The sequence below is a fragment of the Spiroplasma endosymbiont of Seladonia tumulorum genome (assembly GCF_964020235.1).
Classification (GTDB): Bacteria; Bacillota_I; Bacilli_A; order Mycoplasmatales; family Mycoplasmataceae; genus Spiroplasma.
On the sequence record NZ_OZ026545.1, the window covers coordinates 57,672 to 115,342 of the forward strand.

Genomic DNA, 57,671 nt, shown 5'->3' on the forward strand with positions numbered 1-57,671 from the left:
CGCTAATTTTGCTTGTATATATATAATATTGGTAAATCTTGATAAAAGGTTTCAAGATAAAGAAAAGGAGAAAAATAAGTATGAAAAAATTGTTTAGTTTATTAAGTGTATTAACAATTAGTGGTAGTGCTGTACCAACAATAATTGCCGCTAGTTCTTATAAAAAACAAGAAAAAATATTATACTATAATAATGATCATAAGAAAAAATCTTTTTGAATAGATTGATATAAAAAACCAAAAGGTGGAATTTTATGGTTTACATTAAATTTTGGCTCAGATTTTCCATTTAATTATACTAATTTTAAATTTTTGGGAAATAAAGAAGATTTTTTTACTAAAATGAGTTGGGGAGATACATCTTTTGTAGGTAAACCAATTAATAGAGAAATTAACAAATTTAATGATAAATTAACTAATTATAAAATTAATGATCCGGATGAAGCTATTAAATATATTAATAATGATAATACTATTTCAATTCAGGAAGTTAATTATACATTTATGTCCGCTAATTTTACAGCACATCATTTTTTTTACTTTTTATTGAGAAAAATTAGAGTGCACCCCAAAAAGTAAGTAAAATAAAAAAAGATTTTGCTAAATTTTTATAGGGGGTGCATTTTTATATGGCAAAAAAAGGACAAAAATATAACAAATATACATCAGAATTTAGAACAAAAATCATTGAGGAAATTAAACAAAAAAGTTGTTGAATAGTAGCAAAACAATATAATATAAATGCAAATACAGTAGAATCTTGATGAGCAAATCATAAAAAAGGAAAATTAAACAATCCTAAAGGACCTAAAATTTCTTTTGGCAAAAGAAATTTAGAATATTATAAAACAAGGTATGAATTATTAAAAAAGCTCCATGACTTTTACAATTAAGCAAACTAAGAATTGTCTCTTTTATTAAACAAAATTTTTGTGAATATTCAATAAAATTATTACTAGAAGTAACAGGGTTAAAACGTAGTTATTGAGATAAATATAAAAATTATGACAGTAGCAAAAAAGATAAAAAAGCAATAAATAATATTGTAAAAGTCTATGAAGAAAATTTAAAACAATTTGGTTATCGAAGAATTACTAAATATTTAAAGGAAGATTATGGTATAAAATATAATTCAAAAAAAGTTTTAAGAATTATGCGTGATAATCAAATACAACCTGAATATGTAAGAAAAATGAGAAGAAAAATGAAATATAAACAGAATAAAGAAAAAAGCTTATTGCAATATCCTGATTTAATTAATCGTAAATTCAATGATATAAAAACAAGGTTTTCAGTACTATATACTGATGTAACATATTTAATTTGAAAAGGAGAAAGATATTATCAATCAACAATTATTGATGGATATACTAAAGAAATAGTTGATGTAAAGTGATCTAAATATAATGACAATAAATTAGTAATGGATAATTTAAATGATGCAATTAATAAAATAAAATTAATAAAAAAAGATCTGAATGGAATAATAATTCACTCAGATCACGGATATCAATATACATCCACTATTTATCACGATAAATGTTTATCTAACGGTATTACAATTTCAATGGGAAAAAATTACCACTGTGCAGATAATATTGTTATAGAAAGTTTTCATTTATTACTTAAGAAAACTACAATCCATAATAAAATATATAATTCACATAAAGAATATATACAAGATGTTATAAAATGAAATACATGATATTCAAATCGTAAAGAAAAAGATATAATTAAAAAAATAGTAAATACTTTTTTATTAGTACTTACTAAAATGGGTGCACTCTAGTAAATCTCTTTTTTATTCTCCTTTAACTTTTACATCACCATTTTCATCAATAACTAAATCGGGTGATGGTTTATCTAATAAATTTCAACGATAAACTAATTTAAAATATTCCCCGTTGTCTTCAGACCAATATTTAATTTTAAGTGAATTTCTATAAACAAAATATAATTCTTTTTGTCTTTGTTTTCCGACAATAGAATCACCATAATTAATCAATATTTTATCTTTACCATTATTATTAGGTATTATTTGTTTTGGAAATTCATCATTTTTAAATTTATTTATATTTAATTGATTATTTCCTTTTCACACTACATAATAATATTTATTATCTACCTCATTAAATGGTTTTTCTTGTGGTGTTATTCATTCTAAATTTTCTCTGATTTCTTGGTTAACAGTATTTATTTTATTCTTTTCTTTTAGTTCTTTTAATTCTTTGGTTGTATATTCTTGTGGTGTATTACAAGCAACTAAACTTGTTGTACTTGTTCCAATTAAAGTAATTGTTCCTAAAAGACTTAATATTTTTTTCATTACTTATTTTCTCCTTTATTTTATAAAAATAAAAATTAGTAACTTTTTTATTCTAATTAAATATTTTTAATCCTATTCCAATATCTAATCATATTCCTCCTCCAGACGAAGAACCTCAAGTTTCTACATCATAAAATGACATAGCTTGTAAAAAAAAGTGATTTATTTAGAGTGCACCCATTTTAGTAAGTACTAATAAAAAAGTATTTACTATTTTTTTAATTATATCTTTTTCTTTACGATTTGAATATCATGTATTTCATTTTATAACATCTTGTATATATTCTTCATGTGAATTATATATTTTATTATGGATTGTAGTTTTCTTAAGTAATAAATGAAAACTTTCTATAACAATATTATCTGCACAGTGGTAATTTTTTCCCATTGAAATTGTAATACCGTTAGATAAACATTTATCGTGATAAATAGTGGATGTATATTGATATCCGTGATCTGAGTGAATTATTATTCCATTCAGATCTTTTTTTATTAATTTTATTTTATTAATTGCATCATTTAAATTATCCATTACTAATTTATTGTCATTATATTTAGATCACTTTACATCAACTATTTCTTTAGTATATCCATCAATAATTGTTGATTGATAATATCTTTCTCCTTTTCAAATTAAATATGTTACATCAGTATATAGTACTGAAAACCTTGTTTTTATATCATTGAATTTACGATTAATTAAATCAGGATATTGCAATAAGCTTTTTTCTTTATTCTGTTTATATTTCATTTTTCTTCTCATTTTTCTTACATATTCAGATTGTATTTGATTATCACGCATAATTCTTAAAACTTTTTTTGAATTATATTTTATACCATAATCTTCCTTTAAATATTTAGTAATTCTTCGATAACCAAATTGTTTTAAATTTTCTTCATAGACTTTTACAATATCATTTATTGCTTTTTTATCTTTTTTGCTACTGTCATAATTTTTATATTTATCTCAATAACTACGTTTTAACCCTGTTACTTCTAGTAATAATTTTATTGAATATTCACAAAAATTTTGTTTAATAAAAGAGACAATTCTTAGTTTGCTTAATTGTAAAAGTCATGGAGCTTTTTTAATAATTCATACCTTGTTTTATAATATTCTAAATTTCTTTTGCCAAAAGAAATTTTAGGTCCTTTAGGATTGTTTAATTTTCCTTTTTTATGATTTGCTCATCAAGATTCTACTGTATTTGCATTTATATTATATTGTTTTGCTACTATTCAACAACTTTTTTGTTTAATTTCCTCAATGATTTTTGTTCTAAATTCTGATGTATATTTGTTATATTTTTGTCCTTTTTTTGCCATATAAAAATGCACCCCCTATAAAAATTTAGCAAAATCTTTTTTTATTTTACTTACTTTTTGGGGTGTACTCTAAATTTATCTCTTTTTCTATTTACCCTTAACTTTTACATTACCTTTATCATCAATAATTAAGTCGGGCTCTTTAATATCTAAATTTCAACGATAAACAAATTTAAAATAATTACTATTTAATTCTCATCATTTACTGGGCTCATAAGTAAAATCATATCTATTTATAACTAAACCTTTTGGGTAAACAAATAAATCATGTTCTCTATAATGATCAAGTTTTCTTTTTAATGAAATAGAATTTAAATCTATATCATTATTAAATTTACTTAAATATCATTTTTTATTTTTATTCCCACGCCATACTACATAATATCATTTATTATCAACTTTATTGAATGGTTTTTCTTGTGGTGCTATTCATTCTAAGTTATCTTTTATTTCTTGATTAGCAGTATTTATTTTGTTTTCTTCTTTTAGTTTTGTTAATTCTTCTGGTGTATATTCATTTGGTGTATTACAAGCAACTAAACTTGTTGTACTTGTTGCTACTAATGATATTGCATTAATAATACTTAATAATCTTTTCATTTAATTATTTCCCTTTTTTATTATCAATTAAGTGTTTCTATTGAAACAGTATAATCAACAATTATATGTCCTGTATAAGTATTTGTATCAGAAGAATTAATATGTGCTCTGTTATTGCTAATATTTTCAACTTTAATTTTTGTTTCATCTAAAATTGGATTTAATTCCTTTACTTTTTCTTTAATTTGTTGTTCTGTTGGATTAGATAAATTTTCAGTTATAAATTCACATAAATTAGTTTGAGTAATAATTTTATTTAAATTAATATTAGATATAAAATTAACAACTACTTCACCACTTAAAATATCGTTTCTTATAAAAGATATTTTTGCATTTCTTGAAGTTATATCTTTAACTTCAAAATAATTTATAATGTTATTTTTTAATTGTGGATTTTTTTCTTTTAATTTATCTTTAATTTGTTGTTCTGTTGGTAAATAATTATTAACTTTAATTGAGCCTAATTCAAGGTTTTTAATAAGTAATTTTATTGGCCTACTATAAGTAATATTTATTTCACCAGTATAAATACTTGTATCATTTGAATTAACATTAATATTATTACTTGCAGTAATGTCTGTGACATTAATTTTATTAATATCTAATTGTGAATTTAATTTTTTTAAAAAATATTTAAATAATTGTTCATCATAAGTACCACCAAATTCATTTATATCAATTTCTCCTAAATGAGTAATTTTAATAATGTCGTTTATTGGTACAGATTTGTCAACTGTAAAATTAATTGTTTTTTTACTACTATAACCAGTTATAGTGATTACTGCACTATTTTCAGTAATCTCTGTAACATTTATTTTATTAATATTTACTTGGGGATTTAATTCCTTTACTTTTTCTTTAATTTGTTGTTCTGTTGGTTTGTTAGACCCATTAGTTTTAAATACATGTTGATATTTATTATTTATTATTGCATTTCTTCTTACTCTATTTATTTTTTCTATACCTAAATTTCCTCAATTTAATTTATTAATATCATTTTCATCATCTTTTTTTAATTTTTTTTCATTATTTTTATTAGAACAAGAACAAGAACTTTCAATCAACGGTGCAACCCCACTAATTGTTAACACACTTAATAAACTTAGTAATTTTTTCATACTTGTTTTTCTCCTTTTCTTTATCTTGAAACCTTTTACCAAGATTTACCAGTATTATATATATATATATATAAGCAAAATTAGCCGCTTATTTTAATAAATTTATCTTGTTAAATAACCCTTATTACGCGTTTTAAGAGCTAAATTAGCAATAAAATATATTAAGTTTAATGTATTATTTTTTGTATTAAAGTATTGTATTGGTAAAATAGTATGATATTATTATTTTAGTTAAATAAAAAAGAAAATGACCCTACATCATTCTTGCTTTATATTATATACTAATAAATAATTATTTCAATTTCATTATAACATTTTTATATTATTTGTTTAGTATTTGTATACAAAATATATTGTAATTGTGAACTATTGGTATATAATTAAAAGCATAGGTTTAATCTTTTTCCGTAAAAAAGAGTTTATGTAGAGTGCACCCAAAAAAGTAAGTAAAATAAAAAAAGATTTTGCTAAATTTTTATAGGGGGTGCATTTTTATATGGCAAAAAAAGGACAAAAATATAACAAATATACATCAGAATTTAGAACAAAAATCATTGAGGAAATTAAACAAAAAAGTTGTTGAATAGTAGCAAAACAATATAATATAAATGCAAATACAGTAGAATCTTGATGAGCAAATCATAAAAAAGGAAAATTAAACAATCCTAAAGGACCTAAAATTTCTTTTGGCAAAAGAAATTTAGAATATTATAAAACAAGGTATGAATTATTAAAAAAGCTCCATGACTTTTACAATTAAGCAAACTAAGAATTGTCTTTTTTATTAAACAAAATTTTTGTGAATATTCAATAAAATTATTACTAGAAGTAACAGGGTTAAAACGTAGTTATTGAGATAAATATAAAAATTATGACAGTAGCAAAAAAGATAAAAAAGCAATAAATGATATTGTAAAAGTCTATGAAGAAAATTTAAAACAATTTGGTTATCGAAGAATTACTAAATATTTAAAGGAAGATTATGGTATAAAATATAATTCAAAAAAAGTTTTAAGAATTATGCGTGATAATCAAATACAATCTGAATATGTAAGAAAAATGAGAAGAAAAATGAAATATAAACAGAATAAAGAAAAAAGCTTATTGCAATATCCTGATTTAATTAATCGTAAATTCAATGATATAAAAACAAGGTTTTCAGTACTATATACTGATGTAACATATTTAATTTGAAAAGGAGAAAGATATTATCAATCAACAATTATTGATGGATATACTAAAGAAATAGTTGATGTAAAGTGATCTAAATATAATGACAATAAATTAGTAATGGATAATTTAAATGATGCAATTAATAAAATAAAATTAATAAAAAAAGATCTGAATGGAATAATAATTCACTCAGATCACGGATATCAATATACATCCACTATTTATCACGATAAATGTTTATCTAACGGTATTACAATTTCAATGGGAAAAAATTACCACTGTGCAGATAATATTGTTATAGAAAGTTTTCATTCATTACTTAAGAAAGCTACAATCCATAATAAAATATATAATTCACATGAAGAATATATACAAGATGTTATAAAATGAAATACATGATATTCAAATCGTAAAGAAAAAGATATAATTAAAAAAAAGTAAATACTTTTTATTAGTACTTACTAAAATGGGTGCACTCTATATGCTGACTTGTTAATCGGACAAGAATAAAAAAAGAGAGTTTAGAGTGCACCCCAAAAAGTAAGTAAAATAAAAAAAGATTTTGCTAAATTTTTATAGGGGGTGCATTTTTATATGGCAAAAAAAAGGACAAAAATATAACAAATATACATCAGAATTTAGAACAAAAATCATTGAGGAAATTAAACAAAAAAGTTGTTGAATAGTAGCAAAACAATATAATATAAATGCAAATACAGTAGAATCTTGATGAGCAAATCATAAAAAAGGAAAATTAAACAATCCTAAAGGACCTAAAATTTCTTTTGCCAAAAGAAATTTAGAATATTATAAAACAAGGTATGAATTATTAAAAAAGCTCCATGACTTTTACAATTAAGCAAACTAAGAATTGTCTCTTTTATTAAACAAAATTTTTGTGAATATTCAATAAAATTATTACTAGAAGTAACAGGGTTAAAACGTAGTTATTGAGATAAATATAAAAATTATGACAGTAGCAAAAAAGATAAAAAAGCAATAAATGATATTGTAAAAGTCTATAAAGAAAATTTAAAACAATTTGGTTATCGAAGAATTACTAAATATTTAAAGGAAGATTATGGTATAAAATATAATTCAAAAAAAGTTTTAAGAATTATGCGTGATAATCAAATACAATCTGAATATGTAAGAAAAATGAGAAGAAAAATGAAATATAAACAGAATAAAGAAAAAAGCTTATTGCAATATCCTGATTTAATTAATCGTAAATTCAATGATATAAAAACAAGGTTTTCAGTACTATATACTGATGTAACATATTTAATTTGAAAAGGAGAAAGATATTATCAATCAACAATTATTGATGGATATACTAAAGAAATAGTTGATGTAAAGTGATCTAAATATAATGACAATAAATTAGTAATGGATAATTTAAATGATGCAATTAATAAAATAAAATTAATAAAAAAAAGATCTGAATGGAATAATAATTCACTCAGATCACGGATATCAATATACATCCACTATTTATCACGATAAATGTTTATCTAACGGTATTACAATTTCAATGGGAAAAAATTACCACTGTGCAGATAATATTGTTATAGAAAGTTTTCATTCATTACTTAAGAAAGCTACAATCCATAATAAAATATATAATTCACATGAAGAATATATACAAGATGTTATAAAATGAAATACATGATATTCAAATCGTAAAGAAAAAGATATAATTAAAAAAAAGTAAATACTTTTTATTAGTACTTACTAAAATGGGTGCACTCTAATGTTAAAAGATTTATTAGAACTTGATTCTTTAAAAAGAAAAAATGGTAAACCCAATATATCTAAAATAGCAAAAATATTGCATAAAAATCGCAATACAATTAGACGAGAAATAAAAAGGTTAAAAGATAATGAATATGACGCTAAATTAGCACACGAAGATTATTTACAAAAACAACAAAAATGTTTTAAAAAATCATCATTATTGCTAAATATTTTAGAATGACTAGATGAAAAATATAACAAATTTCATGATTCACCAGAACAAATCTGTAAAAAATATGAAAAAGAGTTTGGTATTAAATTTCCAGTATGTTTTAAAACTTTATATAAATATATTCATTTGGGATTTTTAAATTTCAAGAAATATAATTTGTATTTTCATGGTAGAAAATATAAAACAAAAAATAGGATTGATAATCGCGGTAAAATAAGAAATTTTAGAACTATTGAAGAAGCAAAACATGATAAATATGAATTTGGTTGATTTCAAATGGACACTATGGTTGGTAAAAATAATAGTGTTTGTTTAGTTTTAATCGAAGAATTAACGCAATTTAAAATCATTGAACCATTAAAAGAAAAAACAACAAAAGAAGTTACAAACGCATTAAAACGAATTTTTTCTAACAGATTTTTTAAAGATAGATGCAAAGGAATAATAACAGATCAAGGCAAAGAATTTGCTGATTGAGAAAAAATTGAAAAAATAACAAATGCTAAAGTATATTTTTGTGACGCTGGAACTCCAACACAAAAACCAAAAGTTGAAAGAGCAATTCGTGATTTTAGACATTGATTTTCCAAAGGAATTTATTTAAGTATTTATTCAAGAAATTATTATCAAGAAGTTGCCAATATAATAAACTCTAAACTTAAAAAATCTTTACATTGACTATCTTCAAAAGAAGTTTTTATACAAATGTTTAATTTTTAATATAATTACTTATAAAATTTTAATCATTTTATTTTTCGGTGTGTCAAAATTTATAAATTTAAGACAAAACTACTAAATTTTTTAAAATAAATTATATTGAACATTTATTTTATTGATGTTATAATGAAATCAAATAAAGTGCTACACTTCATAGTACAATTTACATATTTAATTACTTTATTTATAATTTTTATAAAAACTAAGCTTTTTTCCGACTACCCAAATTATTATCGTTATTTACAAACAAAAACTTCATTAATAAAAGTCGATGAAGGAATTATTACCCTTATTCAAAATGAAAAACTCAATAACAAATTTCTTAATTCCTATGGAATAAGAAGATGAAAAATTTATCTATTTAAGGAATTATCCCTTTCTACTGAAAAAATCGTTCTCGTCATATTTAAAAATCATTAAGTCAAACAAACAAAAAGAATTTACTAAAACGTAAATTTAACCAATTGAAACCAAATCGAGTATGAAGTACTGATGTAACTGTCATTAAACATAATCATACTGAAAAATCCAATTTAATTTCATTCATTGATTTAGCAACAAGAAAAGTAATTGCTTATACAATCTCAGATTCAATGACAACTTCAGTATTAATAAAAACTTTATTAAAAGCAATAGCAACAGTTTCAAATAAAAAAGATCTGAAGAAATTAATAATTCATTCAGATCAAGGCTCAATTTATACTGCTACAGAATACATTGAATTCTGTAGAAAATATAAATTTAAAATAAGTTACTCAGCAATAGCTACTCCAGCTGATAATGCTGTGCAAGAAAGTTTCCATGCTAGACTAAAGTGTGAAACCTTCTATAACAATTATAATACGCAAAATAAAATAAAAGACATAATTATTATTAAAAAATATATTGAATTTTATAATACAACTAGGGTATCATTAAAAAAATAAAATAAATAAAATTTTGTCCTATTAAAGGGGTACACTCCCATTATTTTATAAAATATCCCATTTAACCTTTTAATTTTTTTCTAATTTAAGTTTAATTTTTATTATTTCTCAACTTTTTTCGGGAATAATACTAAAACTAATAAATTTAAAACTATATCCTTGGTTAATTAAAATAGCTAAAGTAGCTTTATATTTATTTAAATCAACAATGTACATTTTACTAGCATCAGAAGGAATTTTAATTTCAAATAAAAATGGATAACATTGGGAGTCCATAAGAAATAAAAAAGTCTTTTCTTGTTGATACATCTGAATAAAAAATATCACTTAAAGCACTCTGTTCATTCCTTTTAAAACTTTGAAATAAATCTTTAATATTTGTCGAATCTTTATTTTTTTTTAACTTCTATCATTGTTTTTTTAACAACATCTTGATTAATTTTATTATCAGAAGTTTTCACTCTTAATTGTCCTTCTTTTAAATTAAAAGACCTCTCATCCATTCGTCGGTATATAACATTTTTAGAACTACTTTTGACCTCTAATAAAAAATTATTTCCCAAACCATCCGCTATACTACTGTGACTAACTAATCCTGAAATATCACAAGGTGCTAAAATACATGCATGTGATTTTGCAAAATTAGGTAAATTATGAATTGATTGATACATATTTTCTGTAATTAAATATTTAGCAGAAGAAGCCCCTATTCCTTCGGGCTGTATTTTATTATTTTAAAAAAAGATAACCGATTATCTGCCAATTCACGCCATCTTTTTGATTTTTCAATTTTAGGTAATGGTACTATTAGTCTATTGTCTAAAACTCTTTTTGAATCATTTTTTTCAACAAATGTTATATCTTTAAAATCTTTACTAAGGTTATTTAAAAAATCATTTTTCAAAGGTTCATTATTTTGTGTTATATCTTGATTATTACTTTTGATTTTTTTATTTTGTTCACTAACTTCAAATGTTTTCTCATCATCAGAATCATCATCTGTTGGATTAAAAAAAGGTTTATTTAAATTATTAATTATTTTCATCTTATTATTCTACTTTCTTTTTTATAAATAACTGCTTATCATAATTTTTTAGTTGATGAATAAGCCTTAAGAAAATTATAACACCTTTTCAATTGCTGCTAATAAATATGCTTTTAATTTTGTTTGTGTTTCATATGTATTTTGTAAAGTATTTGTAAAATTATGTGCGGAAATTGGGGAATGATTATCAATTCCATTTTTGCAAGCATATTGTAATATTTTTACTATCTTATCAAACAAAGTATCTTTGTTATGATCATCAGTTGTATTATGCAAAAAATCAACTAAATCTTGTTTAACTCATTTTGTTGTTTCAATCCCTGTCCAACTTGGATGATCAAGAGAAGTTTGGTCAGTATTAATTCAACAATTACTTGTTTGTTTTGTCTCATCTCATATATTATTTTGTGCATCATACCCACATTGTGCTGAATAAATATTTTTTAATGCATCAAAAGTTGAAGTGGCAATTTGTTTTAAAGCACTAGTCACAACATAATTTTCGCCATAAATTTTAGATTGTTCGGTATCAACACCAACTATCTTAGCATTGACTTTATTAACTTTAATTTGATTAATTGTATCTTGAACTTGTGCACCAGCAACCGGAAAAATAATATGAGCGCCACGAGCTAATAATTCATCACTAATAATTTTGCCATCACCAGCTTGAAATGATTGTGAAAATCATGATTCATTCTGTTTTAAAACATTTTGCACTTTAACAATTGATTGTAAAGTTGTTATTTCTGGATTAATATTTTGGACTTGGTTTAATATATCATGTTTTATATTATTTCATTTACTATTTACTGAAGAATTAATAATAGTATTAAATAAATCAATTCCAACTAAAAAACCTCACATATAATTTGAAACAGCAACTGGATTATCCATCCCACCATAACTACCAACTTTTAAGTGTCCATTATATTCATTTTGGTGCGCATTTAAATAAATGCTTGTTGCTAAACTCACATAAAAGCCAGAGGCTTCAGCTTGATAAGTAATTCCAATAATATTTTTTGCTAATGGTGCTTTCTGGTCCATATTAAGATGAATGTTTTGACTACTTCCATCAATATAAATAATATTATCAACTAAACCTGCTGCTCAACCAATGGTATTACCATGGTTGAAACCAGGTAAAACTAGTGTTTTTGCTCCTGCAATTGAAGATGTAATATAAGCATTTTTATAATCACCAGGCGTTTGACTAACTGATTCAAAGTAACTTGCTCGTCAGTTTGAACTTTTTCAATTTTGTGGTAGAACAATTTGATTTTTTTGTGCAAAAACATATTTACTTGCTCCCTCTCATGCGGATTGATTAAAAGCAAGATCATTTACAGTTCCCCCATCAGTAATAACCCAAATACTATTATCAAAATTATACTTCTTTGCACAAGCAAAAACACTGTTCACTGAAGTGCCAATGATACTTATCATCATCAAACTTTGTAAAATTCGTTTCATATTTTTTGCTCCTTTTTTACTTAATGTTTGTAAAAACAAAAAGATCAACCTGGTTTTTCATTAAAATGAGTGGTTAATGTTTAAAAAGCAAAAGCATTAACCTATAGCGTCTTTTTCCAATGGTAAGACGTAGAAACACTAGACCATATTACTAGTATATACAGGTATATCATTTATTTTTATACTTATATCATAACTTCTTTTTTATCAAAAAGCAATTAAAATAAAAAAACAACCCGGGTGAGATTGTTTTTTAAGGTATCCATGAAGTATAAGATAATATAATACAAAGTATGGTCATATTGATAGGGCTAAACTTGTGCTGTTTATTATTAATTTAATAAAAGTACAATTTTTATACTTCCCTAGACATTTATTATTATATAGTTCAAAAAATAAAATTCAATAAGATTTAAATAACTTTTTAGATTTTTTTTTAAATTTGTTGTACTTTATCCTACAATTTACATTTTAGAACAAAATTGAAATAAAATTAAAACAAAACAGCGTAAATAATGAAAAACTAATTTTAGTCTTGTATTTCTTTGCATTTAGTCGTATGATTATTTTGAAATTATTTTAAAGGATTTAGGTATTAGTGGAATTTTAAATCCCCTACTGGTGTTTAAAATTTCCCCCACCATTTACAATAACATATCAAAAAGATTAAAAAGATAAGGACGTGCAAAAAAAGAATAAACGAAATAATACACGAAAAGTAATGGTTGGTAATGTTCAAATTGGCGGACAAAATAAAGTTGTTATTCAATCAATGACTAATACAAAAACACACGATGTTGAAGCTACTTTAACGCAAATCAAGCAACTATATCAAGAAGGTTGTGAAATTGTTTGAATTGCTGTTTTAGGAAAAGATGATGCTGCTGTTTTAAAAACAATTGTTGAACGTTCTCCTTGTCCATTAGTTGCAGACATTTATTTTAATTATGAATTTGCTTTAATTGCTGCTGATGCTGGTATTAGTAAAATTAGAATTAATCCAGGAAACATTGGGAGTATTGAAAATACAAAAAAAGTTGTCGAAAAATGTCTTGAAAAAAAGATTCCAATCCGAATTGGGGTTAATTCTGGTAGTTTGCCATTAGATCTTGTCAATAAATATGGTTGAACTCCTAAAGCAATGATTGAAAGTGCTCGTCGTCATATTGAAATTTTAGAACATCTTGGTTTTTATGATATTATTTTATCTTTAAAAGCAACTGAACCATTAATGGCAATTGAAGCTTATACCTTAGCTAGTCAAGAATAAAATTATCCCCTTCATCTAGGAATTACTGAAGCTGGTAGTCATCATACCGGAACAATTAAATCATGTAGTGGTTTGTTACCGCTTCTTTTTAATGGTATTGGTGATACGATCCGAATTAGTTTATCAACTGATCCAATAGCGGAGGTGGAAGTTGCTAAACGAATGTTAAATTCATTAGGACTTTATGATAACATTGTTGATGTAATTGCTTGCCCAACATGTGGTCGTTTAGAATATGACCTTTTCCCCGTTGTAAAAGAATTAGAAGAATATACAAAAGATTTAAAAATCCCATTAAAAATTGCCATTTTAGGTTGTGTTGTTAATGGTCCAGGAGAAGCTAAACAAGCTGATTTAGGAATTGCTGGTGGTAAAAATGGTGGAATTATTTTTAAAAAAGGTAAAATTTATAAATCATGTAAACGAGAAGATCTTGTTCCAGAATTAAAACTATTAATTGATGAATATTATCAAGAATGACAACAAAAAAAACATTCAACAATAATAAAACCTTTTATGATAAAATAAAAATTGGAAAGAAAATAGAGGTGAATGATATGAATATGTGTTGTCCCGCAAAAAATCATGATTGTTTTTCGTGTCGTACTTGTAGTAAACCAAAAGTTGGTTGTCGTTCTTGCTTAATTTGTATTTCTTGTACAGATTGTGTTAATAAAAAATGTGAGTGTTGTAAAAATAAACGTTAAAAAACTAGGTAATTACCTAGTTTTTTTAATTCGAAATTAAGTGACTATATGGAAACTCATTTAGCAAAAAATCAAACCAACCTGGATTTGGATTGATATAGGGATAAATTCGTTTAAATTGCTTCAATGCACTATCAAAGTCATCATGATTAATATATCCTTTTGCTACTAAATACATAAAAACAATTGATGCACTACGGTTAATTCCTCAAACACAATGAACATAAATTTTTTTATTTTTAATATTATTATCAATAATCTTTAATGCTTGAATTACAATATTAGGATCTAATTCTTGTAATGTTGGATAATCTTTAAAATTAAAATAAACATGTTTGTCATCAATTCAAAAATATTCTTGATTATCATTTTTAATATTATATTTTTGAATTTGTTCACGATAAATTTCTTCAGCACAACTAATTACTAACGCAGCATCATGTGGAACACTATGACGATCACCAAGATACAAATTATCGATAATTTTCTTTGCGGACATTTTTATTCTCCTAAATCTATTTTTATTTTACCATTTTGTTGAAATGGGTCAGTAAAATGTTTTGCCTTAATCATCGCAATTTCATCCTTATAAGGAGCAAATGCATGATTCTTTTCTCCTACATATGGTGTCTCTAAAATCTTAATCATCCCATCTAATTTAGGATGATAAATTATTTTTAAAAGGGTTTCAAATCCCAAGTAACCATAACCAATGTTTTCGTGCCGATCCTTATGGGCATTAAAAGGATTTTTACTGTCATTAATATGTAAACATAATAACCGGTTTAAACCAATTAATTGCTCAAATTCTATAATAATATCATCTAATGCTTCTGTCAAGCGATAACCAGCATCATGCATATGACAAGTATCTCAACAGATTCCTAATTTATCATTTAATTTAACATTATCAATAATATATTTTAGTTGTGCAAAATTTGTTCCTAATTCGCTTCCTTTACCAGCCATTGTTTCTAAAGCAATTGTTGCTTTTTGATTAGGTGTTAAAACTAAATTTAATCCTTCAATAATGCGATCTAATCCAACTTGTTTTGGTGCACCAACCGCGCTTCCAGGATGTAAAACAATTGTTTTAATTCCAATTTCATCAGCACGAGTAATTTCTTTTTTAAAAAACTCAACAGCTATTTCAAAAGTACTAGGATTAGTTGTGTTTGCTAAATTAATAATATAAGGAGCATGAATAATAATATTATTGATATCAAAATGATGTTCTTTTAATTGCTGATAAAATTCTGGAATAAAAAATTGCTCCGTACTAACGCGAATAGTATTTTGGGGTGGTCCTGTATAAATCATCATTGCATTAGCATTATTATTTAAACTTTCATTTAAGGCACCAAGCAAATAATTTTGCTGCTTGTTCATACTAACATGACTTCCTATAATTAAATTATAATCTTTCATTTTAAGGTCTCCCTTTCTTTCTAATTAATTTTATAATATCATATATAAGATAAGAAAAATAACTTATTTATGAAAGGATCAAAATGATTAACGAAAAAAACATTGAAAAAATTAAACTAACAATTAATCAAATTTACCAAAAAATTATTATTAAAAAGAATGATAAAATTGTAGCTTGACAAGGAATTAATCTATTATGCCTGTTAAGTTTAATTTTTAATTTTTTGTTAACAATTTTTAATTTTGTTGTAGCATATAACCTACATTTTACTATGCGCAAAGCTGTCTTCTTACCTCTTGGTATTGTTTTTTTACTAATAACTTTAATAAATTTTATCTTATTAATTTTTGTTAAAAAACGTCAGAAAACATTAATTAATCAACTTAAAATTAATTTAAATAAAACATTATTAATTAATATCTATAATGATATCTTTAAGACCATTTTTAAAACATTAACAATTAGTGATATTAGTTCCCAATGAACAATTACACCAAATAATCTGCCACACTTATCTGATTTTAAAGTAAATGACAATATTATCATTGGTCAATATCACGGTTATAATTTTAACTTTGGTTCTATTAATCAAGCAACAACTACGGTTGTTGATAATCTTCAACCAAATTTAATTCCGAAACCTTATAACCTTCAATATTATCGTTATTTATTTTTAACAATAACTGTTCCTTCTCTTAATGATCAAAATTTTGAAATTACACGAAAAAATAAATATCAAAAAAATAACTTAATTTTTGATAACTTTTTTTGATATGACCAAACTAAGGCGGATTTAACATTAACTCTTAAAAATCTTATTCTAGAAAATATGACAACAACAAAAATGATCCCAAATATTAAAGTAACCAACCAAACATGATCATTCCAATTAGCAACTAGTGCAATAAATCATAGTAAAGATAATTATAATAGTTTATTAAATATTAGAATTAGTTTAAATGAAAAAGTCATGTTAAAGAATATTTTACTAATGTTAAAACATGACTATGAAATATTACAAAAAGGGTTTGTCTGATTAAATTTAATTGCACAAAAAGATTAATATTTATCTACTTTATAATTAGCAATAAGTTTGTCTAGTTTATGAGCTAAAATTTTAGCTTCTGGATCAGAAACAATAATCGCAGCTTTAATTTTCTTATATTCTAAAACTGAGGTGGAAACAATAATCACTTCATTATTAAGATCATTGCCTTCATAATGATCACGTGCTGGTAAACGAATAATATCATTAGGATAATGAACATATTGTAACCCTGAGACAATAGCATCTGCTTTTGAAGTAATAACCATTAAACTACGATATTTAAATTTCGGAAAGATAATATCAATTGTAATTGCTTGTACTACGACAAGTAAATATGAAGCAAATAAGGCAGGACCAAAGAAGTATTTAATTTTATGACTAGTGAAATCACTACCATATAAACCACCATCATCAATTTTAAAACCAAGGCGTTGAATTTGATCAATATCTGCTGCTCAGTCTTTTCCAAAATAAATACTTGTTAATTCACTACGACTTAATAATGTTGTGTGAATTGCTAACATTACAACAATAATAATATAATTAACAATTCGATTATAATTAGCAATTGAAATTTTCTTTTTAGCTGAATAATAAGCAAAAACAAAATCAGTTCCAGCTGTTGATGCTCCCCCCTTATAAACTAAGCCATAAGCAATTCCATTTAAAATTCCTGCTACCGCTGCAAAAACAAATAATCAAATCTGATACATTCCACCATAATTACTAAAAATATTTAAACTATTATAATTAACAATAAAAAAAAATTCTTGCGGATTAATAACCGGGATATAAGCAAATGCAAAGTGAAAACCATTTTGCAAACCAATATAAACAATTGTACGAAGAGAAAAACGAAGTCCAACTTTAATGACGCCAAAAATAAATAATGGGATATTAAACACAAAATAAAAAACTCAGTACATACTTGTTTGCATTTGTAACTGATCTTGGTTTGGTCAAATTCCAACCGCAATTCCACGGGCAATCCCTCCAATTCCACTTGGAGTAATCCCATTACTTGTTGTTGCTGCAATAAAGTAATCATAACTAGCCATTCCTAAAAAAGCAGCAAAAATAATATAAGCATAATCACGGAATAAACGTGATTTAAAATAAGCTTTAAAACGTAAATTAAATTCTTTTCGTGAAATCCGTTCACGACTACGGGTTTTTCTTTCCGTTGTTTTTTCTTTCGGATAAAAATCTGATGGTTTGTTTGTAATACTATCAGGGTTAACTCCAATGTTGTTACTATCTCCTTCTGCTGTTAATCTTTTTTCTTCTTCGTTAACCATTTTTCGTTATTCCATGCACTTTCTTAACCTTAATTATTACTAATAAGTATAACATCATTTAAAAAATAAAAAACAACCAAAAGGTTGTTTTTTAATAAAATTAATTAATTATTAATTATTCACTTTTTAAACGAATTGTAACTTTGAATGAACCAACTTTGATTGGATCATAATCATTTCCTGTAATATCAACTACAGTATAATCTCGTTGTAACTTTTTGGTTTTTGAAGTTCCAAATTTAACACCTCTGTTTGCTCCTTTGTTTGAAGGAATAAACACTGGAATTTTTTGATAATCTAATGCTGGAATTGTCATATAAACAACAATTTGTTGATATGGTGAGTCAACATCTTTCAATGCTTCATTTAAGTATTTAACAAATTCATTACTTACTAATTGTGTTCCAAAGTTTTTATCTTCCACAAATTCATGTGATTGATTATGGGTAATGTAAAACGAAACTTTTGCATCACAATTTACTAATAAGTATTTTTGTTGTACTGTTGCACCATTATATGTATATGATGATTTATCTTGACATTTTTCAGCAATTGCTGCCGCAATTTCATTTGCAACTGTTTCAATTTTATATAATTTTTCATTATTTAAATCATATTTTGCTGATTTATTTCATAATAATTCATCTTCATTAACACGAACTTGTTTTAAAAATAATAATTTACGTAATCATTTTTTAGGAGCATTTTTTCATTCATCTTCCCCTAAAATTACTTTACTTGATCCTTCTGCTTCTTTTGTTTTTGAACGCATTACTTGAATAATATCTAATGCAACAGGAGTTTTTTCTTGTTTATCAACTAACATTAATGAAGGCCCAAATCCTGATAATACTTTATGTGTATTTGGTTTAAATAATTTAATTCATTGGTCATGTTTAATTTCAAATAATTCATTAATTGAATCTAAATCATCTTGTGAAGATTGTGATAAATCAATAATATAATTTGAACTTAATAAGTTAAATAATCTTCTTAATAAATATTTTAATGTATTAACTGTTTCATACATTTTGAATTTATGAATTGGATCATTATCTCATGGTGATAATGCATTATTATAAATAATTTTTAAAGCAATATAATTAATACTTGATTTTTTAGCAACTTGTGCAATTGCCCCTGCTTCAGTATCAATTACATCAATAGTATGCCCATATTTATCAACCATTTCCTTAAATTGTTTTGAGTTATAAATCAGCATATCTGCTGTTCCAGTAACTCCTTCTGTTAACCCTAATTTAAAGTCTTTAACAACTTTAGCGAATTCACCATCGAATTGGAATGATTCAGGTTCATTAACAATATAATGATAATATTTTTTTTATTTCTTTTTTCCTTTCAATTTGAATAAAAAAGTTGCAAAAATAATGTTGTAACTTTTTTATTAATTATTCTTGTGTTTTTTCTGTTAACTCATTAACTTTCTCTTGTAATTCTTTATTACTTGCTTCTAAAGTCGCTTTCTCTTGCTCACTACCTTCTAACTTAGTTTTCAAATCAGCAACTTGTGAATTTAAATTATTAATTTCACCATTTGCTTGATCTAATTTGAAATTTAAATCATTAATTTTTTCTGACTTATCTTTTAAATTAACTTCTAAAGCAGTTTTCTCCTTAGTAACTTTTTCTAAATTAGTTTTAACTTCTTGTATTTTTTGTTCTAAAGAAAGTTTATTTTGTTCACTAGCTGCTAACTTCTCTTTTAACTGAGTAACTTCCATTTCCAATGTAGAAACTTTTTCTTGTGATTCTTTTGTTAACTTACTAATCTCTAGTTTTTTTAGTTCTATTTCTGCTTTAAGACTAGTATTGTGACTTGTTGCATCAGCAATTTGTTTTTCTAATCCTTCTTTAACTTGTTGCATCATCTGTAATTGAACCTCAAGTTGTTGCTTGTTTTGTTCTAAAGCAGTTTTCTCTTGCTCAGTAGCTATTATTTTCTAAATTGTAAGGATACATTGCATATCCTGCTGGAATAGCAGTTGATCCAATTGTTAGTGTACTTAATAAACTTAAAAGTTTTTTCATTTTTTATACTCCTTCCTTTCTTAGACAACACTAAGATAATTTTATGATATCCTCTAAACAAAGAAAATAATTTTCCGTTTTTAAATATTTAATAATATTTTTTTGTAAATTATAATATAAAGTGCAATAAAATATCTCAGAAAGGAATTGATTTTTTAATGGAAAGAAAACATTATTTTATTTTGCGGTCTTTAGTAGCTAAGTATAGAAAAGATAATGTTATTAATACTGTTAATAAGATAGTAATTAATAATGTAAAAGAAAATGAATAAATTACCGCTAATAAATTACGCGGATAATTTATTCAATATAGTCAACAATTTTTAGCATTGTTATTATATTAGGTATTTTTGCTTGAATTGGTTTATCGATTTATCAAAAAACTCATCAAATTCGAGGAAAAAAAAGAAATTAAAAGTAAAGAGGATAAAGAATAATGTTAGGTATGTATTTAACATCAGCTATTAATTTTCTAGTTGCAGATACTCCTACTATTTCAGGTAGCATGGATTCTATTTGAACCGAATTAGGTAATGCAATGATGAAAGTTAAAGATGCTATTTATAATGTGTTACTACAGTTAATAACCTTCAAAATCATTAATTTACAATTTACATTTTTGTTTCATTGTCTTGCCATAAGAAAAGAACATCCTTTCAATAAAATTATATAACAGAAAATGTTTGTCTCTTTTTTCTGTCAATTTTATTTTAGATGTTCATTATAAAATTGTTTTTTTATTATTTATTCTACAGTTAAAATTTTAACTTTATAAGGTTCTTGAATTCCCTTAATTTCAACTAAATCTCCAGCTTTTTTGCCAATAATAGCTTTTGCAATTGGTGATTCATTCGAAATTGTATTTTTAAAAGGATTAGATTCAACAGCACCAACAATTTTTAATTCATATTTTTTATTAATCAATAAATTAGTAAATGTTACTGTACTTCCCAATTTAATAATTCCTGTTTTTGATTTAACTTCCTTAATTTCTTTTGCTTTTGTTAATAGTGATTCAATTTCTTTAATTCGTCCTTCAACTTCCGCTTGACGGTTTCGTGCTGCATCATAATCAGCATTTTCTGATAAGTCTCCCTGTGCACGAGCTTCTTTTAACTCTTCAATAACTTCGGGACGAATAACATTAATTAAATTATCTAATTCTTCTTGTAAGTCTTTAATTCCCTCTTTAGTTAACAAAATTTCTTCATTCATGGTGTTCTCTCCGTTCCTCTCTGTTTTTTAATTACAACAATCATTATTATACCTTAAAAAAGCAATAATAATGGGGTTTTTTATTTTTTTTCAAGTAATAAAGCCTTAATTTTTGTTGCAATCATATCAATTGCAATTTCATTTCCTTTATAATATGGCACAATAATATCGGCATATTTAATACTTGGCTCAACAAAGTACTCATACATTGGTTTTACCGTTGTTAAATACTGATTAATAATACTTTCAACTGTTCGCCCCCGTTCTGATAAATCACGTGTTAAACGTCGAATAAAACGAATATCATCTTCTGTTTTAATAAAGATTTTAATATCCGATAATTTACGAATTTCTTCTAATGCTAAACCTAAAATACCATCAAGAATAATCACATCACCACTTTTTATTTCCGTTGTTTGGATTGAGCGATTAAAAATTGTAAAATCATAATTTGGCATTTGAATATCTTGATGATTTTTTAAAAGTTCTAGATGATTAACTAATAATTCTAAATCAAGGGCATTTGGATGATCAAAATTAATTCTTTTTCGTTCTGCTAATGTCAAATCGTCTAATTTTTTATAATAATGATCCATTTTTAAATAAACGATTTTTTTTCCTTGCAAAATTTCAGCAATTTTATTTGCAACTGTTGTTTTGCCACTTGCAGTCCCACCAGCAATAGTAACTAATTGCACCTTATTTTTTGGTTTTGATTGCATTTAATTCCTCCTCTTATTTTCTTATTCTAGTATATCATAAAATAAAACAATTTAACTTTCGTTAAATTGTTTGGTTATTCTTTATGCACTGATTCATCTTTTTTCTCATCAAGACTACTACTTTTTTTAATAATAAGATTTAATTCCGTGAGCAAATGTTCTGCATCTTGATAATTAACATTATTTGTCGCTTGATATAATGCTTGATTTCGTTCTAAATAATTTTTAATTTCATGACGAATTTCTAATGAAACATATTTTCAATCATCTCTAACTTCAAATTCGGCATCCAATTTAGCTTGTAATTCAGGTTGTTTTTTCATTCGACGAAGATATTTTGCACGATAGTAAGTAAAATATCAAATTGTTGCAAAACTCACCGAAAAACCAACAAATGCTAACTCAATTGCTGCTTCGATAATTGCACTCTCTCGCTTTGTGCCAGTTGAAGTGTAAATTGTACTATGAAGTGTAACACTCTACTTTATTTTATTATAACACCAATAAAATAAATGTTCAATATAATTTATTTTAAAAAAATTTAGTAGTTTTGTTTTAAATTTATGAATTTTGGCACACTGAAAAATAAAATGATTAAAATTTTTATAGGTAATTATATTAAAAATTAAACATTTGTATAAAAACTTCTTTTGAAGATAGTCAATGTAAAGATTTTTTAAGTTTAGAGTTTATTATATTAGCAACTTCTTGATAATAATTTTTTGAATAAATACTTAAATCAATTCCTTTGGAAAATCAATATCTAAAATCGCGGATTGCTCTTTCAACTTTGGGTTTTTGTGTTGGAGTTCCAGCATCACAAAAATATACTTTAGCATTTGTTATTTTTTCAATTTTTTCTCAATCAACAAATTCTTTGCCTTGATCTGTTATTATTCCTTTGCATCTATCTTTGAAAAATCTGTTAGAAAAAATTCGTTCTACTGCGTTTGCAACTTCTTTTGTTGTTTTTTCTTTTAATGGTTCAATAATTTTAAATTGCGTTAATTCTTCGATTAAAACTAAACAAACACTATTGTTTTTACCAAGCATAGTATCCATTTGAAATCAACCAAATTCATATTTATCATGTTTTGCTTCTTCAATAGTTCTAAAATTTCTTATTTTTCCACGGTTATCAATTCTATTTTTTGTTTTATATTTTCTACCATGAAAATACAAATTATCTTTCTTGAAATTTAAAAATTCCAAATGAATATATTTATATAAAGTTTTAAAACATACCGGAAATTTAATACCAGATTCTTTTTCATATTTTTTACAGATTTGTTCTGGTGAATCATGAAATTTGTTATATTTTTCATCTAGTAATTCTAAAATATTTAGCAATAATGATGATTTTTTAAAACATTTTTGTTGTTTTTGTAAATAATCTTCGTGTGCTAATTTAGCGTCATATTCATTATCTTTTAACCTTTTTATTTCTCGTCTAATTGTATTGCGATTTTTATGCAGTATTTTTGCTATTTTAGATATATTGGATTTACTATTTTTTCTTTTTAAAGAATCAAGTTCTAATAAATCTTTTAACATTAGAGTGCACCCATTTTAGTAAGTACTAATAAAAAGTATTTACTTTTTTTTAATTATATCTTTTTCTTTACGATTTGAATATCATGTATTTCATTTTATAACATCTTGTATATATTCTTCATGTGAATTATATATTTTATTATGGATTGTAGCTTTCTTAAGTAATGAATGAAAACTTTCTATAACAATATTATCTGCACAGTGTAATTTTTTCCCATTGAAATTGTAATACCGTTAGATAAACATTTATCGTGATAAATAGTGGATGTATATTGATATCCGTGATCTGAGTGAATTATTATTCCATTCAGATCTTTTTTTATTAATTTTATTTTATTAATTGCATCATTTAAATTATCCATTACTAATTTATTGTCATTATATTTAGATCACTTTACATCAACTATTTCTTTAGTATATCCATCAATAATTGTTGATTGATAATATCTTTCTCCTTTTCAAATTAAATATGTTACATCAGTATATAGTACTGAAAACCTTGTTTTTATATCATTGAATTTACGATTAATTAAATCAGGATATTGCAATAAGCTTTTTTCTTTATTCTGTTTATATTTCATTTTTCTTCTCATTTTTCTTACATATTCAGATTGTATTTGATTATCACGCATAATTCTTAAAACTTTTTTTGAATTATATTTTATACCATAATCTTCCTTTAAATATTTAGTAATTCTTCGATAACCAAATTGTTTTAAATTTTCTTCATAGACTTTTACAATATCATTTATTGCTTTTTTATCTTTTTTGCTACTGTCATAATTTTTATATTTATCTCAATAACTACGTTTTAACCCTGTTACTTCTAGTAATAATTTTATTGAATATTCACAAAAATTTTGTTTAATAAAAGAGACAATTCTTAGTTTGCTTAATTGTAAAAGTCATGGAGCTTTTTTAATAATTCATACCTTGTTTTATAATATTCTAAATTTCTTTTGGCAAAAGAAATTTTAGGTCCTTTAGGATTGTTTAATTTTCCTTTTTTATGATTTGCTCATCAAGATTCTACTGTATTTGCATTTATATTATATTGTTTTGCTACTATTCAACAACTTTTTTGTTTAATTTCCTCAATGATTTTTGTTCTAAATTCTGATGTATATTTGTTATATTTTTGTCCTTTTTTTGCCATATAAAAATGCACCCCCTATAAAAATTTAGCAAAATCTTTTTTTATTTTACTTACTTTTTGGGGTGCACTCTACATTACTCTTTCTTTAAAAGTAAAATGATACTTTGTTTTATCCATTTTAAAAAATCCTTTCTTTTATATACAAAGCTAATTATATAGTTTTTTGAGGTTTTGGGCGAGCGGTTGATTTTCTTAAATTTTTGTGATAAAACAACATATAAGTTAAAAAAGATTTTGAGGTTTTTTCAAACAAATTTGGGAACCTTTATAAAATTCTTCGCTTAACGCTTAGAATTTTTCCCAAGTATTTTGAAAAGCGCGGCAAAAGTTTTTTAAAACTTTAAGTAATTTTTCACAAACTTATGAAAATCCCGCGAGCCCAGATTAGTACAATATAATCACAATAATAATCATTTAAATAACTTCCTTTCTCAAATATGTTTAAAAAGTGCTTGTATATATATATATATAATGTCAATAGATCTTGATAAAAATTTTCAAGATAAAAGAAAGGAAATAATAAAATGAAAAAACTTTTAAGTTTATTAAGTCTATTAACTATTGGTGGAACCGCTGTACCAACAACAATTGCTGCTAGCCCCTATCAAAAAGAAGAAACTAAATTAGAAATTAGTAAAGTTAATTATTCACAAAAAAATAATTTAGAAAAATTAAATAGAGTAAAAAGACAAGATAATAAAAAAAATAATATTGTTGGAATTTCAGAAATTGTTATTATAACAAATAAAAGTATTATTTCTTCCGGTGTAGTTTTAAATAATAAATTATACTTTGGTTCTTTTGATCATAATGTTTATGAATATAATCCTGAAACTGAACAACAAAAAGTTGTAATTACAACAAATGGGAGTGTTTTTTCTTCCGGTGTAGCTTTAAATAATAAATTGTATTTTAGTTCTTATGATGGAAGTGTTTATGAATATGATCATACAACTGAAAAACAAAAAATTGTAATTACAGCAAATATTAATGCCATTTCTTCCGGTGTAGTTTTAAATAATAAATTATACTTTGGCTCTTTTGATCATAATGTTTATGAATATAATCCTGAAACTGGACAACAAAAAGTTGTAATTACAACAAATGATGGTATTTGATCTTCTGGAGTTGTTTTAAACAATAAAGTATATTTTGGTTCATATGATAAAAAAGTATATGAATATAATCCTAAAACTGAACAACAAAAAGTTGTAATTACAACAAATGGAAGTATTTTATCTTCTGGAGTAGCTTTAAATAATAAATTATACTTTGGTTCAAAAGATAATAAAGTTTATGAATATGATACATTGCAATTAATTGAATCTAAAATTATTAATATGAGAGATCAAGTAAAAAGAGGGTTATATTTATATCATAAAAAACAAAATCCTAATTCTGAAATTAAACAGATTTTAAATATTAATTTAAAAAATTTAACAGAATCTGAACTTGTTTTAGAAGAAACACAAAAAAATAAATCATATAATTTAGAACAAGATCTTAATGATATTTGTAAAGATTCTAACTCAACATTTATAAATAATAGTAGTATTGAACAAATTCAAAATACAGTTTCTTGTTCTAAACAATTAACAGAAACAAATACATTTCAAAAAATGAATGGATTTTCTAAATCAGAAACAACATCAAATACTGATAATTGAAGTACAAATGTAAATACTAAAGTTACAGCAAAAGCTAGTAGTAATGCTGGTGTCCCTGTTGTTTTTGGTGCAAAACTTGAAGTTGCAGTTGAAGCTGGTGGTGGTTATACATGAGGGAAGTCAAAAACTTATACTATAACAGATACTTCAAATTCTTCTGAAACAGAAATTAAAACAACCACAAACACTACAACAATAACTGTTCCATCTCAACCAGTAAAGGTGCCACCACATAGTAAAATTTCAGTTTATGTTACTTCTTTACAAAATAATATAGAGCTTATTTTAAATTATTATCAAAAAATTGAAGGTATGGTTAGTGCAAAATTAATTGATAAAAATAATAATGAAATAATAGTTAATATTTCAATTAAAGATGCTATGCTTAGTTTATTTGAAAATGAAATTTTACCCTCAAAAATAAAAATAAATAATGATAATAGTATAAATTTTTACTATGATATTAAAAGTAAAAAAGAAATAATTATGCATCATACTGAGATTGGGGAAGCTATTCCCTTAAATTCGGAAGAAAAAAATGTAACATTTAAAAGTAAAAAAACAGATATAGTGGTAGTAAAGAATTAATTATAAACACGATATGAAAAAGAAATTAAGTCTTTTGGGAACAATCACTTTAATAGGAACAAGTACAGCCAGTTTAGTTGCCTGTAATACACCACAATATATCGAGGAACAATTAAATAAACTAAAAGAAAAAAATAATATAAAAACAAAAAATGGTATTTTAGAATGAATAGCATATCAAGAAAAACCATTTAATCAAGTGGATAATAAATGATATTTTGCTATATGGAAACCTAATAATTCTATTTATTGAAAAATATCAAAATTTAAACACGATACAAATAAAGGAAAAAAATGAGGATTGAGATCCATTAAAACCATATTATATTGATCTCTTTTTATGGGTTTTTGAAACAAAAGAACAAGATTTATTAATAGATGATCAATCAGAAGGTAAAATAGAACGAATTTTTTGAAATGAAGATAAGGGACGAAATTTTAAAGCAGTTTATCGTTGAAATTTAGAAGATACTAATGTACCTAATTTAATTATTGATAAAACCGGTAATGTAAAAGTTAATGAATAATAAAAAGTCATTTTAATAAATGACTTTTTATATTTCTAATATAATTAATGATAATTTTTCATTATTTTTATTAAATAGTTGTAAATTATTAATATTAATTTGTTCTTTTTCAGTAAAAATTGTAATTTCATAATTACCATAACCTCATATACCTGATATTTCAATTTGATTTAAATTAAATAGTTTTTTATCAAAAGTTATTTTAATACTATAATCAATTAAATCTTCGATTGTACTAATTCAATCTATTTTAGAATAAAGTAATTTATATCATTCAGAAAAATAATTTAAATAGTTTTCTATTTTGTCATTAAAAACAATTAAATTAGTTAAATATTTCCCATATTCACCATCAGATAATTTAATTTCTGATGGAATAAGAGAAGGAATGTTATTTGTTTCTAATTCATTTGTTACGGATAATCAATTAAAAAAATTTGCTTCTAATCGATAAATAGGATTTTCTGAAATATCTTTGTTTTTAACACTTACTTTAATTTCATTATCTTTGTTATTATTAACATTTATTTGTTGTTTTAAATTTCAATCAATAATTTTTCCAGTACTTGAATCAATTAAAGGTTTAAGAGGTTCACCACCACCATTTCAACGATAAACTGCTTTAAAATTTCGTCCCTTATCTTCATTTCAAAAAATTCGTTCTATTTTACCTTCTGATTGATCATCTATTAATAAATCTTGTTCTTTTGTTTCAAAAACCCATAAAAAGAGATCAATATAATATGGTTTTAATGGATCTCAATCCTCATTTTTTTCCTTTATTTGTATCGTGTTTAAATTTTGATATTTTTCAATAAATAGAATTATTAGGTTTCCATATAGCAAAATATCATTTATTATCCACTTGATTAAATGGTTTTTCTTGTGCTTTAATTTCTTTTCAATAATTTACTGTAATTGGTGGATTAGAACCAATAAAATCAAAATATAATGAATATATTTGTACTTGACAATCTGAAAAATAAAAATATCCTTCTTCTAATCTATTTGGTTTTGAAATTAGTTTAAAATAATAAGGAGCAATTAATTTAATATCATCATTATAGCCTTTATTAATTGCATACTTGCTATATGTATAATTTGATAACATATAAATAATTTGTTTAAATCTTTTGACAACATTTTCATTAAGAAATGTGGAATTATCTAATTTTCAATTTTCAAATAAACCATCAATTACATCTTCTGGTTTTTGTCCTTCAAATTTTTGGCGCAGTTCAGCCGCTTTATTGGTAGGATTACCTTTTTCATCGTATTTTGCTCCTTGAAATTTACGGTCATAATTATAACGATATGTTAAATAATTTAATAAAACTTTTTCTAAACCATTTTTATTTACCAAATCTAAAATATCTTTTCCTTGAATATAGTTTTTGGCAATACTTCAAGGCAAAAAACTTTCCGTAAATCAATACTGAAATATTCTTACATTAGGGTTTGTTTCAATTGGCATTGATAGTAAAGGTACTAAACTAGCGTTTTCAACTATTGATGATGGATAAGAATAAACACCATTAACATTGCCTCAACACTTAATATTTCCAAATAACATTGATTTAGGGTATTTAATTTCAATCCCAGTAAATACTGTGTCTTCGGGTAATGATTTTTGTAATACTAAATGAATACTATTTTGGTTTTTTCATTTAAAATCAGTTATTTTAACTAAATGCATAGATTTAATAATATTAACACCATCGGGTGAATAAGGGCCTTTGTATTCTTTAATGATATAACATTCATTTTTGTTATCTTCACTAATTGGCTCATTAATAGATACTATTTTTAAGTCATAGGATTCTAAAAATTCTTTGTCTTGTTTTGAAATATCATTAATTAAAATATCTTTTTCATCAATCATAACATAACTTGTGCTATTATCTTGGACTGTGGTATTTTGTTGAATTTGTAATTTAAAGTTAAAATCACTAATTTCATAACCAGTTATTTTAATATATTCATCTTTGTCAATAAAACCTATTTTAACGCTATTTTGAGAGTAATTTAAGATTGGTTTTTGCTTTGTCTTAACAATATTATTAATTTTATAAATATATAAGGTTCTTGCACGGTCTTCAGTAAATAATTGTTCTAAGTCAGGGTTGCTGTACTGCGATTGAGCAGCAAAATCTAACGGAATACTATCGATTGAATAGTCAATTGGTTCATCATTTTCCGCTAATTGTGCTAACATTTTTTCAGATGGTTTTAACATTATTCTTGTTCTCCTTCTTCATTAGGCATATTGATAATAGTTTCGTTGTTTTTTAATTGTCTGTTTAAAGTAGCATTTACTGGTAAGCGAACATCAACAATTAACTCATCAATATTTTTAATATTGAATGTTCTACTGTTTAAAATCGCATTATCATATTTAATTAACTTAATAATGAATTCAGTTAATTTAATTTCTCTAATATATATCATTTGTTCATATGATGCGTTTGTTTGAATATTTACTCCCGCAACTTCTGCTTGTGTTTGTTGGGCTCCCTTGGCGATTGCGGGAACATGATGGCGATTTATTTTATAGTAATTAGTTAATAATCAATCATATATTTTGGTTAATTGTTCACCTTTAAAATTACCCGCAATATAATCTACTGGTTGAAAATTACTATCAGGGTCTCCTTCAACTAATAACAAGTCATTTTCAATAAATGAAGCTAGCATTTTACTAATTTCTTGGTCAACTACACCAGTCACGCCGTTAGTATTAATAGTAAATTTACCACTATTTAATAATGGATCTAACATTATCTTTTCAGCAATAATATCTAAAATACTAGCAAATTGTTTACCATAACGAGCAGAAGGCTCAAAATTAGGGTTATTAGGAATAATTTGAATTGGAATAAAATTAAGTGGTAATATTTCTTCTCTTTGTAAAGTTGTATAGTTATTTCATTTAGCATCATCAATATATAAGTCGGTAATAGTACTATATAATCGTGTTTTTAACTTTCTAATAACTTTAACTTGTTTAGTTACAGAATCAATCTCTAATTTTTCAGTAATAAAAATACTCTGGTCATTTTTAATATAAGAGTCATAATCAAAAGTACAAGATACTAAATTACCTAATTCATCATATTGGTCATTGTAAAAATCAATAGTAATAAAATTAAGTTTTGAATTATTAACAAAAATAAAGTATGTACCCCTACCATTCTTATTAATTTTATATTCGTTATATCAATTTTTATTAGTAAAGTCTTGCATCTTTAAAAAGTTATTAATTAATTTAGTATCTAATTGTTGATTAGTAAGTGGATTATAAATGCTAATTTCTAAATCTCGTGGATTTAAAAAATTAGCATTATCTTCACAAATTCTTTTTTTTAAAAGCTCATTATGTTTTTGAACAGTAACATTTTTACGATTAGTAATAGTTGATGCTAAATTAAGATAATAACTATCAATATCATAATCTTTTTTTATTTTCTTTTTTGCTGGTAACAATCCCATTTATAACTTCCCCTTTATTTTGTTTCTTCTTTTTTAATAACATCTTCAATACTATCTTCTTTTTGTTTTTTGTTATGTGTTTTAATAAATCTAATTGTTTCAATAATCAAAACTATAATTCCAGCTCCGATAAGCATTGCTGAAACAATAACATATGCCGGTCAAGAAATACCTAATGTTTTTTCTCCTATAAAACAAATAATAATTCCTGCGATAAAAAACAATGATGAAACTCCAAAGATTTTCAAAAACATAATTACATCTTTAATATTTACTTTTGACATAATAACATCTCCTTTCTAATTTACCTTTTTTCTTTCAATAAACACAAATCCCAAAGGTCTAAATGTTGCTGGACCATTAACTCCAATATTAATCAATCCATCAGGATTAATAGATAATGCTAAACATGCACTATTAACACCTATTTGATCATATATAACACCTATTGTTTGTCTAAAACTATGCCTTGTTTGCAACATCCCTTGACTTTTTAAATCTCCTTTGATATTTTTTCCTGAGGCTCAAATTCTATAAATATAATTTTCTTTATCAAAATTAGGAATAGTATATCCTTTTTGTCCAACTTTAAAATCACTAGTATCAACAATTTCTCAATCTGGAACTTTTGGTATAACAATTGATTTTTTTAATTCATCTAAAATTTCTTCTTTTATTTTTGCAAGTTTTTCATCTTTAATTTTTTCTATAACAAGTTTATCTAATAAAGCATCAACTTCTAATTGAGTATAATATGCTTCTAAATCAATCATTGTTAAATCAATACCTTCTTCTTGAAAAGTACGAAACATTTTCTTTAAAGTTGTTAAATTAGCCAATGATTTTGCATAGGTAGGCAATAGACCTTGTTAAGTAATCATAGGGTCATTTTGCGATGAATAATTAATATCACCAACACTCATATTTGCCGAAGTAAAAAATTCAATTGGAATGCGGTTAAATGTTCAATGCTCAATCGTAATAAACACCATATTAATACAAATTTTCTTTAATAATGGATCTTTAAATGTTTCAAACTTTAGTTTTGAAAATGGATAGTTTAAGTAAGAATTAATCATATTTTTGGCTCTTAAAGCAAATGTTTTAAATCATAATTCTACATCACCTTTAAAAAACTTATTATAACGAACTGGAACTTGTGTAATTTTACCTGTCATTGGAATAAAATTATTATAATTTTCCAAAGTAACATTTTGTCATAATTCATTTAACATTTAATCATCTCCTTATCATTTACTTTTTTTAAAATATATTTTCTTTAATATAAATTTTTTACTATTTAGTAATGTTTTTGTTTTAATTGTTTTGTTTAAATCTTGTTTTGTTCTGAGTTGTTTATATGCTTGAAATACTAGTCCATTACCTAACAAACTAGTAACCACACTATCTTCTAGCGTATTTAACAATTTATCTTTATTAAAGTTATTTTTAAATTGTTCTTGCATTTTTAATATCTTAGCAATTATCCGATATATTTTAAAACTATCTTTTACTACTTGCTGATAAACAAGTGGGGCAAAAGAAACTAAATTAAACAAACTTGTTTTTTTAAATCCCCAACCAATAAACCACTCACTGTTCATATAGAATTTAAACGGTTCAGGAGCCAAAACAAACTGTTCTGCTTTGATTAAAGTTGTCATAACGACAATAGGGACATATTTAGGATTTTTATAATATATTGTTAAAGCAACTTCTCCCGCAACTGATAATGGAACAATTTTTACTGCTAAAAAAACATCAGAACCATAAGCAAAGGGTAATAATTGGCCTTTTTTAATAGCTTTAGTTTCAAATTTAGAGAATATTTTTTTAGTTTTATCAGTAATTTTATTAATTACTTTTTGTTTAATTGTAATTATTTGTTTTTCAATTGGAGCTAATAATTTTTTAGTTACTTTTTGAATATAAAAATTTGGGTTTAAATGATTTAAAATTTTATTTAATTTAATTGGTGTTTGGTGAAAAATATTTAATAATTTATTATTATATATTTTACTGCTCCGCATTAAATTAGCATTTAATAGTAGATTTTTACCAACACCTTTTTTATGAAGATTAGTCATAATGTTATATCACTCATTAGTATTAATTTTGCTTATTTTATCAATATTTAATCCATATTCATATAACAATTTATTAGCATTTTTTTTTCATTTACGCGCGGTATTTTTTGAACTAATGTAGGGCTTATTTTTTGAATATTTTTCTCAATTTTTAATAAATTATTAATTGTTTCTAAATTAGAAACTTTAAAACCTTTATAAAAATCATTTCGGGCCAATTTACCAAATGTATATAATAAAGTTTCATTATTAGCCTGCTTTTAAAAATCAAATATTAATTTATCAGATAAAATCTTTTTGCCTGTAACTTGTTTTACAACATCTTCTAAATTATTAGCAGTTATTACACCTAATTTTTCAAGTAATTTAGTTTCTTTTGCTAATTTTAAAATTCTAGTTGTTCGAGCAGCACGCGTTAATTTACCAACACCGCCAATTGCTGGTAACAAATTTAAGGCGGTACTTTTTGCTGTTACTTCTGATGTTAATTTATCATATATTTGATTTACGGCAAAATCGGTTGCTGTTTCTACTCCAAACGAGATAAATGCTGCGGCAAAATTAGATAATCCCGTACCAAGACCAACAGCCGAAGCAATACCACCAGTTAAAACTGATAAACCACGAGCTAAAACTTGAATTCCTAAAAATTCTAATAACTGTAAACCAAAATTTTTTTCTTGTTGTTGGATTGACAATCTAGTTGGATTTTTTTTAACAGCATAAATAAGAGCTGTTTTAGATGTTCTAATTGGCATATCTATCAAACGAAAAAGTACTATTTTTTAGTACTATTAAGAATTTTTAATTTTAACATCAATCGGAGATGTTTGACCAGTAGCGTTGTTTTTACCTTCAATTTGAACAGAAACAGTTTTATCATTTGTAATATTAATTGGTCAATCTTCACCTTTACTTTCAATAAAGTAATCAAAATCACTTTCAGTTAAAGAACTATTTACGGCTTTAACTGCTTTTAAAACAACATCTTTAAATTGTGGTTTTAACTGTTCTGCTGTTGTTTGTGTTGGATTTACAACATGAATAGTTGGTTTATCTAATTTATTAATTTTACTAATATCAATTTTTGTAACAATATGTTTAATAATTCCTTTAGGTTCAACTACTGCTCCACCTAAATATAAAACTCTTTCCATAATTAAAGTATTACCCATTCCAGTACCTAACGCAGCAGCACCAACCCTTAGCGGAGTATGGTCTTTTTTGCGTAAAATAAGAGGATCATATTTTTTACTAAATTTAAAGGCAATTGCATTAACTCCGTTTGGTAATAATTCAATTGTTCCTTCTGAACCATCTTTATTAATAATTGGTAATTTTTTAGGAACCATATAATATGTTGTTCCTTCAACAGTTTTCATTGCTCCACTTGTTTCAATTACGCTATTTATTTGGTCATTTGCGCCAAGTTGTAACTGTAATTTATTACGAATTCCACGAATAAAATCAGCCGAATCCAAGACAACTGTTTCTGATGGGGTAAAGCCATTTTCATATATTTTATCCATAATTTCATCGTGGATTTGTAAAGCATTTGTATCATCTGATTTTTGTCCTTGAATAGTTGTAACAGTTCCTTTATTAATAATTTCTAAAATTTTATTGCGTTTATAAGCAACTTCAGTATCCATTGCTTGCTCAATATCAGCCGCCCAAAGATTGGGATTAAAATCACTTTCTACGGGGTCTAATTTACGAGCAAAAGTTAAAATTGTATCTAATTCAACTGTTCCATCTTCAAACTTTACTTCAGTATAGTTTAAAAGACTGTCATCAGTATTAAATACTTTTTTTCTTTTCCTATACCTTCATTATATTTAATATTTTTCTTTCTTTTATATGTTAAACCAAACTTATTTGCTTCTTTTCACGCAAATAATGCCTCTCAGCTAAATTTTTGTTGATAAGTTTGTAAATATCATTGGTCAAATGATTCACAATCTTTTTGTGTTGCTTGATTAACAATATCGCCGAATATTCTTTGTGGATTTTGTGCCATAATTTTATACCTTCTTTCTTATTTATTAAATACATTGTCTGTATCTAAAATATTGTTTTCTTTATTTTCTGATTTTGGTACGCCACCAGTATTAACTGTTTGTACCTTAATTAATTCATCATAAACACTCTGCAATTGTACTTTAATGATTTCAATATCATCAGTAATATCATAAGATTTTAATAAAACATTTTTAAAATCTTCATTATCAGTTAAAGAATTAATAAAATCAATTACTTCAATTTGTTTTAATTGAATTGTTTGTTCTTCAATTTGTGAAGTTAATTCAGTATTTTTTGTTTGTAGTTCGTTGATTTGTTGATTACTATTTTCTAAATTACTTGCATTAAATTCTTCAACTTCAACAGTATTTTCTAAAATAATTTCAGCAGTTTTAATATCTAAACTACCATCTTCATTTTTAATAGGTTCATTATTTTTATCAATAAGAACAAATTTTACATTTTTTAATGCCATTGTTTTTCCTCCTATTTTTTAATATTTGTACTTGTTCTTTTTCTAATCGCTTTTTGTATAATTTCGAAACTATCGACTCGAAAAGATAAAAAATAGCGTTTAGTTTTTATATTTAACTGATTAAATACTGAGCCTTTAATTTTTATCTCATCATCTTTTTTTAATTTCAAAAAAGCAGATACAACTGACGGATTATAAATTGATAATGTTGAGTAATTTAATCCTTCTCACTGACATTTCGCAGAACAAGCATCAACTTCAACACCAGCAGCAACCAGTGCCTTAATTTTAGTTTTAATTGGGTTTTCATGTAATCTAACAGTTAATTCTAATTTATTAACTTTTTTATTTTAGATTTATTAGTTATTGATTTTTTAAGTAAATTACTTTTTGTTTGTGCCATTTTTATCAACTCCTTCTGTTATAAAATATTGTAAATGTTTTCAAGCATCGTGTTCGTGCTCTGTCATTTTAATATTTCCTTTATAAATATAATTTTTCTTAACAACTGGCGATTGTAAAACATAATTTAAATTAAATAGATATTTACATAAAACTTTTAAACCACCAATAAATTTAGGAGTAGCTAATGGATTTTTTATTTTTAAACCTTTATTAAGTTGATAATCTTCAATTATTACAATAACTTTATTTAAATAAGAACAAATTTTATTTTTAAACTCATTTAATATTAAATACATATTATTTATTGCTTCTTCTTCATTTTTAGAATTAAAAGTAATATTATTAATTATTTTCTTTTGCAAAACATTATAAATAATCATACCAGTTTGTCCAATTCCAACAGGGTCAATTGCAATAATATATTTTAATTTATTTGTTTTATTTTTTTTGTCAATTTGTAATATTTTTCATCCATCGGATGCTAAATCTAAAATATCGTTAATTTTGTAATGTTGCATATAAGAAGCAATTACATCTCAATTGTTTTTAAATAAAATTAAGTACATTTTGGCTCATTCTAAACATTGCAAATAATAATGCTTTTTATGATGTGAAATACGACAATTAACAGGCTGACAATTAACTCAATCAAATGACGTTGTTATTTCATTTCAAGTTTTATTAATATACAAACTTTTATATTCTGTCATTTATCTATACTCCTTAATTATTTTTATTTGTTGCTCAAATTTCATCATTAATATCATTTACCGTTACTAGATAAGCTCGTATCATTAATTCTTGTAATTTATTTTTAATTTTTTTATTTCATTTTTTCATCAAATATTTTCCTTTCTGTAAAAAACATAATATTCCTTTATTGGTTAATATTTTGATATTTAGTAAATAATTTATTTTAGTATTTAATTACTTCGCCCCCGCTCACCTTTAAAGTGAAGCGGGGGCGGGATAAGATATTTTGACAGAGTTTACCCCCATACGGAAATAAACAAAGAAACAGTTTACCCAGTTATTAATTACGCTTCATCCATCCCTAGACAACTTTATATAAAGAAAATAACCTTTTGGAGTTCCAACCCTCTTGTTTTTTTAGTGTCCGATATTGTTTTTTCGGTTTAACAGCACTCTTTTTATGAAAACAAGCAAAAAACACGCGCTCTGACATTTCGCAAGTGATTAATCTTGCCGAGAATTAAAGAAATAAATAGGAGTAGTAAATCCAATCGCTTTCACACTTTCTTTAAGGCTTCGTGCCATAGATGAGTTATTCATCTTTAAGCATCAAAATATTAAATTTTAAGTGCCGCATTATTCATCGGATAATACCTTTATTGAAAGGATTTATAAAAATATTGTTTATTTTGTGTAGGGAAAACAGAATTTAATCTGTTTTTTTATGATAAAAGTTCTAAATTTAAAGATACTATCCGATGAATAATGCAAATAAATTTATGTTTTTTAATATAAAAATAAAAAAAACAATCTCACAAGAGTTGTTTTTTGCCGGTTCATCGTACAGGACGCCATATATTATCTTGTAAAAAGAAAAATAAAAAGTAATTTAACTTATTTTTCAAATTATTTGCAAAAAATAATACTAATTAACAATTTATTTGCTTAAATTATTGTTAATTAAAGTTTAACTAATTAGTAGATAATATTTGTGGTTTTTCATTTTCATATTTACCAATTAAAATTAAAAGACCACTAATCAAACCTGAAAAAATTAAAGCAATAACGCCCGCTGCAAGATTTGATTCTGCTTTTCCTTTTAAAACATTATTGCACATAATAATTGGTATTATTTCGATTCCAGCAATTATTAAAAAAATCCCAGTAACCATATAAAAACCATAACTCATAGTGCCTGTTACTAATAACATTAAACCACCAATTGAAAAACCTATCAATGCTAACGATGATATAACAATTGCTATAATACATCCTGCTCGACATAAATTATCTGGCTTTTTATTTTGAATAACATTGGTTTGAACATTCTCTTGTTCATTTTGTACATAATTTGTATCCATTTGAATCTAACACCCTTCTTTGAAAATAAATATTTTATTAATATAAATTAGTTTTTTCATTATAAAAGTTGTAATCAAACATTAAAGTTTTAAAATTTGACACGGTTAAATTATAAAAAAATGCAAGTAATTAAATAATAAAATGGTTATTATTCTTTAACTATTTATTTTTTATATCCAATAATTTTTTTATAATTCTTTTCTATTAATTTCACAGCATAATAAAAAGAGTTATAAATCATATAACTCTTCATTAATTTATTAATTAATTTAAATAAAACAATTAAAACCATGATATAAAGTATCTTCTCTTTCTTTAAAAATATCTTTAATATCATATTTTTTTCGATACTCTTCAATTCTTCCCGTTTCAATAGTTTTAATTGCTTCACAAGCTAATTTATGCGAATTACATAATGTCATTTGAGGAACATCACCATTATTTAATGGTTCATAATATAATGCTCCTGTAATCATTTCGTTTAAACCAAAACCAGGATATTCTCCTTTTAAAATTCCTTGATGTAAACGAAAGTCAGAAATAATTGGGAATAAATATTTATTTTTATTATGAATTGCTTGTTCAACTACTAAACCAAATTCCATATGAGTTCCTGAATCTCAACCATCTAATTCTAAAATTACATAATCTGCTTCAGTTAAACCAACATAATCTAATTCAAAAATTGCTTTATTTGTAGGACGTTCTTTTTGATTTGTTTCAAAATCAACTGGATTTCCAATAATAAAGTCTGGAAACATTTCACGCAACATATCTCCTTCACGTTTTCTTGTGTTTCATTGGGCCTCAGTAAACATACTACCCGCATTGTAAATTACTTTTTTATTATCTCTCATATTATTTTTTCTCCTTTATTGATTAATTATTGTTTCAAATGTTTTAAATTTTTCCATATCAAGACCTGTACTATTAATATCACCAGTGATAAAAGCACCGACAGCAACTAAATCATATCCTAAGTTTTTTGCTTCTTCGTAATTTGTTAAATTAATTCCTCCTGAAGCCATATAAACTTTTGTTGGAAAAAATGTTTTAATTGTTTGAATAAAATTTAATTTAAATGCTGTTGCTGGGAAAATTTTAATAATTTCTCATTTAGCATTAACAATATTATTAACTTCTTGTAGTGTCATTGCCCCTGGAATATACAGTAAATTATTTTGATGACAATATTTACTAACTGCTTGGTTAAAAACTGGACCTACTAAAAACTGAGCTCCGGCTGTTGCTGCTTGCATTGCTTGTTCTAATGTTAAAACTGTTCCTGCTCCAACTAAAATTGTTGGATACTTGTTACAAACAAAACTAATTAATTCTGCAACATTAGGAATTGTGAAAGTTAATTCTAAACATTTAACTTGTAAATTAATTAACTGTTCACAAATTTGTTGAGCAACAACATAATTATGATTTCGAATTACATAAAAAGTTTTATACTCTAATAGTTTTTCTAATGTAATCATTATTCTCCTAAATATGCTTTAATTCTATTAATAATAGAAATTTGATCTAATTGCTTATACTTAATAACAGCATCCGCACTTCCCGATAAACCATAATCATCAACACCTAACATTAAGCCTGTTTTACCAACAAATTTATATCAAACATAATCATTTGAAAATTCAATTGCAATTACTTTTGTTATATTATTTGGTACAATTTTTTCCCGATACGCTTTTGACTGTTGTTCAAATAATTCAACACAGGGCATTGATACAACACGAATATTTTTCTTAATTGTCTTAGCCGCAACAATTGCTGGTGCTACTTCAGTTCCTGTTGCAATAATAATTGCCTCCAATGGTTTTGTCTCATCTTCAGCAACAACAATATATCCCCCTTTTAACGTTTGTTCTCAACATGTTTCTGCTAATTGATATGGGGTATCTTGTCGCGACAAGATTAAAGCTGATGGAGCACTTTTTGCTTCTACGCTTGCTTTCAAACACCCAATTGCTTCTTTAATATCCGCTGGACGAAACACATTTAAATTCGGACAATTTCGTAGCATTGCTAATTGTTCAACTGGCTGATGTGATTTTCCATCAAAACCAACACCGATTGAATCATGTGAAAAAGCAAAAATTACGGGTAAGTTTTGAATACAAGCCATTCGAATACATGGTTTCATATAGTCAGCAAAAATTAAAAATGTTGAATTAAATCCTTTTAAACCTTGGTGTAATTCAACACCAATGCTAATTGTTCCGGCAGCAAATTCACGCACTCCAAAATGAACATTATTATTTTGTGGTGTTGATGTTGTTCATGAACCATTATAACCAATAATTTTGGTTGCAGTACCCAAATCAGCACTACCTCCAAACATATTATTTAAACACTTTTGTTGATAATATTTAAACACATCACCCATAATAATTCGTGTTCCTGCTTTTTTATCTTTATCAGTTGTTAATAACGCTTCAAAATCTTTTAAATCAACCGATGGAATTACAAATAATTCTTCATATTCCTTTGGAAATGTTGCTTTGTAAGAAGTTATTTTTTTCTTTCATTCTTCATATTTTGTTGCTCCTCGTTTAGCAAAAGTATCTTGTCAATGTTTTTTAACATCATTATCAACATAAAATTGTGGATGATTAAAATCATAAAATGCTTTTACTTGTTCCATCTCCTCGGGAGTAAATGGTGAAGAATGCATAGGTGAACCTTGTTTTGGATGCCCATAACCAATAATTGTTTTACATTCAATTAATGTTGGTTTATCAGATTTTTGCGCTTGTTCAATTGCTTTTTGAATTGCTGGTAGATCCTCATCTGCGTTTTCAATTCGAATATAATTTCAATTTTGTGCTTCAAAAAAACGTTGATAATCAATTTTTAAAACAGCATCACATTTTGTATCTAATTGGCAATCATTTGAATCATATAACATAATTAATTTATTTAATTTTCATACCCCAGCTAATTGGATTGCTTCAATTGCTCCGCCTTCTTGCAAATCACCATCACTACATAAAACATAAGTATAATGGTCAATGATTTTATAATCTGGTTTATTAAATTTAGCTGCTAAATGTTGTTCAGCTAATGCCATTCCAACTCCATAGCCAACTCCTTGTCCTAGGGGACCAGAAGAATTATCCACTCCAGGAGTAACACCATATTCTGGATGAGCTGGCGTTTTTGAATTAATATGACGATAATTTTTTAAATCATCAATTGTTAAATTATAACCAGCTAAATGTAAAATCGCATATTGTAAAGTTGAAGCATGTCCTGGAGATAATACAAAACAATCACGATTAATTCAATCAGGTACTGCCGGATTAGCAATTAAATTATTTAAATAAATTGCTTGCATCAGTGGTGCTGCACTTAATACAATCCCTGGGTGGCCAGTTTTATTATAAATAATAGGATCTAGTCCTAAAATTCTTAAATTACTTAAACTTTTTGTTTCTATATTATTATTTGTGCTTTTCATTTTAATTTCCTCCTTATTAAATTAAAATATTAATAATAATTATTTTTTAAATTAAACAAGGAACTTTATTATCAAGAGGTAATAAATGTTGCATAATAATGCTTATTTTTTCTGAAAAATCATCACTGTCAGCATCAATAACAATAAATTTATAATCATTTTTTAATTCATGATATAAAATTTCATATTGTTCATTTAACTTTTCCCAGTAATAATATGGGGTTTCTAATTCTAATTGACGCCCACGTTGTTTAATTCGTTCAACCGCTTTTTCAGTTGAAACTTTTAAATAAATAATGACATCAAAGCCTAACTTTTTCTTCAAAATTGGAACAATAACATTTTGAAAAAAACGATTATAAACTTTAAAATCAATTTCATTCATAATTTTTAATAAGTGGGAAACTCGCACAAAAACAGGGTCTTCTAAAATTGTGCGGTCAAAAACAGTATCCTCTAAATTATCAATGTTGAAAAATTGCTCAATTCTTGTTGTTAACATATAAATTTGCATTTTAAAGGCAAATCCTTCCATATCTTGGTAAAAATCTTTAAAATATGGATTTTCTTCTAATGGTTCTTTAAATAAATTATAGTTTAATTGTTTACATAATTCTTCACTAACTTTTGTTTTTCCTGCTCCAACGGTTCCAAAGACTGCAATTTTCATTTTATTGCTCCTTTCGTTTTTAACCCATTAATTGAACAGCAGTATCTAATGCTAATTCAACCATTGTCATAAAATTATTTTGGCGTTCCAATGCTGTAGTAACTTCTTTAGTTACAAGATGGTCAGAAACTGTTAATAATGTTGCTGCATGTTTTTGCGTAACAATTGCATTAGTAAACAAAGCATATGATTCCATTTCAACAACATCTAACTTATGAGTATGAGTAAAGTCTAATGAATCATCATAACGATAAAAAACATCTGCTGCATGAGCAATTCCCGTGTGAGTTTTAATTCCTTTTGCTTGTGCTACAGTTTCAATTTCATTAAATAATTTTTCACTTGCAGCAATTAAATTACTATCAATATTAGCTGCAATTTTTGCATAATTACTTTCGCCAAATGCTTCACGAACATTAAAGATATCATAAACTTTAATATTTGGATTATAACTTCCAGCTGAACCAATTCTAATAATATAATCAACATCATAAAACTTAAATAATTCGTATGAATAAATTCCAATACTTGGACAACCCATTCCACTTCCAGCAATTGTTACCTCAATGTTTTTATATTTGCCAGTATACATTAACATATTTCGAACTTCATTTACTAATTTTAAATTTGTTAAATATTTTTCAGCAACGGTTTTTGCCCGTAATGGGTCTCCCGGCATTAAAACAACTTTTGCAATTTCTTCTTTTTTGGCATTAATATGTGGTGTCATTTTTTTATTCCTCTCTTTTCCGCTTAATTTAATTACCAATAAATACACCTATCAATGCTATTTTTATTTAAAAAGTAAGGATATTTAAACAACACGAAAAAGAATATTGTTGCATATCCACATAAATAATGTTTAATTTCTACGATTATTTTAATTAATAATTTAAGACAATAGCAAAAATAAAACCATTTTAAATCAAATGCTATTAAACTTAATTATTAATTAATTTTATTATTTATTATCTTTTTTTAAATAATACCTTTTGATAGGATTACTGCTTTAAATTAACAACTAAAAAACGCTTTTTGACGTCTTTCAAATTATTATTTAATAGTTTTCACTAATAAATAATTAATCATCTAACCCCAGAGATAATAACTATAAGTGCAGCATTGATATTTTACCAATGTTTTTTTAGATCGGTCTACTGGCTTAGTTTCACTTTACTCACTATTCCTTCTCAAGAAATATTTTCTCAATGGAATGATGTTAGCTTTCATTTACTTTACAGTTGCTGGGACAGCCTAGGATTCACACCTAATTCCCGTAACATCAAAAATTGCTTTTTAAAGTTGTTAAAATAATAATATAAAGTTTACTTTTAAAATGCAAGTTAAAATTAACAAATTATTTACCAACTAAAAACAAACTAGGAAAAAAGTTGATATTTTTATAATTAAAAATGAAACTATTGTCAGAAAAATCTAGAAGCATATAATAAAGATTGTAAATAATATTTATGGACCTTATTAAGTATTTTTACTCCTTTCAATTCCAATATAGAATCAAAAAATAGTCAACAATCTAGCCAACCATAAAAAATAATAGATAACATAATAAATCAAATAATAAGCAATCAATAACAAATAGTTATTTATTTGCAATATTATTAAATAAATAATTTAGGTTTAGTTTTAAATTTTGTTATATTCCTTATTAGTAGTAATCAGCAACATAATAACATTTATAAACTATTAAATGAATAATGTGACAATTATTATTCACATACTAACCTTAATTATTATTAAAATAAACGGACTAGATTTATTATTTACATACCTGCTAGCATTAATGCTAGCAATTTTTATTGTTAATTTAAAAAAGCAAGAAAACCTTGCTTTTTTAAATTAAACTTATTTTTTAGTAAATTCTAAGGTAAATAATGTTGATGTTCATTCAGTATAATAAACCGCATTATTTTTTCCAAATAATAAATCAAAGTTTCAAACTGCTCGCCGACGAAGTGAAAAAGTATCTTTAGTTTTATTTAAACTCACTTTGTGAACACGTTTTTCCCAATTACCAGTTGTAAAAATATCAATTCCTGGTAAATTTTTTGCTTGATTTGCTTCTTTAAAATCATTAATTAATATTTTTAAAACATCTTTGTATTTTCGGGTTTTTAAATTTAAAATTTTAGTAAAAGCTTCTTTGCTAAGTTGGAATACTTCTGAATGCTCATTTGATTCTAATTTAAAATGATTATAAAAAGCAACTACTAACTGTACATATTCCATTAACTTATTTGTTAAACCTTCTTCTGTAATTTCAACTTGAACTTTTAATGCTTGCCCATCATTCATTACTGCTCCAGATAATGGAAACCCTGCCACTTGAATTTTTGCTAAATTCACATGAAAATCAGCTAATCGTAAGTTCTGACCTCCAGTATTAAAAACATTAACTAATGAACGATAAAACTTAACAAAATTTTCTGGAGTAATTTTATTAGGCTGATATCCTTTTCCGGTTCAAACATATGAAGCTGTATTTTCTTGAACAACATTAACACCATTAGTAGTATTATTAATTGCACTTGTTAGTAAACTTAATAAAGTTATTGAAGAATTATATTTAATATTCTTTACAAACTTTTGCAATTCGCTATCACTTTTAATTTTATTTTGCAACTTTTCTAAAATAATATTATCTAAATTAGCAAAACCAGCTGTATAGTTTACATCAAAATTTTGATAAATTGTAGCAAATTCAGGTGTTTTATTAATTTGAAAAATTCCTTCTTGATTGAAAAAAATAACAATTACTCTTGAAATTTTTTGAACCATCCCATTTAAAACAACTTTTATTTCTTCTGGATTATCAGTAATAACATATTGGATTACATAATCTGAAGTTGTTGTTAAAAGTTTAAACTTAGCTTCAAATTGAAAATGGAAATCTAGTCTAACTGCTTTTACTGTTTCTAATCCTGGTCGATCTAAAATTGCTTGCAATTGAACCATATCAATAAAATTTAATTCATAACTTAAACTATCATTTAATAAATTAATTGGTTTACTATCAGGATAATAATTTGAATAGTCATTATAAATTTCATTATTAATATTATTAAACACAGCAAGAAAGCCATTTTTTAATGTTGCTAAAGCATCTATCGCATCTTTATCCATTTGGTCTAATTTTCTGCATACAGCTTATCAAATTTATTTTGATATTCAGTACTATTAATTGTATTTTTATTTTGTGTGTAAATTGTACTATGAAGTGTAGCACTCTACTTAATTTTATTATAACACCAATAAAATAAATGTTCAATATAATTTATTTTAAAAAAATTTAGTAGTTTTGTTTTAAATTTATGAATTTTGGCACACTGAAAAATAAAATGATTAAAATTTTTATAGGTAATTATATTAAAAATTAAACATTTGTATAAAAACTTCTTTTGAAGATAGTCAATGTAAAGATTTTTTAAGTTTAGAGTTTATTATATTAGCAACTTCTTGATAATAATTTCTTGAATAAATACTTAAATCAATTCCTTTGGAAAATCAATGTCTAAAATCACGAATTGCTCTTTCAACTTTGGGTTTTTGAGTTGGAGTTCCAGCATCACAAAAATATACTTTAGCATTTGTTATTTTTTCAATTTTTTCTCAATCAGCAAATTCTTTGCCTTGATCTGTTATTATTCCTTTGCATCTATCTTTAAAAAATCTGTTAGAAAAAATTCGTTTTAATGCGTTTGTAACTTCTTTTGTTGTTTTTTCTTTTAATGGTTCAATGATTTTAAATTGCGTTAATTCTTCGATTAAAACTAAACAAACACTATTATTTTTACCAACCATAGTGTCCATTTGAAATCAACCAAATTCATATTTATCATGTTTTGCTTCTTCAATAGTTCTAAAATTTCTTATTTTCCCGCGATTATCAATCCTATTTTTTGTTTTATATTTTCTACCATGAAAATACAAATTATATTTTTTGAAATTTAAAAATCCCAAATGAATATATTTATATAAAGTTTTAAAACATACTGGAAATTTAATACCAAACTCTTTTTCATATTTTTTACAGATTTGTTCTGGTGAATCATGAAATTTGTTATATTTTTCATCTAGTCATTCTAAAATATTTAGCAAGAATGATGATTTTTAAAAACATTTTTGTCGTTTTTGTAAATAATCTTCGTGTGCTAATTTAGCGTCATATTCATTATCTTTTAACCTTTTTATTTCTCGTCTAATTGTATTGCGATTTTTATGCAATATTTTTACTATTTTAGATATATTGGGTTTACCATTTTTTCTTTTTAAAGAATCAAGTTTTAATAAATCTTTTAACATTACTCTTTCTTTAAAAGTAAAATGACGCTTTGTTTTATCCATTTTAAAAAATCCTTTCTTTTATATACAAAGTTAATTATATAGTTTTTTTAGTTTTTGGGCGAGCGGTTGATTTTCTTAAATTTTTGTGATAAAATAACTTACAAGTTAAAAAAGTTTTTGAGATTCTTTCAAACAAATTTGGGAACTTTTATAAAATTCTTCGCTTAACGCTTAGAATTTTTCCCAAGTATTTTGAAAAGCGCGGCAAAAGTTTTTTAAATTTTAAGTAATTTTTCACAAAACTATAGAAAATCACCGCGAGCCCAGATTGATTAAAAACTTTAAATAATATTGAAAGGATAATTATTATGAAGTTGTTGAAATTAGTTAAAAAACATAAAATAATATCAATATATATAATATTATCTACCATTTTCATTTTATGCATGATTGTATTAGTTACACTTACTGCAATTACTCATGAAAAAGACAAAAAATATAGAACTTTTTTTGAAAGAGATAATACTACAATAGTTTGTAATAAAGGTGAAAAAATTGGAAAAATGAAAATAAGATACAAAACAAAAGATAATAAAAATTTACAAAAATATACAATAAAACTTTATTGTACAAACAATCCAATTGTTGAAGGAAGTTACCCTGATAAATTATATTCTATTGCCTTAGGAGGATTTTTCAATAAATTTGAAAAAAATGAATTTATATAGTTTTAATATAGATACATGAAATTCAGATGTTTATTCAAAAGAATGAGATAGAAAATATCCTGATGATTATTTCATAAATTAAAAAAGTCATTTATTAAAATGACTTTTTTACATTTCTATTGTAACTAATGATAATTTTTCATTGTTTTTATTAAATAATTCTAAATTATTAATATTAATTTGTTCTTTTTCAGTAAAAATTGTAATATCATAATCTCCATAACCTCATATTCCTGATATTTCAATTTTGCTTAAAAAATTAATATTTTGTGAAAAAAGTATTTTAATATTATTTTCAACAAAATTATTAATTAAATTTAATCATTCTGATTTTTGAATATATAATGCTTTCTTTATGAAAATCAAATAATTTTTCTAAACATATTTCTAATTTATTATTAGAAATAATTAAATTAGTTAAGTATTTGCCATATTCTCCATCTGATAGTTTAATTTCTGCCGGAATAAGTGAAGGAATATTATTTGTTTCTAATTCGTTTGTTATTGATAATCAATTAAAAAAATTTGTTTCTAATTGATAAACTTTATTTTCTGAAATATTATTATTTATATTTTTAAAATTATTTAATTTTATATTTTCTATATTAATATTTTTTAAATCAGAAAAATTAAAATATGATGATTTTAATTTAACTCTGCAATCTTCAAATATTCAGTAATCTTTTTCTGATTCATTTGGTATTGAAACTAGTTCAAAATAATACGGAGCAATTAATTTAATATCATCATTATAACCTTTATTTACTGCCATATTACTATATACATAATTTGACAACATGTATACAATTTGTTTAAATCTTTTTACTGCCCTATCATTAAGATAAAATGGGTTTCTAAATTTTCATTTGTAGTATACCACACACATTTTGGAGATTGCAAGAAAACAAGAAAAAATAATAAAATATATAATTTAAAATATAAAAACATCATTAAAAATGATACACATATAAATAAAAATTCTAAAATTGACACACTAAAAAATAATTTAAATAAAACTTTATAAATTTAAAATTATTTAGTTAAATTAGTTAAAAATTCAAATGGTGTCTGAAAATTCAAAGATTTATGCACTCTTTCAAAATTATAAAAGTAATAATAATCATTTAGTTTATTTTGTAAACCAACTGCATCCAATATTTTTTCATCAAATACAAATAACTTAGTATAATTTTGATGAAATCTTTCAATTTTACCGTTTGACTGTGGAGAACGAACAGGTGTTGTTTGATGTAAAATATTTTTATCTGTTAAAAATTGAGTAAAAGTAGTTTCTTTAACAGTACTTTTTTGATTATTCCGATGACTATTAATAAATTCAGAACCGTTATCAGTTCTAATTCGTGTTATTTTAATACCAAATATTTTTTTAAAATCACTGATTGCTCTTTTAACAGCATCAATAGCATTCTCAGTGCATAATTTATCATAAATATAACCGAATACTCCTCTAATTCTTTCATCAATAAAATCATAAACATAATACTTTTTATCAACTGGAAATTTACTTGGCATAAAATATTTAGCATCCATTTGTAATAATCCTAATTCTTTAACTTCATATCTTGGATGTTGTCTTTTAATTTTTTTAATTTTATTTTTTATTTTTAATCATCGTTTATCTTTTTTAAGTCAACGAAAAAATGTTTTTAAATTTTTTGGTGCTTTATTTTTTAATTCTTCGCCATGAATTCCTTTTTTTAAATTATAAAACAATGATAAAACACCACCAGCACGTTTATCAGAATATTCAAAATATAAATCACAGATATTTTCACGAACATCATTACTATATTGATAATTAATATTATTAGGAACTGTTGATTTTAATAATAAATCTTCTGCAACTAAAATTTTATTCGCTAAATAATAAAAAGTTGAAAATTTATTTTTAAAATATTTTTTAATTAAATCCTTTAATAACAACTTAGTTTCAAGAAAAAACTCCTTACATAAATTAATATATGCAAATATTTTCTTTTTTATTCTTTTATAATATTTATTTTGATAATTTTTACTTAAAAAATCTTGCAATTTTGCTTGTAAATCGCTTAAATTAGAGTTATTAATAATATATTTCATTAATTTACACCCACCTTAAAAATATATATTATAATTATTGTTAATTATAACATTTTGAAATTAATTAACTTTTTATTAGTTATTATTTACAATTTGTAAAGAAAGAAGAGAAAATATTATGCATGACTTAATAAACCTAGACGAAGATTTAAGAAAATGTAAAAATTGTAGTTTTATTACTCAAAAAATAGATGATAAATGACTGACTATAAATATTGGCGATAAAAACTGTGATAAATAAAAATTAATTTTATCTTTAATTTATAAAATATATCAAATACCCAACTAAAAATGTTAAAATGATTATAATATTTTAAAAAAAGGAAAAATTATATGAAAAAGATACTTAGTATTTTAGGAACAATTGGAATAACAGCAACAAGTACAACATCATTAATTAGTTGTGAAAAACCAAATAACAATGAAAACGGGGGGTAATAAACCAGAACCTAAACCCGAAAAACCACAAGAACCGCTAGTTGAAGGTAATTGAAAATTAATTACTGATTATAATTCATTTGTTTTTAATATAGATAATAAATTTTATTTTATTTTATTTTTTTTTGTTTTTCAACCTTTTAATAGTAAACAATGAAAAATATTAAAATTTAAACATGATACAGATTACGCCAAAGAAATAAATGGTATTCCATTTATTCCCAGTGATATAAAAGTTTATGTTGAAATGGGTAAATTAAAAGGTCTTTATTGTTGAGATAGAGTTGGTGAACCACAAAAACCAACAATTAATCTAAATACTGGTGAAATTACAGATTGAAAAGGTTAAAAAGGAACTATTATTAAGTTCCTTTTTTATATTAATCGTACAAATTTCATAAATATAATTAATAAGAATAAATTAGTTATTGTACTATATAATGCAGGACTAAATTTTCATACTTCAAATGTTTGACTAAAAAAACTATATATTGTTTGAAATATTTTACCAACACCACTCGCTAGTTCGTTTACTTGCTTAATACCAGGAATATTATTAACTATTCAAATTGCAGCATTTCTGATATGACACGCTAAATTATATCAACTACAACTTTCATATTGTGCTTGTCATCATTGACTATCAGGAAATAATCCACCATTATTAATTTCTTATCAGTTATAAATTCCAAAATTAAAGTCATAATATCGATACATATCATTTTTTTTGTGCTTGTAATTCAAAAACATTATAACCGATTTTTTGTTCTTCCATTTTCTTATATTTTAAACCATATTTGTTTTTTAAAATGCCTTCAAAAACATAACCTTCATTTTGATTAATATTATAATTATTTGCAACTGAAAAATCATAGTTAAATACATCTCCATAATTTGTGTTATAAAACCGATTTTTATAAGCAGAGTACATTTTAAAATCTAATGATTTATATTTATCAGAAAAATAAATTTTAAAACCATTATTTGCTAATAAACCATATTTTTTATTATATCCTTGTGTATAAGTATTATTTTCTAAATCAAAAATTGTGCGTAAATAATCCTTATAAAAATTTTGTGAAACTGTAAACATACTATTTAATAATTTTTCAAATTGATTTTTATTAGTATTTTTTTCATCAATTAAAACATCTCTAAAATTAACTAATTTTAAACCAAAAAAGTTAATTAAAACAGTATCATATTGTAAATTATCAATATAACCACTTTCAATAAAATTACTACGATTTTGAAATACTGGCACCAAAGCATACGCAAAAAATGCTTTTAAAAACTTATTAATATCAATTTGACCTTTCATCTGTTCATAATATTTAATATTTCCATTTTCTAAATATGAATTAGTATTTCCATCAAAATTAAAGATGTTATCTTTATCTTTTATAAAAGTAAACAAAAAACCTAATTTATCTTTTTGATTTTTAACAGGTTCATCTGCATATTTTCAATTATGAAATAATTCTAAACTACCAGCAATAATATTATTATTTTTATCAATTGTTAAAATCATTTTATAAATTGACTTAAAACTATTTTTTCACAAACTTTCATCAACAATATTGAAATCAAAAATTATTTTTTGTGTTCCAACAACAGGACTATTATAATCGGGATTACCGCCTTGTTGAACCCTAATATTTTCTTGAAAAATAACATCTAAATATCTATTTAAAAAATCTTTAACTTTATTTTGATTATCAATATTTCAATCTGTAATTTCACCAGTATTTAGATTAATTGTTGGTTTTTGTGGTTCACCAACTCTATCTCAACAATAAAGACCTTTTAATTTGCCCATTTCAACATAAACTTTTATATCACTGGGAATAAATGGAATACTATTTATTTCTTTGGCGTAATCTGTATCATGTTTAAATTTTAATATTTTTCATTGTTTACTATTAAAAGGTTGAAAAACAAAAAAATAAAATTTATTATCTATATTAAAAACAAATGAATTATAATCAGTAATTAATTTTCAATTATCTTCAATTAAATTAACTGATTGTAAATCATTGATATTTGTTTTTAATTTATTTAACATTTGCGTTAAATTATATTTATTTGTAAAAGAATAAGCAAAATTTGTTAACTCTTTTAAAAATTGTTTTTTATCAACATCATAAAATTTATTAATGTTATATTGTTTAACATAATTATCTCAATTTTTATATAAATCCATAAATTTATCACTAGGTTTATTGTAAGAAACACCAGTTGAATAACTATCCTTTAAAAAATCTAAGTATCATTTATCATTATAAGTTAATGATTTTGATGTTTTTAAAGTAGGATTAATAAAATAATTGGTATCACTTCAATTTTCAAAAAAGTACTGCGTAAAAACATTGTATTAATAAAATCAGTTTCATTAATACCAGTTTCCACGCTCCGCTTTGTTCTTGATTTTTCTGTTGTTTGTGATTGATGGTTTTGTTGTAATATCATTGCCCCTAACGAGAAAAAAGAAATCAATAAAATTGGTACAAAAGAAAATAATACTAAAAACTTACGCATTATTCTCTACCAACTTATTTTTACAATTTTCTTTTATTAATTTAATAATTTCATTAAATAAATAACCATAAAAATAATGAATTATTAAGATATATTACAATATATCAAATCATAAACCATAAATTATATAACCATTTATACCAGCATATTTCTCTTTTAATTTTTCAATCGTTGAAACTGTATCTAAAATACATACAAGCGTTAACGAAAAACTTATAATAAGATATAAAATTAAATCAACCCAAGAAATAAACAAACCATTTTGTTTCTTTTCTTTTTTATTTTCTACATTACTTTTCATAAATTCAACTCCTAACTATATAATGTTTTTGAAATAATAAAACCAATAATATATAAACTTGATATTGTTAACATTAACGGATGACTAAATAAAATCGCCATTTTACCAAAAATAGATAACAACCAAGTATCAGAATTATATAAATCCATAATAATATTTTTTGCTGATGTCAACTGATTAATAATAACTGTAATAAAACCAGTTCCAAATATAGCGATTGCCGCTACCAATAAAACTAACTTAATCATATAAAATCAACTCCTTACTTATTTTTTTATTATTTTAGTGCTATAAATTCTTTTAAACCCTTGTTCTCTTGTTTTTGCTTGTTTTGCTAAACTTGATAACTGTTGTTTATTGCGACTAACTTTAAATTGTTTTCGTTCTTTAATGTATTTTTGTAAACCTTGTTTAGTACTAGAAACACCCCGAACAGTATCACCGTATAGTTTAGAACTATTAATAACACCATTTTTAACTGTTGAACTTAAATCGTTATAATTAGTTGATGTTCCATGAATTGCATAAATTGATAACTTAATAACCATAAAAAAGATTAAAAAATAAGCAATAGTTATATTTGTCATTGGTAATTTAGTATTTCAAATCACATCAAAAACAAATAAAAAAGTATCAAAAATAAAACTAAAAATCTTATTTCAATTATCATTATTAACGCTTTCACTTAATAAATTACTCATTTTTTATTTTTCCTTTCCCTTTTTTTGCTTTTAAATTTTCTTTCAAAATATCAATATCAAACAATTCTAAGTGTTGTTTATTGTTTAATTTTGATATATCTTTTCAAAAGTATTCTTTTTTATTAATAACTTCATCATTTTTTAAATCACGAACAAAACTTAATCAATAACTATCATATTTATTGGCAAATTCAAGCGGAATAATTATCTTAAAAAACCGAATTCCTAAACCAACATCTGATTTATGTTTTGCTCTTTTACCTTCTGCTGTTCGTTCTACTGATTTTGTTTTTCAAATTTCATAATCCGTAAAACTACGATTAAAAATATTACCTAATTTTGACTTAACAGGTTTTTTTAATGAAATCGGAATAATAATACCACTTGCTAAATGACGAATATTATTTCACATCATACCCTCACGCTGTACGGTAAAAATCGCTCTATTTTTAAAATGTCTTGCTAAAACAATCCACACACTTTTACCACCATGAACTTTTTTAACTTCGTAGGGACTAGTTCCATCAATATATAAAAAACTCTCATCAAACAAAATTAAACTATCATCAGGTGGTACTAATTTAGTTCTATCAGTAAAATCTAAGTTATTAAAAGTTAAAAGCTTTATTGCATCATCTTCAATTGGATAATTACTATAAATTTTCTTCGTTAAAAGTTTCATAACTTGTGATAAAAAAGTTAAAAGTAATGTTTTACCAGTTCCTAATTTACCAATAATTACGGATAATGGATTATCTCAAATAAAGTAAACTAAACGAAAAACATTTAACTGATAAAAAACATTTTTTCAAACTCACCAAACAAAATATACACATTGTAAAGCAAATAATAGTCAAAATACTAAACCAGTATAATTTAATGAAATTATTCAAAGTAATAAATCAATTAAACTAAACAAAACCATTGAACCACTAATATAACAAAAATTTATTAGAAAAAATACAAACTTTTTCATTTTACCTCCAATAGTTATTTATTATTAAACTAGTATTATTATGGTTTTCTCTCCCCACAAATCATAAAATTAATTACTATAATTAATTTTGTAGAATGAATATTAAAAAATATTAGTCAAATAAATGCAAAAGAAATATTTTTTACAACATTATTTATATTAATAATTACTGCATTCATAATGAAAATAATTATATTCAAAAAAAGATTCTAAAATTTTGTGAGAAGAAAAAACCATAATAACAACAAAATTTAATTATTTAAAATAACTAACTATTTTAAAAATCATTCACAATAAAAACCAAGTTAAAAACAAAATTACAATTCAAACACCAACCATCAAAGTTAAATATTCATTTTGAGTTAAATTCCAAGTTGTAATACTTTCAACATTTATTTTATCTATAAACAAAAATATATGAATAAAAAACTCTTTTAGTTTTTCTCAATCATTTTGCATATTTAAAAACTCCACATTTTTTCAATAAGTTTAAAAAACATTCCAAAAAATAAAACTATAAATAATACAAACGATATCACATATAAAAATTCAGGAGCATTTGAACCAATAATATAACTTACAAATTGAACTCAATAATCATATAAACTCATTTAATTTAAACTTTCTAAGTCATTAATTAATTGTTGTACTTTTTCATCACTTCAATTTGTTAAATTATTATTGTTATTTGTTTTTACTTTTTTAGGTTCATTTTGAAATAATGCTTTATGCATACGCGTAAAATAATTTTGTTTATATTGATTATATAAATCAATTATTTCTGTTCCAGTTAAAAATTTTCAATCGTGTTGTTTTAAATTTTCATCATATTTTACAATACGATAAGAATTATTATAAATTAAACCGATTGCTACTTGTTCAGAATGTTTTTGACTAGGATAAATAAATTTATTACTCAATCAAAAACCAATATGGCGATTATGATTAGGTAAATTTATAAAACTTGCTTTATCTGTTTCAAAAGGAATAAATTCCTTAGAAATAAAATAATTTGCTATATTCTGATTTTTCTTAACAAAATTACTCAATTTTATCAACTCCTCTTTTAATTGATTTTTCATTATATTTATAAAAATATGTTGCATATAAAAATTGAATATATATAATGAAAATATTTAAAGTTAATATAATTAAAATTAAAATATTAAATATTAAATCCCATTTATCTAATGAATTGTTTAAATATCTTGTAACTAAATAATATAAAACTCAAATTACAAAAGATAAAATAATAGAAACAAACAATGAGACCAAAATAGTAAATAATAAATTAGTTTTATTAATTTTCATAAAATCAACTCCTAACTAAATATTTGTTTAATAAACAATGTTATATTTAATGTTTATATATTACTTATTTATTGATAAAAACATTGATTATTAACAATGTTATACATAATGCTAATATATTGCTTATTTAATGTTTAATAAACAATGTTATCAACAATGTTAAATATATAAAATAATAAAAATTGGCACACTGAAAAATACTATTAAGTTTTAAAATAATAGTTATATAAAATAAATTAATAAAATATAAATAAACTAGTGTGCCTTAATTTTGTTTAAAATAACTTAGAATATAATGTTATATTCCATTAAAATCCTTTGACCATATGACGGAAAAAGTTTAATATCTTAATGATAATAAATAATCCAAATGGAATTAAAATAATTCACGCATCGCCTAAAAAGGTCATTAACTGCGGTAAAATACCATATACAGCATCTTTTACTTTACCCATTGCATTACCTAAACCAGTTCAAATGGAATCCATTCCAGTCCCAAAAGTAACTGCATCTGCTAAAAAATTCATTATTTTCTATCCTCCTTTTTTTCAAGTTCTTTAAATTAAAAAATTGAAATTTGCAAACTCGCTCCGCTCGTTGTCGCTTTGCTCCACTTAAAAAACATTATTGAATAAATTATCCGCTAATAAATTACGCGGAATAATTTATTCTTTTACTTTTTAATTTCAATATCTTTTGCAATCTTATTGACAGTATCAATAACATTATCTTTACCATACTTTTTCACTAGTGACCGCAAAATAAAATATTGTTTTGTTTGCATAATTTCAACTCCTTAATTAAAATATTAATAAAATTTATTTCTAAAAATGTAAATACCACAAAAATACAAAATGTGTGTGGTTTCTACATTCTAAATTTTCATTCTTCAAATAAACCATCAATTACATCTTCTGGTTTTTGTCCTTCAAATTTTTGGCGCAGTTTAGCCGCTTTATTGGTAGGATTACCTTTTTCATCGTATTTAGCACCTTCAAATTTTCTATCATAATTATATCTATAAGTTAGCATTTTTTTCAATACATCTGCTAAATTACCTTTTACAGGTGCTTGTTTAAATTCTAAAACAACATTACCATAATTATTATCATTATTATTTCCAATTGTCGATACTCATTTTGCAACATCACGAGTACCAATACCAGTACCTAATGAATAATTTGCTACTTGAACATAATCATTATCTTTTATAGTTATTTGATTACCTTCTGGTCAGTTTGGTTTTGGGGCTTCTGAAGGAAATGTTGCACTAGTTCCAGCAAAATTTATTTTTCCACTAGCAATTCTAACATTATTAAATACTTTTTTTGTTTATTAGATGGTAAATCATCTATACTAGTTAAAATTAAACAATCCTTTTCCTCAATATAATTTAATGCAATTACTCATGATAAAAAACTATATCCTAATCAATATTGAAATATTCGTACATTAGGTTTTGTTTTAATTGGCATTGATAGTAAGGGTACTAAGTTAGCATTTTGAATAATTGATTGTGGATAAGAATAAACACCACTCACATTGCCTCAGCATTTAATATTTCCAAATAACATTGATTTAGGATATTTAATTTCAATTCCAGTAAAGACAGTATCTTCGGGTAATGATTTATGTAATACTAAATGAATACTATTTTGATTTTTTCATTTAAAGTCAGTTATTTTAACTAAATGAG

General features: G+C 24.3%; 72 protein-coding genes, 4 pseudogenes and 2 riboswitches (1 of these 78 only partly in view). Of the genes and pseudogenes, 20 read left to right on the forward strand and 56 right to left on the reverse strand.

Features of this window, described 5'->3' with window-relative positions:
- Positions 1-80: 80 nt before the first annotated feature.
- From AACL22_RS00415 to AACL22_RS00425, 3 genes are all read left to right on the forward strand, one after another.
- Positions 81-578 carry a hypothetical protein gene (locus tag AACL22_RS00415; protein ID WP_338988724.1) on the forward strand — a complete coding sequence of 166 codons (498 nt, stop codon included), beginning with the start codon at positions 81-83 and terminating at the stop codon, positions 576-578.
- 50 nt (positions 579-628) lie between these two features.
- Positions 629-892 carry a hypothetical protein gene (locus tag AACL22_RS00420; protein WP_338988671.1) on the forward strand — a complete coding sequence of 88 codons (264 nt, stop codon included), beginning with the start codon at positions 629-631 and terminating at the stop codon, positions 890-892.
- Positions 893-1,032: 140 nt separating this feature from the next.
- Positions 1,033-1,788, forward strand: a complete 756-nt coding sequence (locus AACL22_RS00425) for an IS3 family transposase (RefSeq protein ID WP_338992931.1) — start codon at positions 1,033-1,035, stop codon at positions 1,786-1,788.
- A 12-nt stretch (positions 1,789-1,800) separates the two neighbouring features.
- Here the strand turns inward: AACL22_RS00425 and AACL22_RS00430 are convergent, their stop codons facing one another.
- From AACL22_RS00430 to AACL22_RS00450, 5 genes are all read right to left on the reverse strand, one after another.
- Positions 1,801-2,325 carry a lipoprotein gene (locus AACL22_RS00430; protein ID WP_338988726.1) on the reverse strand — a complete coding sequence of 175 codons (525 nt, stop codon included), beginning with the start codon at positions 2,323-2,325 and terminating at the stop codon, positions 1,801-1,803.
- Positions 2,326-2,491: 166 nt separating this feature from the next.
- Positions 2,492-3,421: an IS3 family transposase gene (locus tag AACL22_RS00435; protein WP_338992933.1), complete on the reverse strand. Its 930-nt coding sequence runs from the start codon at positions 3,419-3,421 to the stop codon at positions 2,492-2,494.
- Entirely contained in the window at positions 3,388-3,651 is a 264-nt protein-coding gene (locus AACL22_RS00440; RefSeq protein ID WP_338988671.1) for a hypothetical protein, read from the reverse strand. The genes AACL22_RS00435 and AACL22_RS00440 overlap by 34 nt, the downstream gene beginning before the upstream one ends.
- 87 nt (positions 3,652-3,738) lie before the next feature.
- Entirely contained in the window at positions 3,739-4,251 is a 513-nt protein-coding gene (locus tag AACL22_RS00445) for a lipoprotein (protein ID WP_338988728.1), read from the reverse strand.
- 20 nt (positions 4,252-4,271) lie between these two features.
- Positions 4,272-5,369: a hypothetical protein gene (locus AACL22_RS00450; RefSeq protein WP_338988730.1), complete on the reverse strand. Its 1,098-nt coding sequence runs from the start codon at positions 5,367-5,369 to the stop codon at positions 4,272-4,274.
- Positions 5,370-5,865: 496 nt separating this feature from the next.
- Between AACL22_RS00450 and AACL22_RS00455 the strand changes: the two genes are divergently transcribed.
- From AACL22_RS00455 to AACL22_RS00485, 7 genes are all read left to right on the forward strand, one after another.
- Positions 5,866-6,129 (forward strand): hypothetical protein, encoded by a 264-nt coding sequence (locus AACL22_RS00455; RefSeq protein ID WP_338988671.1) that lies wholly within the window; start codon positions 5,866-5,868, stop codon positions 6,127-6,129.
- Positions 6,130-6,269: 140 nt separating this feature from the next.
- Positions 6,270-6,983 (forward strand): IS3 family transposase, encoded by a 714-nt coding sequence (locus tag AACL22_RS00460; protein WP_338992935.1) that lies wholly within the window; start codon positions 6,270-6,272, stop codon positions 6,981-6,983.
- Between the two features lie 121 nt (positions 6,984-7,104).
- Positions 7,105-7,401 (forward strand): hypothetical protein, encoded by a 297-nt coding sequence (locus AACL22_RS00465; RefSeq protein ID WP_338988732.1) that lies wholly within the window; start codon positions 7,105-7,107, stop codon positions 7,399-7,401.
- Between the two features lie 140 nt (positions 7,402-7,541).
- Complete coding sequence (locus tag AACL22_RS00470; protein ID WP_338992937.1) at positions 7,542-8,048, forward strand: IS3 family transposase; 507 nt, start codon at positions 7,542-7,544, stop codon at positions 8,046-8,048.
- Between the two features lie 28 nt (positions 8,049-8,076).
- The gene (locus AACL22_RS00475) at positions 8,077-8,256 is read left to right on the forward strand and encodes a hypothetical protein (protein WP_338988734.1); all 180 of its coding nucleotides are present in this window, start codon (positions 8,077-8,079) and stop codon (positions 8,254-8,256) included.
- A 39-nt stretch (positions 8,257-8,295) separates the two neighbouring features.
- Entirely contained in the window at positions 8,296-9,231 is a 936-nt protein-coding gene (locus AACL22_RS00480; RefSeq protein ID WP_338988736.1) for an IS30 family transposase, read from the forward strand.
- Between the two features lie 461 nt (positions 9,232-9,692).
- A complete protein-coding gene (locus AACL22_RS00485; protein WP_338988738.1) occupies positions 9,693-10,154 on the forward strand; it encodes a DDE-type integrase/transposase/recombinase in 462 nt (153 codons plus the stop codon).
- 69 nt (positions 10,155-10,223) lie between these two features.
- On the opposite strand, the gene AACL22_RS00490 is transcribed toward AACL22_RS00485, so the two are convergent.
- The 4 genes from AACL22_RS00490 to AACL22_RS00505 form a co-directional block, all read right to left on the reverse strand.
- Positions 10,224-10,430 (reverse strand): hypothetical protein, encoded by a 207-nt coding sequence (locus AACL22_RS00490; protein WP_338988741.1) that lies wholly within the window; start codon positions 10,428-10,430, stop codon positions 10,224-10,226.
- A gap of 113 nt (positions 10,431-10,543) precedes the next feature.
- Positions 10,544-10,825, reverse strand: coding sequence for a hypothetical protein (locus tag AACL22_RS00495; RefSeq protein WP_338988744.1), 282 nt, complete (start codon positions 10,823-10,825; stop codon positions 10,544-10,546).
- Between the two features lie 35 nt (positions 10,826-10,860).
- Positions 10,861-11,199, reverse strand: a complete 339-nt coding sequence (locus AACL22_RS00500; RefSeq protein WP_338988747.1) for a hypothetical protein — start codon at positions 11,197-11,199, stop codon at positions 10,861-10,863.
- A 75-nt stretch (positions 11,200-11,274) separates the two neighbouring features.
- Positions 11,275-12,675 (reverse strand): BMP family ABC transporter substrate-binding protein, encoded by a 1,401-nt coding sequence (locus tag AACL22_RS00505; protein ID WP_338988750.1) that lies wholly within the window; start codon positions 12,673-12,675, stop codon positions 11,275-11,277.
- 84 nt (positions 12,676-12,759) lie between these two features.
- Positions 12,760-12,859: riboswitch (purine riboswitch) on the reverse strand.
- Positions 12,860-13,396: 537 nt separating this feature from the next.
- Between AACL22_RS00505 and ispG the strand changes: the two are divergent.
- Positions 13,397-14,473 (forward strand): annotated as a pseudogene (gene ispG / locus AACL22_RS00510) (flavodoxin-dependent (E)-4-hydroxy-3-methylbut-2-enyl-diphosphate synthase).
- 204 nt (positions 14,474-14,677) lie between these two features.
- Here the strand turns inward: ispG and AACL22_RS00515 are convergent.
- Both AACL22_RS00515 and AACL22_RS00520 read right to left on the reverse strand, forming a co-directional pair.
- Positions 14,678-15,151, reverse strand: a complete 474-nt coding sequence (locus AACL22_RS00515) for a dual specificity protein phosphatase (RefSeq protein WP_338988753.1) — start codon at positions 15,149-15,151, stop codon at positions 14,678-14,680.
- Positions 15,152-15,153: 2 nt separating this feature from the next.
- On the reverse strand, positions 15,154-16,080 hold the full coding sequence (locus AACL22_RS00520) for a deoxyribonuclease IV (RefSeq protein ID WP_338988755.1): 927 nt from the start codon (positions 16,078-16,080) through the stop codon (positions 15,154-15,156).
- A gap of 83 nt (positions 16,081-16,163) precedes the next feature.
- Between AACL22_RS00520 and AACL22_RS00525 the strand changes: the two genes are divergently transcribed.
- Positions 16,164-17,144 carry a hypothetical protein gene (locus AACL22_RS00525; RefSeq protein WP_338988757.1) on the forward strand — a complete coding sequence of 327 codons (981 nt, stop codon included), beginning with the start codon at positions 16,164-16,166 and terminating at the stop codon, positions 17,142-17,144.
- Here AACL22_RS00525 and AACL22_RS00530 read toward each other — a convergent pair.
- The 4 genes from AACL22_RS00530 to AACL22_RS00545 form a co-directional block, all read right to left on the reverse strand.
- Positions 17,141-18,427 (reverse strand): YitT family protein, encoded by a 1,287-nt coding sequence (locus tag AACL22_RS00530; protein WP_338988759.1) that lies wholly within the window; start codon positions 18,425-18,427, stop codon positions 17,141-17,143. The two genes, AACL22_RS00525 and AACL22_RS00530, sit on opposite strands and share 4 nt — an antisense overlap.
- 115 nt (positions 18,428-18,542) lie before the next feature.
- Positions 18,543-19,751, reverse strand: a complete 1,209-nt coding sequence (fib, locus tag AACL22_RS00535) for a cytoskeletal motor fibril protein Fib (protein WP_338992939.1) — start codon at positions 19,749-19,751, stop codon at positions 18,543-18,545.
- Positions 19,752-19,836: 85 nt separating this feature from the next.
- Complete coding sequence (locus tag AACL22_RS00540) at positions 19,837-20,316, reverse strand: hypothetical protein (protein ID WP_338988761.1); 480 nt, start codon at positions 20,314-20,316, stop codon at positions 19,837-19,839.
- Entirely contained in the window at positions 20,300-20,476 is a 177-nt protein-coding gene (locus AACL22_RS00545) for a hypothetical protein (protein ID WP_338988762.1), read from the reverse strand. The genes AACL22_RS00540 and AACL22_RS00545 overlap by 17 nt, the downstream gene beginning before the upstream one ends.
- 358 nt (positions 20,477-20,834) lie before the next feature.
- Between AACL22_RS00545 and AACL22_RS00550 the strand changes: the two genes are divergently transcribed.
- Together AACL22_RS00550 and AACL22_RS00555 are read left to right on the forward strand one after the other, a co-directional pair.
- Positions 20,835-20,891 (forward strand): hypothetical protein, encoded by a 57-nt coding sequence (locus tag AACL22_RS00550; protein WP_338992940.1) that lies wholly within the window; start codon positions 20,835-20,837, stop codon positions 20,889-20,891.
- 21 nt (positions 20,892-20,912) lie between these two features.
- Positions 20,913-21,149, forward strand: coding sequence for a hypothetical protein (locus AACL22_RS00555; RefSeq protein WP_338988764.1), 237 nt, complete (start codon positions 20,913-20,915; stop codon positions 21,147-21,149).
- Positions 21,150-21,220: 71 nt separating this feature from the next.
- On the opposite strand, the gene greA is transcribed toward AACL22_RS00555, so the two are convergent.
- The 6 genes from greA to AACL22_RS00585 form a co-directional block, all read right to left on the reverse strand.
- Entirely contained in the window at positions 21,221-21,691 is a 471-nt protein-coding gene (gene greA / locus AACL22_RS00560) for a transcription elongation factor GreA (RefSeq protein ID WP_338988767.1), read from the reverse strand.
- Positions 21,692-21,771: 80 nt separating this feature from the next.
- A complete protein-coding gene (udk, locus tag AACL22_RS00565) occupies positions 21,772-22,413 on the reverse strand; it encodes a uridine kinase (protein WP_338988768.1) in 642 nt (213 codons plus the stop codon).
- A gap of 74 nt (positions 22,414-22,487) precedes the next feature.
- The gene (locus tag AACL22_RS00570) at positions 22,488-22,793 is read right to left on the reverse strand and encodes a hypothetical protein (RefSeq protein WP_338988770.1); all 306 of its coding nucleotides are present in this window, start codon (positions 22,791-22,793) and stop codon (positions 22,488-22,490) included.
- Positions 22,794-23,031: 238 nt separating this feature from the next.
- On the reverse strand, positions 23,032-23,967 hold the full coding sequence (locus AACL22_RS00575) for an IS30 family transposase (protein WP_338988771.1): 936 nt from the start codon (positions 23,965-23,967) through the stop codon (positions 23,032-23,034).
- Between the two features lie 179 nt (positions 23,968-24,146).
- Positions 24,147-24,893, reverse strand: coding sequence for a DDE-type integrase/transposase/recombinase (locus AACL22_RS00580; RefSeq protein WP_338992941.1), 747 nt, complete (start codon positions 24,891-24,893; stop codon positions 24,147-24,149).
- Positions 24,860-25,123, reverse strand: coding sequence for a hypothetical protein (locus AACL22_RS00585; protein ID WP_338988774.1), 264 nt, complete (start codon positions 25,121-25,123; stop codon positions 24,860-24,862). The genes AACL22_RS00580 and AACL22_RS00585 overlap by 34 nt, the downstream gene beginning before the upstream one ends.
- A gap of 524 nt (positions 25,124-25,647) precedes the next feature.
- Here AACL22_RS00585 and AACL22_RS00590 point away from each other — a divergent pair.
- The 3 genes and pseudogenes from AACL22_RS00590 (at position 25,648) to AACL22_RS00595 (ending at position 27,905) form a co-directional block, all read left to right on the forward strand.
- The gene (locus tag AACL22_RS00590) at positions 25,648-27,378 is read left to right on the forward strand and encodes a PQQ-binding-like beta-propeller repeat protein (protein WP_338988776.1); all 1,731 of its coding nucleotides are present in this window, start codon (positions 25,648-25,650) and stop codon (positions 27,376-27,378) included.
- Positions 27,379-27,391: 13 nt separating this feature from the next.
- Positions 27,392-27,454 (forward strand): annotated as a pseudogene (locus tag AACL22_RS13715) (hypothetical protein); the annotation flags it as partial.
- Positions 27,455-27,596: 142 nt separating this feature from the next.
- Complete coding sequence (locus tag AACL22_RS00595) at positions 27,597-27,905, forward strand: hypothetical protein (protein WP_338988777.1); 309 nt, start codon at positions 27,597-27,599, stop codon at positions 27,903-27,905.
- Positions 27,906-28,572: 667 nt separating this feature from the next.
- Here the strand turns inward: AACL22_RS00595 and AACL22_RS00600 are convergent.
- The 21 genes and pseudogenes from AACL22_RS00600 to AACL22_RS00700 all read right to left on the reverse strand — a co-directional run bounded on the left by AACL22_RS00600 (position 28,573) and on the right by AACL22_RS00700 (position 46,942).
- Positions 28,573-30,141: a hypothetical protein gene (locus AACL22_RS00600; RefSeq protein WP_338988780.1), complete on the reverse strand. Its 1,569-nt coding sequence runs from the start codon at positions 30,139-30,141 to the stop codon at positions 28,573-28,575.
- Positions 30,141-31,394, reverse strand: a complete 1,254-nt coding sequence (locus AACL22_RS00605; protein ID WP_338988783.1) for a hypothetical protein — start codon at positions 31,392-31,394, stop codon at positions 30,141-30,143. Before AACL22_RS00605 ends, AACL22_RS00600 begins: the two co-directional genes overlap by 1 nt.
- 14 nt (positions 31,395-31,408) lie before the next feature.
- On the reverse strand, positions 31,409-31,678 hold the full coding sequence (locus tag AACL22_RS00610; protein WP_338988785.1) for a hypothetical protein: 270 nt from the start codon (positions 31,676-31,678) through the stop codon (positions 31,409-31,411).
- Positions 31,679-31,693: 15 nt separating this feature from the next.
- Positions 31,694-32,254, reverse strand: coding sequence for a hypothetical protein (locus AACL22_RS00615; RefSeq protein ID WP_338988787.1), 561 nt, complete (start codon positions 32,252-32,254; stop codon positions 31,694-31,696).
- A 9-nt stretch (positions 32,255-32,263) separates the two neighbouring features.
- Positions 32,264-32,629, reverse strand: coding sequence for a hypothetical protein (locus tag AACL22_RS00620; RefSeq protein WP_338988789.1), 366 nt, complete (start codon positions 32,627-32,629; stop codon positions 32,264-32,266).
- A gap of 12 nt (positions 32,630-32,641) precedes the next feature.
- A complete protein-coding gene (locus AACL22_RS00625) occupies positions 32,642-33,550 on the reverse strand; it encodes a hypothetical protein (protein WP_338988790.1) in 909 nt (302 codons plus the stop codon).
- Positions 33,529-33,699 carry a hypothetical protein gene (locus AACL22_RS00630; RefSeq protein ID WP_338988791.1) on the reverse strand — a complete coding sequence of 57 codons (171 nt, stop codon included), beginning with the start codon at positions 33,697-33,699 and terminating at the stop codon, positions 33,529-33,531. The genes AACL22_RS00625 and AACL22_RS00630 overlap by 22 nt, the downstream gene beginning before the upstream one ends.
- Before the next feature lie 42 nt (positions 33,700-33,741).
- On the reverse strand, positions 33,742-34,239 hold the full coding sequence (locus AACL22_RS00635; protein ID WP_338988793.1) for a hypothetical protein: 498 nt from the start codon (positions 34,237-34,239) through the stop codon (positions 33,742-33,744).
- Between the two features lie 36 nt (positions 34,240-34,275).
- A complete protein-coding gene (locus AACL22_RS00640; protein ID WP_338988795.1) occupies positions 34,276-35,133 on the reverse strand; it encodes a hypothetical protein in 858 nt (285 codons plus the stop codon).
- 128 nt (positions 35,134-35,261) lie between these two features.
- Positions 35,262-35,501 carry a hypothetical protein gene (locus AACL22_RS00645; RefSeq protein ID WP_338988797.1) on the reverse strand — a complete coding sequence of 80 codons (240 nt, stop codon included), beginning with the start codon at positions 35,499-35,501 and terminating at the stop codon, positions 35,262-35,264.
- An 18-nt stretch (positions 35,502-35,519) separates the two neighbouring features.
- Positions 35,520-35,978, reverse strand: coding sequence for a hypothetical protein (locus AACL22_RS00650; RefSeq protein WP_338988799.1), 459 nt, complete (start codon positions 35,976-35,978; stop codon positions 35,520-35,522).
- An 11-nt stretch (positions 35,979-35,989) separates the two neighbouring features.
- A complete protein-coding gene (locus AACL22_RS00655) occupies positions 35,990-36,148 on the reverse strand; it encodes a hypothetical protein (RefSeq protein ID WP_338988800.1) in 159 nt (52 codons plus the stop codon).
- A gap of 213 nt (positions 36,149-36,361) precedes the next feature.
- Entirely contained in the window at positions 36,362-37,093 is a 732-nt protein-coding gene (locus tag AACL22_RS00660) for a hypothetical protein (protein WP_338988803.1), read from the reverse strand.
- Positions 37,094-38,047: 954 nt separating this feature from the next.
- Positions 38,048-38,437 carry a hypothetical protein gene (locus AACL22_RS00665; RefSeq protein ID WP_338988804.1) on the reverse strand — a complete coding sequence of 130 codons (390 nt, stop codon included), beginning with the start codon at positions 38,435-38,437 and terminating at the stop codon, positions 38,048-38,050.
- 270 nt (positions 38,438-38,707) lie between these two features.
- The gene (locus tag AACL22_RS00670; RefSeq protein ID WP_338988805.1) at positions 38,708-39,295 is read right to left on the reverse strand and encodes a nucleoside 2-deoxyribosyltransferase; all 588 of its coding nucleotides are present in this window, start codon (positions 39,293-39,295) and stop codon (positions 38,708-38,710) included.
- 15 nt (positions 39,296-39,310) lie between these two features.
- Positions 39,311-39,922, reverse strand: a complete 612-nt coding sequence (locus AACL22_RS00675; protein WP_338988807.1) for a bifunctional 4-hydroxy-2-oxoglutarate aldolase/2-dehydro-3-deoxy-phosphogluconate aldolase — start codon at positions 39,920-39,922, stop codon at positions 39,311-39,313.
- Positions 39,922-41,910, reverse strand: coding sequence for a transketolase (gene tkt / locus AACL22_RS00680; RefSeq protein WP_338988808.1), 1,989 nt, complete (start codon positions 41,908-41,910; stop codon positions 39,922-39,924). The genes AACL22_RS00675 and tkt overlap by 1 nt, the downstream gene beginning before the upstream one ends.
- 46 nt (positions 41,911-41,956) lie before the next feature.
- The gene (locus tag AACL22_RS00685) at positions 41,957-42,580 is read right to left on the reverse strand and encodes a deoxynucleoside kinase (protein ID WP_338988811.1); all 624 of its coding nucleotides are present in this window, start codon (positions 42,578-42,580) and stop codon (positions 41,957-41,959) included.
- Positions 42,581-42,599: 19 nt separating this feature from the next.
- Positions 42,600-43,310, reverse strand: a complete 711-nt coding sequence (gene deoD / locus AACL22_RS00690) for a purine-nucleoside phosphorylase (protein WP_338988813.1) — start codon at positions 43,308-43,310, stop codon at positions 42,600-42,602.
- A 400-nt stretch (positions 43,311-43,710) separates the two neighbouring features.
- A riboswitch (cobalamin riboswitch) is annotated at positions 43,711-43,882 on the reverse strand.
- 561 nt (positions 43,883-44,443) lie between these two features.
- Positions 44,444-45,721 carry a hypothetical protein gene (locus AACL22_RS00695; RefSeq protein ID WP_338988815.1) on the reverse strand — a complete coding sequence of 426 codons (1,278 nt, stop codon included), beginning with the start codon at positions 45,719-45,721 and terminating at the stop codon, positions 44,444-44,446.
- Positions 45,722-45,964: 243 nt separating this feature from the next.
- Positions 45,965-46,942, reverse strand: a pseudogene (locus AACL22_RS00700) (IS30 family transposase).
- A 308-nt stretch (positions 46,943-47,250) separates the two neighbouring features.
- Here AACL22_RS00700 and AACL22_RS00710 point away from each other — a divergent pair.
- Positions 47,251-47,610: a hypothetical protein gene (locus AACL22_RS00710; RefSeq protein ID WP_338988819.1), complete on the forward strand. Its 360-nt coding sequence runs from the start codon at positions 47,251-47,253 to the stop codon at positions 47,608-47,610.
- A gap of 108 nt (positions 47,611-47,718) precedes the next feature.
- Here the strand turns inward: AACL22_RS00710 and AACL22_RS00715 are convergent, their stop codons facing one another.
- The 3 genes from AACL22_RS00715 to AACL22_RS00725 form a co-directional block, all read right to left on the reverse strand.
- A complete protein-coding gene (locus AACL22_RS00715) occupies positions 47,719-47,976 on the reverse strand; it encodes a hypothetical protein (RefSeq protein ID WP_338988821.1) in 258 nt (85 codons plus the stop codon).
- On the reverse strand, positions 47,918-48,496 hold the full coding sequence (locus AACL22_RS00720) for a hypothetical protein (protein ID WP_338988824.1): 579 nt from the start codon (positions 48,494-48,496) through the stop codon (positions 47,918-47,920). The genes AACL22_RS00715 and AACL22_RS00720 overlap by 59 nt, the downstream gene beginning before the upstream one ends.
- A 146-nt stretch (positions 48,497-48,642) precedes the next feature.
- Complete coding sequence (locus AACL22_RS00725; protein ID WP_338988826.1) at positions 48,643-49,710, reverse strand: DDE-type integrase/transposase/recombinase; 1,068 nt, start codon at positions 49,708-49,710, stop codon at positions 48,643-48,645.
- A 333-nt stretch (positions 49,711-50,043) separates the two neighbouring features.
- Between AACL22_RS00725 and AACL22_RS00730 the strand changes: the two genes are divergently transcribed.
- Together AACL22_RS00730 and AACL22_RS00735 are read left to right on the forward strand one after the other, a co-directional pair.
- On the forward strand, positions 50,044-50,148 hold the full coding sequence (locus tag AACL22_RS00730; RefSeq protein ID WP_338988829.1) for a lipoprotein: 105 nt from the start codon (positions 50,044-50,046) through the stop codon (positions 50,146-50,148).
- Complete coding sequence (locus tag AACL22_RS00735) at positions 50,132-50,497, forward strand: hypothetical protein (protein WP_338988831.1); 366 nt, start codon at positions 50,132-50,134, stop codon at positions 50,495-50,497. Before AACL22_RS00730 ends, AACL22_RS00735 begins: the two co-directional genes overlap by 17 nt.
- A gap of 26 nt (positions 50,498-50,523) precedes the next feature.
- On the opposite strand, the pseudogene AACL22_RS00740 reads toward AACL22_RS00735, so the two are convergent.
- The 11 genes and pseudogenes from AACL22_RS00740 to AACL22_RS00790 all read right to left on the reverse strand — a co-directional run.
- A pseudogene (locus tag AACL22_RS00740) lies at positions 50,524-52,686 on the reverse strand (spiroplasma phage ORF1-like family protein).
- Positions 52,687-52,780: 94 nt separating this feature from the next.
- Entirely contained in the window at positions 52,781-52,987 is a 207-nt protein-coding gene (locus AACL22_RS00745) for a hypothetical protein (RefSeq protein WP_338988832.1), read from the reverse strand.
- Between the two features lie 11 nt (positions 52,988-52,998).
- Complete coding sequence (locus AACL22_RS00750) at positions 52,999-53,235, reverse strand: hypothetical protein (RefSeq protein ID WP_004028554.1); 237 nt, start codon at positions 53,233-53,235, stop codon at positions 52,999-53,001.
- An 18-nt stretch (positions 53,236-53,253) separates the two neighbouring features.
- Positions 53,254-53,688, reverse strand: a complete 435-nt coding sequence (locus tag AACL22_RS00755; protein ID WP_338988836.1) for a hypothetical protein — start codon at positions 53,686-53,688, stop codon at positions 53,254-53,256.
- Positions 53,681-54,664 (reverse strand): hypothetical protein, encoded by a 984-nt coding sequence (locus AACL22_RS00760; protein WP_338988838.1) that lies wholly within the window; start codon positions 54,662-54,664, stop codon positions 53,681-53,683. Before AACL22_RS00760 ends, AACL22_RS00755 begins: the two co-directional genes overlap by 8 nt.
- A 255-nt stretch (positions 54,665-54,919) precedes the next feature.
- Positions 54,920-55,123 (reverse strand): DUF2649 family protein, encoded by a 204-nt coding sequence (locus AACL22_RS00765; RefSeq protein WP_338988840.1) that lies wholly within the window; start codon positions 55,121-55,123, stop codon positions 54,920-54,922.
- Between the two features lie 152 nt (positions 55,124-55,275).
- Complete coding sequence (locus AACL22_RS00770; RefSeq protein ID WP_338988842.1) at positions 55,276-55,713, reverse strand: DUF3627 domain-containing protein; 438 nt, start codon at positions 55,711-55,713, stop codon at positions 55,276-55,278.
- Positions 55,706-55,975 (reverse strand): hypothetical protein, encoded by a 270-nt coding sequence (locus AACL22_RS00775; protein ID WP_338988845.1) that lies wholly within the window; start codon positions 55,973-55,975, stop codon positions 55,706-55,708. The genes AACL22_RS00770 and AACL22_RS00775 overlap by 8 nt, the downstream gene beginning before the upstream one ends.
- Before the next feature lie 308 nt (positions 55,976-56,283).
- Complete coding sequence (locus AACL22_RS00780; RefSeq protein ID WP_004028164.1) at positions 56,284-56,502, reverse strand: hypothetical protein; 219 nt, start codon at positions 56,500-56,502, stop codon at positions 56,284-56,286.
- 340 nt (positions 56,503-56,842) lie between these two features.
- Positions 56,843-57,007: a hypothetical protein gene (locus AACL22_RS00785; protein WP_338988847.1), complete on the reverse strand. Its 165-nt coding sequence runs from the start codon at positions 57,005-57,007 to the stop codon at positions 56,843-56,845.
- A gap of 254 nt (positions 57,008-57,261) precedes the next feature.
- Positions 57,262-57,671, reverse strand: the 3' portion of a protein-coding gene (locus tag AACL22_RS00790; protein ID WP_338988850.1) for a hypothetical protein. Its footprint extends 160 nt past the window's final position; the window shows 410 of its 570 coding nt (coding positions 161-570); its start codon lies off the right edge, out of view — the gene reads right to left on this strand; it ends in the stop codon at positions 57,262-57,264.